Below are 56,432 nucleotides of genomic sequence, written 5' to 3' on the forward strand. Positions count from 1 at the left end.
GACATGCCGGGGGCGGACCGGGGCGGGTTCAACGGCAGGCCCCGCCGACCGATTGCAAGCGGTCGGCGGGGCCATTGTGGCTCTTGACAGCGGATTGGGTCATATGAGCGAGCGGGCCGCATTTGAGACAAGGTGACGTGAAACGAAAGGGCGCTGACCTTCTGGTCGCGCCCTTGAAGTTGAACGTCAGATTGTCCAAATGCGGCCCGCGCAGCGTCGGCCGGTCCGCCGTTCGTTAGAACGGCGGAACTAAATCAACTTGAAACCCTTGCGCTTGCCCACGGAGAGGGTGTCGCCCAGCTTGAGGGCGCTGGGATCGATGTTATAGCTCTTGGGAGCCACGGCCTTGCCGTTGATCTTGACACCGCCGCCGTCGATATCGCGACGAGCCTGGCCGGCGCTCGCCGAAAGACCCAAGTCCTTGAGCAGGCCGGCGAGGTAGATCTGGCCCTCGTCGTTGACGGTCAGCTCAACGTGCTTCTCGGGGAAGTCGGCGAGCTGGCCCTCCTTGAACACGCGGTCGAACTCGGCCTGAGCCTCGTCGCCGGCACCGGCGCCGTGGTAGGTGTCACACAGGTCACGGCCCAGAGCGCGCTTGAGCTCGTAGGGGTCGGCAGAGCCATCGGCCAGGGCAGCGTCGATCTTGTCGACCTCGGCCGGAGTGAGCGAGCTCGCCAGGCGGTAGTACTTGCCGATCATCTCGTCGGGGATGGACATGGTCTTGCCGAACATATCCTTGGGCGCGTCGGTCAGACCGATGTAGTTGCCATAGGACTTGGACATCTTACGTACGCCATCGGTGCCCTCGAGCAGCGGCATGGTGAGCGCGATCTGCGGCTCCATGCCCATCTTCTCCATGAGCTCACGGCCGGCGAGCAGGTTGAAAAGCTGGTCGGTGCCGCCCATCTCCACGTCAGCCTTAATCATGACCGAATCGTATGCCTGCATCACGGGATACAGGAACTCGTGCAGGGCGATCGGCGTCTGGGACTGGTAGCGCTTGGTAAAGTCATCGCGCTCAAGAATGCGGGCGACGGTGAACTTGGAGCACACCTGCAGCAGACCGGCCAGATCCATCGACAAGATCCAGTCGCCGTTGTGCACGATGGTGGTCTTCTCGGGGTCCAGGATCTTCATGGCCTGGCTCACGTAGGTCTCGGCGTTAGCCTCGATCTGCTCCTGAGAAAGCTGCGGGCGGGTGGAATTCTTGCCCGAGGGGTCGCCGATCAGTGCGGTACCGTTGCCGATGATGAGGGTGACGTTGTGGCCCAGGTCCTGGAACTGACGCATCTTGCGCAGCGGCACGGCGTGGCCCAGGTGCAGGTCGGGGCTGGTGGGATCGACGCCGAGCTTGATGTTGAGGGGCTCGCCCTTCTCAAGCTTCTTGCGAAGGTCGGCCTCGGGGACGATCTTCGCAGCGCCCGAGGTGATGATACGCATTTGCTCGTCAACAGACAGCATTGGGTATCCTCCTTTTTCTATAGCACCCTCGCCGAAAACGGCGGTGCTGGAAGTCCATAAACTCTCTTATGATAACAAACTGACGCGACGCGGCACCTACGACAGGAAAATCCTCGTCCTGCCGCATGCGTCAATGGCAACTGGCAGACGTGTACCGTCACGCTCGACCAGATAGCGTACCTGCCGACGACGCAAGCAGTCGCGGCAACGAACCTGTCCCGTCGCATCGGTGGCGCAGACGCCCTCGGCGGTCAGCAGGCAGTGCTCGCACACCATAAGCTCGGGACGGTCGGCGTCGACCGGACCCAAGACGCCGGGTTCAGCAGCCAGCTCGGCAATACGCTCCGCATCATTGCCGAGCAACTCGGCCGGCAAGTACACCCGCCCCGCACCGAATCCGCGCAGCCAGGTAAGCGTGGCCCGATTCGCGCAGAACACCGGCGCCGCCACGTCAAACGTCACGCCCAGCTCGCGAGCGATCGCCACCTGCCCCAGGTTGCGGCAGACGATGCGCCCGGCACGCTGCATCAGTGAGCGGGTCCGGTCAGCGTCACTCGCGCGGCACACCTCGTCAAGCACCACAACGGCGTCGGACAAATCGAGTTCTCCGCGCGGGTCGGCATCCATCAGCTGCCAAGCAAAAACCATGCGAGTGGGAACCGCGCACTCCACCAACTCCGTCGATGCACCGCCATCCACCGCAACGCCCTCAAAGGGCAGCACTTCAACGGCACGCTCAACGGGCGCAATCGCATCCGCCTCGGCCCGCATGCGCTCCAACACCGCCGCCGTCTGATCCAACACGCCGGCGCTGCGAATCAGGTACACCTCGCAGCCCGCGTCCACCTTACGCTTGCAATGCACGACGATGCGCTTCCCCGCTGCTGCATCCACCGGGCAGGGCACCTGCGGCCAGCGCTTGGGCGCATCGGGACGCGCGTCGACACCCGGATAGAACCGAATCTCGAGCGTGTCACCCGCCGCCACGGCGGCGTCGAGCTCAACGGTCACCTCTTCGTGGCCCACAGCGACCAAACGCCCCACGCGCACGCCCTGGTTAATTGCGCGTTCAAAACTCATAAGCTCCGCACCCGAGCGGCCTCGCAAATACGCGTCGGTAAACCCGCGGTTAAACGACCTTCCCAGCTCGCGCTCAAGCTCTTCCACGGCATCGGGGTCCCACGCGCCGTCGCACAGCATATCGAGTGCCCGGCGCCACGCCCGCACCACGTTGAATACGTAATCGGGGTTCTTCATGCGCCCCTCGATCTTGAGCGACGCCACGCCGGCATCTACAAGCTCGGGCAGATGCGCAATACCCAGATAGTCGCGCGGACACAGCAGGCGATCTCCCTCGACGGCGGCAACACTCTGCCCAGCCTCGTCCACCAAGTCATAGGATAGACGGCACGGCTGCGTGCAATCACCGCGCATCGCAGAGCGGCCACGTCGAAGGGCAGAGAACTCGCACGCCCCCGAATAGCCGATGCAAATCGCACCGTGGCAGAATACCTCGATGGGCACACCCGTGGCACATAGCGCCGCAATCTCGTCGACCGTCAGCTCGCGTGCCGTCGTCACGCGCTCGACCCCCAGCTCATCGGCGGCAAGCCGCACGGCGCCTTCGCTATGAACGCCCGCCTGCGTAGACAGGTGAATCTCGACCCCGGGAATCGCCGCGCGCAGCGCGCAAGCCAACCCGGCATCGGCGACAATCAGAGCATCGGCGCCCAGCTCCAGTGCATGAGCTCCCAACACCACCGCGTCGGACAACTCATCGTCAAACACGAACACGTTGAGCGTTACGTACACACGCACGCCATGGGCATGCGCCACGGCGCAGCCGCGCGCAAACTCGTTATCCGTAAAGCCATGGGCGCTCACACGGGCGTTAAAGCCGCCCAACCCCGCATAGATGGCATCGGCACCCGCGGCGATGGCCGCAAGCATCTGGTCGAGCCCGCCCGCCGGCGCCAGCAACTCGGGCAGCGCCGCACCAGCAGCATCCAATCCAGTCTCGTATTGTCCGCTCGGCCCCATCGTCCGAATCGCCATCGACAAACTCCTTACCAAGGTATGCATTCACTCTGAAAAATGCCGTCTTCCAGCATACACGAGGCATCGCGCGCCCCGTTTGGTTTATCGTGTAATAACTTATGTCCATCCTGCCCCGACGGCACATCCACCGTCCGGCACGACATACCTGGAGGTCAATATATGGGTCCTCGCCAACGACAGGGACGCAGCCGTTCAAAGACGCATGCCCTGCCCATAATCCTGCTCTCGTTTTTGGGCTTTCTGCTGATTGCGGGCGTGGCATTTGGCATCGGCATGGTCGGCAACGTCAACCGCTGGCTGTCCGATCTGCCCGACTACACCGACGCCAACGCGTATCTGGTGAGCGAGCCCACCGAGATCGTCGACTGCAACGGCAACAAGATCGCGAGCTTCTACACGCAAAACCGCAAGTCCATCACCAAGGACGAGGTCTCCCCCTACGTGCTGCAGGGCACCGTTGACGTCGAGGACGAGCGCTTCTACGAGCACGGCGGTATCGACCTGTGGGGTATCGCGCGCGCTGCGGTGGCAACCCTCGGCGGCGGGCACGAAGGCGCCTCGACTATCACCCAGCAGCTGGTGCGCAACACCATCCTGCAGGAGGAGCAGTTCGACTCGACCATCGAGCGTAAGGTGCGCGAGGCCTACATCGCCGTCAAGATGGAGGACATGTACTCCAAAGACGAGATCCTCATGATGTACCTCAACACCATCTATTACGGCCACGGCGCCTACGGCATCGAGGCCGCAGCCGAGACCTATCTGTCCAAGAGCGCCGCCGACCTCACCCTGAGCGAGGCCGCGCTGCTCATCGGCCTTCCCAACTCGCCCTCGCAGTACGACCCCACGGTCAACCCCGACCTGGCGCTGTCCCGTCGCAACAAGGTCCTCGACAACATGTTGCGCCTGGGCCACATCACGCAGGAGGAGCACGATGCCGCACAGGCCGAGCCCATCACCCTCAACGTGACCGAAATCTCGGGCAGCGGCGTCGACGTATACTCGCAGCCCTACTTTGTCGCCTATGTTAAGCAGCTGCTGGAGCAGGAGTTCTCGACCGACGTGCTCTTTAAGGGCGGCTTGACCGTCAAGACCACCATCGACCCCACGATGCAGCAGGTGGCAGAGAATGCCGTCCGCGAGCAGCTCGACACGCTCTCGCTCGACGGCCTGGACATGGGCATGGTCGTCGTCGACCCCAAGACCGGCTACATCAAGTGCATGGTGGGCGGCTACGACTACAACGCCGACGAGAACCACGTAAACCATGCCACGGCCAAGCGTCCCGTCGGCTCCACCTTTAAGGCCTTTACGCTGGCAACTGCCATCCAAAACGGCATGAACCCCAACGTCACCCTCAACTGCAACTCGCCGCTCAAGGCCAAGGGCACCACGACCGAGGTCCAAAACTACGCCAACCATAGCTATGGCAACATCACGCTTAAGCAGGCGACGGCATACTCCTCCAACACCGGTTACATCCAGGTGGCGGAAGCCGTCGGCAACAGCAAGATCATCTCGCTCGTCAAAAAGCTCGGCATCGATCCTGCTAAGGACAACATCGAGGACGTTCCCGTCATGACGCTCGGCACCGGCTCGATCTCGCCGCTCGAGATGGCCGCCGCCTACGCGACGTTTGCCAACGGCGGCTACTATCGCCAGCCGATCGCCATCACCGAGATTGACTCTCGTACCGGTTCGGTGCTGTACCAGCACACGGACAATCCCTCACAGGTGCTTACCGAGGGCGAGGCCGCCGCGGTCACCGATGTTCTGTCCGGCGTCATGCAGGGCAGCGGTACGGGTGCTGCCGGCGCCTTGAGCGTCAACCAGCCCTATGCCGGCAAAACGGGCACCACCGACAACACCACCAACCTGTGGTTCTGCGGCTATACCCCGCAGCTGGCGTGCGCCCTGTGGACCGGCTATTCCGCAGGTGAGATCCCCATCCAAAAATACGGCACGGACCTGCTGGGCGACAGCACCAACCTGCCTGTCTTTAAGCGGTTTATGAACACCGTTCTGACCGGTACCGAGCGCGAGGAGTTTGCGACCGGAACGGCGCCCACCTACAAGAACAACAGCGTCTGGAAGTTCTACGGCACCAACAACGCCAAGAAGACGGAGAACGACGACAAGGACGAGAACGAGGACGAAGAGGAAACTACCACAACGACTACCACGACGACCACGACCACCGAGACCACGGGTGGCGACACCACCGGCGGCACCGGTACGACCGGTGGCTCGACGGGCGGCTCAACTGGTGGTTCGACCGGCGGCGATGGCGGCACGCCTACGCCTACGCCTACGCCCACTCCCGACCCCTCGCCCACGCCTGACGATACGGTCGGCTAGAAATCGTCCGGCCATAAGCAACAAGGCCCCCGAGCAGCTTATTAAACTGCTCGGGGGCCTTTTAGTTTAAAGCGACCTGGTGGGCGGTCTTTATACCGGCAAACAAAAAGGGGGTACCGACCAACGTCGATACCCCCTTACAAGCCACTATGTCACGCACACAGTGCCGAGCGCACGACCCGCACGCCTACTTGCGAGAATTGCTCAGCTTATTGATCAGCGCCTCAAGACGCTCGCCGTCCTCGGCCGTCTGGGCAATAACCAAAATCGTATCGTTGCCGGCAAGCGAGCCAAGCACATCGGGCAGCTCTGCCGCATCAACGGCGGCGGCGATGCCGGAAGCCGTGCCAGGCTGAGCCTTGATCATAACCAGATTATCGGTGCGCAGAACGCCCGTTACGAGCTCGGAAACCATACGCTGCAGGTGCAGGTCCTCTGCCAGAACATAGATGCCCTCAGGGAGCTTACGCAGCCCCATATCGGCAATATCGCGAGAGACAGTCGCCTGCGTGCAATCAAAGCCCATAGCGCGGAGCTCATCGACCAGCACGCGCTGCGTGCGGACGTCCTTATTGCGCACAATATCTCTAATGGCATCCTGGCGCCCATTGCGTTTTTTAGCCATACAAACCCTCTCTCCAAAAGATGCGGAGACAATCAATCAGTGATTGAATAGTTTAACGCTATTTGAAGGCTTTTGTGTATAAGAACGCATTTCGAAACAATTCTATGCAAATTTGTTTCGAGATGAGCCGTTTAGGCGGTTTTTGCGCCCGTCCGGTTAAGAAAAGCTGCCAGATGCGTACACATCACGCAGCGCGCGGGCTTGGCGCTGGCGATCGGCCCAAACAACAGACCGAGCCCCCGATGGTTATCCTTGAGCGCGGCGACCATCTGACGGGTTCGAGGCGCCTCGAGTATATCACGTATACGGGCGGAACGCTCGATTGACGACACCCCATGCGGGCTCAGACACAAATTCTCGATGCAGGCGACCAGTCCGGCAAAGTAGAACTTTTGGGTTGCCAGCTTGAGCCGACCACCGCTATCTGCTTCCGAGAGTGAGTCCGTAAGCTCGTCGAGCGCCCGGGTGTCATCGGATACCTTGGCATACATGGTGGGATCAAAGGCATCTGTAAGCTTAGGTGCCGCCGCGTGGAAACAAGCGTCGCCGCATCCGGAGACGCGCTGCGCCCGCGAGAGCGAGCACGCCATAAACCCAACTGTGCGAAACGCCTTGTCGTACAAAAGGCATGCCTCAAACAGCGGACGGCTATACATCACGCCAGAGGTCTGAACGACTAGGCCGCCTAAAATCAACTGGGACAGCCCGGTCACCATCGAAGATTTGCTATCAATGGAAATATGAGCAGCATCCAAGACGCGCGAATGGCGCTCTCGATGTGCATCATAGCGGTCGAGCGACACCGTGGGGAGCACTATGTCTGCCGCAGTATCGCACGCGATATCGACCATCTTGGAAAGAGACTGCGGAGCAAACCACTCATCGGCGTTCATGGCGATGATTTGAGAGCCGCGCGAGGCAGCAAAACCGGCACGAAGACAAGCGCCGCGCTTCGCGTCCTCGACGTCAATCAAATCAATATGGATGTCCCTGTCGGCGGCAACTTGAAGCGAATGGCGCACACCAGGCGCAGCATCGCGGCAGACAACGACAATCTGCAAATCGTAGAGGTCTTGGTTCTGGATACTCTCGAGCGCACGCATCGCATAGCTGGGCGAACCTTCTACCACAAGGATCACCGAAAGTCGCGGATGCGAGCCACGTCGAACCAAGTTATCCGTCCTCTCGACAGCAATAAATCAAACCGTGGTTCATGGTACACCCCGGCAATAAAAGCAATGAGACACCAGTTGTATTGCACGTCAAGAACAGATGTTGCACACGCGCAGCCCACAGATGACAGGTGTCGACGCACGACGCGTCGAGCCCTCCCCTAGTCGAGCACGACAAGCTCGGCGGGATCGTAATCCACGCCCATAAACGTAAGGCCGCAGGCAGGAGCCGTGGGGCCCGCAGCGGTACGGTCGCAAGCATCGATGACCTCGCGCATCCACTCGGGTTCACGGCGATGCATGCCAATCTCGACAAGCGTGCCCACGATCGTGCGGACCATCGAATGCAGAAACGCATTGCCCTCGATGGTAAACGTCAGGATGTCCTCGCCAAACGCAACCTCATGGCCAAACTCGGCACGCATCACGCAGCGATGCGTGGGCTTGCCAACGGCCGAGGCAACCTTGCAAAAGCTCTTAAAGTCCTGCTCACCCAAAAGCGCGGGACAGGCCGCAGACATGGCCTCGACGTCCAAGGGATAGCGATGCCACCACACGGCACCCCGTGAGAGCACGGGACGCGCGTCGCGATCGGCAATACGGTATGTATACGTACGGGAACGCGCGTCAAAGCGTGCAGAAAAGCCTTTACGGGCCTTGTAGACCTCGTTTATGGCGATATCTTTGGGTAGCAGGGCATCCATAGCCCGCAGCCACCTACGGCGCGTACAAGCGAGCTCAGCATCCGTTACGGGCACGCTGATGTACTGAGCCACGGCATGTACGCCGGCATCGGTACGCCCCGCGCACGTCAGGACAATCGGACGGCGCAGGAGCGTCTCGATAGCGCGGCGCAGCTCGCCCGCAACCGTCGTCTGACCGGGCTGCTCGGCAAAGCCGCTGTAGGACGAGCCATCGTAGGCCACGCGGAAAACGAGCGTGGCATCGAGCTCGGGAATCGAATTGAAATCAGACGGCGCGGTCATGGACGCTCCCAACAAACAGACAATGGCATTTCGACAAAAAAAGAGGGGTACGCGAACGTACCCCTCGAATATAGCCTATGCAGACGGATTGTCTACTCAGCGGTCTCCTCAGCAGGAGCCTCCTCGGCAGCCTCGACCTTCTTGGGAGCAGCGGCCTTCTTGGGGGCCGGAGCAGCCTTCTTGGCCTTAGGCGTGCAAGGCTCGGTGACGAGCTCCATGATAACGATGGGAGCGTTGTCGCCCTTGCGGTTACCGAGCTTCATGATGCGGGTGTAACCGCCGTTGCGGTCCTGCCACATGCCCTGAGCAGCCTTGTCGAAGATCTCGGCAACGAGCTGCTTATCGCCGAGCTTGGCGATAGCCAGACGACGAGAGTGCAGGTCGCCCTTCTTGGCCCAGGTGATGATCGGATCGACGACCGAACGCAGCGCCTTAGCGCGGGTCTCGGTGGTCTTGATGCGGTCGTTCTCGAAGAGGGCCTTAGCAAGGCTCTTCTTCATGGCCTTGGTGTGGCTCGCATCGGTGCCGAGCTTCAGGCCCTTCTTAACGTTATGACGCATGGTCTAGTTTCTCCTCAAATATGCGAAGCATTAAGCCTTCAGGCTCAGGCCCATGGACTCAAGCTTGTCCTTCACTTCCTCGATCGACTTAACACCGAAGTTACGGATGTTGAGCAGATCGTTCTCCGAGAACTCAACGAGCTGACGGACCGAGTGAATGCTGGCGCGCTTAAGGCAGTTGTAGGAACGGACGGAAAGGTCCAGATCCTCGATCTGCTTGTCCAGCTCGGCGTTGTCGTTGGTGACCTCGGGAGCGAAGATCGAAGCCTCCTCCTCGACCTCGGGGGTCTCGGCAAGGTTCATAAAGGCGGCCATATGCTGGTTGATGATATTGGCAGCCTGGACCACGGCGTCGCGCGGGGCGATGGAGCCGTTGGTCTCGATCTCGAGGACAAGGCGGTCGTAGTCGGTGTGCTGACCGACACGGCAAGCCTCAACGAGCTTGGCGCAACGGGAAACCGGCGAGTACAGCGAGTCGACGTGGATCACACCGATGGGATCGTTGTCGCGCTTGTTGGCCTCGCCAGAAACATAGCCGCGGCCATAGCCGATGCGCATGCTCATGGTGAGATGGCCACCCTCGGTGAGCGTAGCGATGTGCTGCTCGGGGTTGACCAGCTCAAACTCGGACGGAATAAAGAAGTCCGCACCGGTGACCTCGCAGGGGCCGTCAACCGAAATGGTGGCGGTCGCCTCGTCGGTCGTGCCGAGAGCCCTGAAGACAAGACCCTTGACATTCAGGACGATGTCGGTGACATCCTCGACCATGTTAGGGATGGTCATGAACTCGTGCTGCGCACCATCGATCTGAATAGCCTCGACGGCGGCACCCTCGAGCGAGGACAGAAGAACGCGACGAAGGGAGTTACCCAGCGTATCGCCGTAGCCACGCTCGAGCGGCTCGACGGAGACACGAGCAGACGTCTCGTTGATCTCTTCGACCTGAACCTGAGGCCTAATGAATTCTGACATGTATTACCTCCAGCCTCAGCAGCCCGGATGGACTACTTAGAGTAGAGCTCGACGATGAGCTGCTCGTTGATATCACCGCTGATCTGCTCACGCGTCGGCAGAGCGAGCACGTTACCAGACAGCTTCTCGATATCGACCTCGAGCCAGCCAGGGACCTCAAAGCGCTCGGAGGAAATCAGGGCCTCCTTGATGGGGAGGAGGTCACGGAACTTCTCGCCGACAGCGACGACGTCGCCGGCCTTGACGCGGTAGGACGGGATGTCCACGCGCTTGCCGTTCACGGTGAAGTGACCGTGACGGACGGACTGACGAGCCTCTTTGCGGGTGCGGGCGAAGCCAAGACGGAAGACGACGTTGTCGAGGCGAGACTCAAGAATGATCATGAGGTTCTCACCGGTGACGCCGTTCATCTTACGGGCCTTGTTGAAGTAGCCATGGAACTGCTTCTCCAGAACGCCATAGATGAACTTGACCTTCTGCTTCTCGCGCAGCTGCATGCCGTACTCAGATTCCTTGCGACGGCGCTTGGGCTGACGGATAGATTCCTTCTTGCTGCTGTAACCGAGCTCAGCGGGATCGATCCCGAGCTGACGGCAGCGCTTAAGAACAGGAGTCCTGTCGATTGCCATATTGATACGATCCTTTCAGTTACACGCGGCGACGCTTCTTGGGGCGGCAGCCGTTGTGCGGAATGGGGGTCTTGTCCTGGATGCTCGAGACCTCGAGGCCAGCAGCCTGGAGGGAGCGGATGGCGGTCTCACGACCGGAGCCGGGGCCCTTGACGAAGACGGAAACCTTCTTCATACCGTGCTCCATGGCCTGCTTGGCAGCAGCCTCGGCAGCCATCTGGGCAGCGAACGGCGTGGACTTACGGGAGCCCTTGAAGCCCACCTGGCCAGCCGACTTCCAGGAAATGACGTTGCCCTGGGGATCGGTGATCGAAACGATAGTGTTGTTGAACGTAGAACGAATGTGAGCCTGGCCCACGGAAATGTTCTTACGGTCCGCGCGCTTCAGACGGGCAGCGCGAACGTTCTTCTTAGCAGTAGCCATCTATCTAGCGCTCCTTATTTCTTCTTCTTAGCACCGATCTGACGCTTCGGGCCCTTGCGGGTACGAGCGTTAGTGTGGGTGCGCTGGCCGCGGACCGGGAGGCCCTTGCGGTGACGAAGGCCGCGGTTGCAGCCGATGTCCATAAGGCGCTTGACGTTCTGGTTGCGCTCACGGCGGAGGTCGCCCTCAACCATGATCTGGTTCTTATCGATATAATCGCGGATGGCGTTAACCTCATCCTCGGTGAGGTCCTTAACGCGCGTATCCACGTTAACGTTGCACTCGACGCAAATCTTCGTCGCAGTGGTGCGGCCGATGCCGTAAATGTAGGTCAGACCGATCTCAACGCGCTTCTCACGCGGGAGGTCGACACCATTAATACGGGCCAACGTAGTCTCCTCTCTTAACCCTGACGCTGCTTATGACGGGGGTTCTCGCAAATGACGAGGACCTTGCCATGGCGCCTAATGATTTTGCACTTATCGCACATCTTCTTGACCGAAGGACGTACCTTCATCGTTCTTCCTTTCGGTAGCGCTCAAACTACTTCCCTACTATCTACTCGCCCAGCCGCAGGCGTTTAAAACTATGGCTGGTCTTCACACACAATCCGACCGTAGGTTGAGCTAAGCCTGCAGCCGGAAATGGAGTGCGTGTATGCGTGCCGCTATTTATAGCGATAGGTGATGCGGCCACGGGTCAGGTCGTACGGGGAAAGCTCCACGACAACCCTGTCACCGGGGAGAATGCGGATGTAATTCATTCGGATCTTGCCAGAAATGTTGCACAGAACCGAATGACCGTTCTCGAGCTCGACCTTAAACATGGCATTGGGCAGCGGTTCCTTTACCGTACCCTCGAGCTCAATTGCGTCTTCCTTCTTCACAAGCAATCATCTTTCTCTAGAAAACGACAGCGATTGAGTATTCTACAACACGTATGCACGCATCGTAATAACTTCGTAATGGCTCCACAACTAAGTGGAACTTGTTACATTTCTCCGCCCTGCAAGGAACACCAGGCACCTTGCGCATCCGTGGTGAGAATCACCGGACCGTCATTGGTAATGGCGACGGTGTTCTCGTAGTGCGCGGCAGGCAGGTGGTCGTTGGTCGTAACAATCCAACCGTCGGAGCCCGTGCTCACATGGTTGGAACCCATCGTAACCATCGGTTCGATGGCAATGACCATGCCGGCCTGGAGGCGAACACCCCTCCCCTTCTTTCCATAGTTAGGAACGTTGGGGTCCTCGTGCATCACGCGGCCAATGCCATGGCCCACATAATCACGAAGCACGCCGTAACCGTGAGACTCGGCGAGGAACTGAACGGCATAACCGACGTCCCCGATATGGTTACCGGGAACAGCCTGCTCGATGGCAGCCTTAAGGCAATCGCGCGTGACCTCGCACAAAGCCTTGGCTTCGGGCGTGGGGGTGCCGACGAAAAACGTCCAAGCGTTATCGCCGACCCAACCGTCGACAACGGCTCCCGTATCGATGGAGATGATATCGCCATCGCGCAGGATCATGTCAGGGTTGGGAATACCGTGGACCACGGCATCGTTGATCGATGCGCAAATGGTCCCCGGGAACCCGCCGTAACCCTTAAAGGCCGGGGTGCCGCCATGCATGCGGATAATCTGCTCCGCGAGCTGATCGAGCTCAAAAGTCGAAACGCCGGGGCGCACCATGGCTCCAACGTGGCGGAGCGCCATCTTAGATAGCGCTCCTGCCTTCTTCATCTGCTCGATTTGCGTTGCAGACTTAATCTTGATCATAGACCGAGAGCTTCTTTGACATCCCCGTACACGGTCTCGCGAGCCTGGTCACCGTTGACCGACTTGAGCAGACCCTGGCCACGATAGTAGTCGACGAGCGGGCTCGTGGACTTCTCGTAGACGTCGAGACGGTTCTTGATGGTCTCGGGCTTGTCGTCGTCGCGCTGATACATCTCGCCTGCGCACTTGGGGCAGATGGCATCGGCAGCGGTGCCGGTGTAACCGCAGGCGCGGCAGGTGCGACGCGAAGACAGACGATCGATGATGACCTCGGGGGCCACATCGACCAGAAGGGCGCAATCGATCTCGCGACCCATAGCGGAGAGCTCGGAATCGAGCGTCACAGCCTGGGCGGTGTTGCGCGGGAAGCCGTCGAGGATGAAGCCCTGCTGGGCGTCATCGGCGGCAAGGCGCTCCTTGACAAGGTCGATCACGAGCTGGTCGGGAACGAGCTCGCCAGCGTCCATGTACTTCTTAGCCTGAATACCAAGCTCGGTGCCACCCTTGACGGCAGCACGCAGCAGGTCGCCCGTGGAAATGTGGGCGACGCCAAACTCGGCGACGAGCTCCTGTGCGACGGTGCCCTTACCGGCACCCGGAGCTCCGAGCAATACGAGGTTCATGAGCAATCCTCCTCTAGCCTATTTAAAGAATCCATCGTAATCATACATCTTGATCTGGCCTTCGAGCTTATCGACCGTGTCGAGCACGACGCCGACCATGATGAGGATGGACGTGCCGCCAAATGCCTGGATCAGCTGGTTACCCGTGAAGGAGAAGATGATCGAAGGCACGATGGCGATGAGCGCCAAAAAGACAGCGCTGGGAAGCGTGATCTTGTTGAGCGCGTTCTTGATGTAGGCCGCGGTAGCCCTACCCGGACGCACGCCCGGAATAAAGCCGCCCTGCTTCTTAAGGTTGTCGGCCGTATCATCGGGGTTGAACACCATGGAGGTGTAGAAGTACGCGAAGAACACGATGAGGACAACGTTAAGCACCCAGTTGAGCCAGCCGCGCGAAAGCGCAGAGGCAACTGCCTGGATCCAGCCGATGCCGGGGAAGAACACGGCAATCTGAGCCGGGAAGTACAGCAGCGCCGAAGCGAAGATGATCGGCACGACACCCGCGGTGTTGACCTTGATGGGCAGGTAGGTGGTCTGGCCACCCATCATGCGACGGCCCACGACGCGCTTAGCGTAGGAGACCGGGATGCGGCGCTGGCCGCGCTCAAGGAAAACAATCAGCGGGATAACCAGCAGGATGATGGCGCAGATGATCACCATGGTGATGATGCCACCGGCATTGCCCTCGGTGCTGGAGAAGATAGCCTGCGGCAGACCGGCCATGATGTTCGCAAAGATGATCAGCGACATGCCATTGCCGATACCGCGCTGGGTGATGAGCTCACCAATCCACATGATCAGCATGGCGCCCGCAGTGAGCGTGCCGACGATCATGAGGTCGAAGATGATCTCGGGAGCGCCGGCGCCATTAAAGCTGATGCCGAAGCTCTTAAAGAGGAAGAGGTAACCCACGGAGTTGAGGATTGCCAGAGCCAGGGTGAGGTAACGCGAATACTGCGTAATCTTGGTCTGACCGACCTCGCCCTCGCGGGCAAGCTCATGCAGGGAAGGCACGACGGCCTGGAGCATCTGGAGGATGATCGAGCTGGTGATGTAAGGCATGATGCCCAGCGAAAACACCGACACATAGCTCAAAGCGCCGCCAGAGAAAAGATTCAGGAGGGCCATAGCACCTGCGGCGACCGAATTGTTATCGGTCGAGAAAAGGCCCAGCATCCCCTGGAAGGGAATGCCGGGCACAGGAACGTGCGCACCAATGCGGTACACGACGAGCATAGCTATGGTAAAAAGAATCTTTTCGCGCAATTCTTTGATGCGGAAAGCATTCTTAAGACCATTTAGCACGGCAGCTCGACCTTTCCGCCGGCGGCCTCGATCTTGGCCTGCGCAGAAGCGCTGACCTTGTCGACCTTGACCGTGAACTTCTTGGTGAGCTCACCATTGCCGAGCACCTTGACGGGCTCGAACTCGCTCTTGGTGATGCGAGCGGCCTTAAGAGCGGCACCGTCGATCACAGCGCCGTCCTCGAACTTACGCTCGAGACGCTCAACGTTAACAGCGGTGTACTCGATACGACGGGGGTTGCGGAAGCCCGGAAGCTTGGGCAGGCGCATAGCCAGCGGAGTCTGGCCACCCTCGAAGCCGGCACCCTTGGTGCCGCCAGAGCGGGAACCCTGGCCCTTCTGGCCGCGGCCAGAAGTGGTGCCGTGACCCGAAGAATTGCCACGGCCGACGCGCTTGCGGTTCTTGGTGGAACCGGGCGCGGGAGTAAGATCGTGAAGCTGCATTTGCTACTCCTCTACAATCTCGACAAGGTGCTTGACCTTGAAGATCATGCCGCGGACGGACTCGTTGTCAGCAATCTCGCGAACCTCGCGGATCCTGTGGAGACCGAGGGCACGGACAGTACGGACCTGGTCCTGCTTGCAACCGTTGGTGCTGCGGACCTGCTTGATCTTGATGGTGTCAGCCATGCTTAGTTCTCCTTACCGACGAACATCTCGGAGACCGTCAGGCCACGGCGAGCCGCGACGTCCTCAGGGCTGGAGAGCTCCTTGAGGCCCTCGACGGCAGCCTTGATGATGTTGAGGCCGTTGTCGGTACCGAGGGACTTGGACAGGACGTTCTTGATGCCAGCAAGCTCGAAGAGGGGACGCACAGCGCCGCCGGCGATAACGCCGGTACCCTCGACAGCGGGCTTGATGATGATGCGGCCGGCACCAAAGTGACCGAGAACCTCGTGCGGAATGGTGCCCTGATCGGTCACCGGCACGTGGAACATGTTCTTCTTGGCATCGAGAGACGCCTTGGAGATGGCCATGGGCACCTCAGCGGACTTGCCCATGCCAACGCCGACGTTGCCCTTGCCGTCGCCAACGACGACGAGAGCGACGAGGCTCATGCGACGACCGCCCTTGACGGTCTTCGACACGCGGTTGATGTAAACGACGCGCTCCTCGAACTCGGAGGCCTCGCGCTGCTGCTTCTGATTACGAGCCATGTGCTACATACCTCCTAGAACTCGAGACCGGCGGCACGAGCACCGTCGGCGAGGGCCTTGACGCGGCCATGGTAGATACGGCCACCGCGATCGAAGGCGACCTTGGTGATGCCGGCCTCGATGGCGCGCTTGCCAACGAGCTGACCGACCTTCTCCGCAGCCTCCTTGTTCGAGGTGTGGGTGCCCTTGAACTCGGCCTCGAGGGTCGAGGCAGAGACGAGCGTCAGGCTGGAACCCTTGCTGTCGTCGATGATCTGGGCATAGATGTTGGCGTTAGTACGGGTCACGCGAAGACGCGGACGCTCGGAGGTACCCGAGACCTTGCCGCGAACACGACGCTGACGACGCTTGAGGCCTTCCAGCTTCGCCTTATGCTTGTTCATACGTAAACTCCTAAAAAGGTTGATCTTGCCAGCACCTGACGGGGTGCTGGTCTTATGCGAGTGAGTCGGTTACGACTACTTGGCGGCCTTACCCAGCTTGCGGCGGATGTGCTCGCCAACGTAGTGGATACCCTTGCCCTTGTAAGGCTCGGGAGGACGATGGCCGCGGATCTCAGCGGCGATCTGACCGACCTGCTGCTTGTTGATACCCTTGACGTTCACGTGGGTGTTGTCGGGAACCTCGAAGGTGATGCCCTCGGGAGCCTCGACGATCACGGGGTGCGAGAAGCCCAGGGAGAACTCGAGGTTCTTGCCCTTCTGCTGCACGCGGTAACCGACGCCGGCGAGCTCGAGCTTCTTCTCGAAGCCCTCGGAAACGCCAACAACCATGTTGTGGATGAGGGCACGGGTGAGGCCGTGGCGGGCACGGGTCTCACGCTCGTCGTCGGGACGGGAAACGGTGAGGACGTTGTCCTCGACGTTGATAGCGAGCTTCTCAAAGACATCGAGCTCGAGCTGGCCCTTGGGGCCCTTGACGACAACGTTGTTGCCGTTGACTGCCACTTCGACTCCGGCGGGAATCTGGACAGGCTTATTACCGATACGAGACACGGTGATCTCCTTTCCTTCTACCTACCGAGCGAATTACCAGACGTAAGCGATGATCTCGCCGCCGACGTTGTGCTTGCGAGCATCGCGGTCGGTCATGACGCCATGGCTGGTGGAAATAATGGCGGTACCAAGGCCACCGCGGACGCGGGGCATGTCGGCAACGCCGGTGTACTTACGCAGGCCCGGCTTGGAAATGCGGCGGATGCCGTTGATGACCTTAGCCTTCTTGGGACCATACTTAAGCGTGATGTGCAGAGTCTTCTGGGGAACGGTGTCCTCGACATCGTAGCCCTCGATGTAGCCCTCCTCGTGCAGAACACGAGCGATCTCGACGAGCTTCTTGCTGCTCGGCATGGAGACCGTGGCCTTGTTCACAGAGTTAGCGTTACGGATGCGCGTAAGCATATCTGCGATCGGGTCTGTAAGGTTCATACAGATTCTCCTTCGTTCTTGATGAACACGTGCTCTTGGTTCTTCGCCGCCCTTAACGGCAAAGCCTTTTTAGCGCGTTTTCCCTGTTCCAAACTGATGCTTGAAACGCTGGTAGTGACTTACCAGCTGGCCTTCTTAACGCCGGGAAGCTCGCCCTTGAGTGCAAGCTCGCGGAAGCAGACACGGCACAGGCCGAACTTGCGGTACACAGAGTGCGGACGGCCGCAGCGCTGGCAGCGCGTGTACTCACGAGTAGAGAACTTCTGCTTGCGATTGCACTTGACGATCATCGATGTCTTAGCCACTTATATCCTCCTCACATAGAGTATTGTTCGCCCCAAGCGCCGCCCCCTTGTGGGAACGGCGCTTATAGGGCAGGTGAACCTATTTCTTGAACGGGAAACCGAAGGCGTCCAGAAGGGCCTTGGCCTCCTCATCGGTGTTGGCGGTGGTCACGAAAGTGATGTCCATACCACGCTGGTGATCGACGGAGTCGAAGTCGATCTCGGGGAAGATGAGCTGCTCGGTGACGCCCATGGAGAAGTTACCACGGCCGTCGAAGCTCTTGGCGGAGATGCCGCGGAAGTCGCGGATACGGGGGATCGCGACGGAGGTCAGACGATCGAAGAACTCCCACATACGGTCGCCACGCAGGGTAACCTTGCAGCCGATCGGCATACCGGCGCGCAGGCGGAAGGTAGCGATGGACTTGCGGGCACGGGTGATCATCGGCTGCTGGCCGGTGATGGCGCGCAGGTCGCGCACGGCACCGTCGATGGCCTTGGAATCGGTAGCGGCCTCGCCGACACCCATGTTCACGACGATCTTCTCAAACTTGGGGATCATCATGACGTTCTCGTACTGGAACTTGTCCTGAAGCTGCTGCTTGACCTCGTTGTTGTACTTGGCCTTCAGACGCGGCACATACTTCTCTTCTGCCATTGTTCACTCCTTCTTGGGGTTTTAAGCACGGGGCGTGGCCACGATGGGTTGTCCTCGTGCCTCCTGGCTGCATCCGCGCCGCTCATGGCATTTCGCGGTTTGGACTCGACGCAGCAGGAGCCGACAAAACAATCGGTACTATACGCGCATCGGGAGCGTATTTCCAGAAAAACCTCGTCTGCCTGCACAACTCCACAACTCCCCCGCACAAATGGGTCCCAACAAACAGTTGCGGTGAAATAGGGACTGTTGGGCGGCCTAACAGGCTTAAACAATCCGTATTTCACCGCAACTTATTGGTGGAGATGCGATTAGCGCTTGCGGGGGACGAGCTTGGTGCGGCGCAGGTGGATCATCTCGGCGGCAATGGAGATAGCGATCTCTTCGGGATCCTCGGCCTCGATGGCAACACCGATCGGCAGGTGCAGCTCGTCGATCTGGTCCTGCGTAAAACCTTCCTGCTCCAGGCGGGCACGCACAAAGGCCGTCTTGCGGCGCGAGCCCAGACAGCCCAGGTAGGCAGGCTTGGCGCGCATGGCCTGAATCACCACGTCGATATCGGACTTGTGACCCGCCGTGGCGACGACCACCAGGTCGCGCGGGCCGATGGGGCACAGCTCGCTCAGGTTCTTGTAATCGACCAAGCGACGATCGTAGACACCGGGCACCCAATCGGGGGTCAGCGTGCCGGGGCGGTCGTCGCACGCCACGACGGCAAAGCCCGCCGCCGTGAGCACCCGCGCCGTCGCGGCGCCCACGTGGCCGCAGCCAAAGATATAGGTCAGGCCCTCGGGGCAGAGCGTCTCGATGTGCGCCGCGGGAATCTCGGAGGCGGCGTTGGTGTAGGTGACCTTACTCCCCTCCTCCACCAGCGAAAGCTCGGGGCAGCCGGCAATGGTATGGCGCGATGCCTCGCTATGGTACTCGACCACATCGCCCTCCAGGGCCTGAATGACAAACGGTTCAAAGTCGATGACGAAGTCGCCGATACGTTGATACGTCAAGACGTCGGCAATTTCCTGGAACAACGGTGCCTGGATCGCATCCAGATGCAGATAGCACAGGCAGATGGCTCCGCCGCAGATCATACCGGTATCGGAGTTCTCGCCGCCCATGGTGTAGCGGACCAGACGCGATTGCCCCGCGGCCAGCAGCTCTCGCGCCTCGTCCAGCGCAAAAAGTTCGATCTTGCCGCCGCCGATGGTGCCCGCCTGGCTACCGTCGGCAAAGACGGCCATCCAGGCGCCCACGCCGCGCGGCGACGACCCCGCCGTGCCGGCCACGACCACGAGCTCGCACGTCTCGCCAGCACGCAGGGCGACAAGCGCCGCATTCACAACATCGAGCTTTTCCATTGCCGCCTTCTATCCTCTAAAGATATCGGTGAGCATAGCGAGTGCCTCGAGCACGCCGCCGCCGACCGACGTCGCCTTGTCCGAAATGTAGTTGATATAGCTGGCATCGCCGCGCGGATCGACATCGGCGCATTTAAAGCCCTCAGTCACCTGCACGCCGTTCGCCAAAAGCCCGCGCAGACAGCCATCGATCTGCGTGCACATGGGCGAATCGCCCGCGTAGCCAATCACGTCTCCGGCGCTCACGATGTCGCCGATCGCGCGGTCGGACCGAAACACGCCGGCGGCGGGGCTGTGGATAACGCGCTCCTTGCCATAGCCAGCGATAATGCCCGGCACGCCCGTGTTGGGTTGGGGCGAACCCTGGGTAATGACACGGCCCAGGAAATGCCCGCGCATGGTTTCGACCACGGCGTCGCAGTCAACCGGCGCGGTAAAGCCCGGCCCCACGGCGATGACGGCAGGCGCCATGCCGCGCGTGGTACCCAGGTTGCGCTTAGCCAGAATCGCGTCGACCACGGCAGCGGGTTTCAGCTCGCCGAGCATCTTGGCCTGGGGGTCCACCACAACGGCGACGTCTCCAGCCTCGGTAATTGCAAGCGCCTCTGCCGGCGTCTGTGCCAAGCGAGCGCGAATGCCCTCGACCTCGACCTCGCCCAAGCGAATAGCCTCGCAAAAACTGATTGTGCGGCGGATGCACGTGGGAACCGCGATATCGGCCATAACGACCGACACGCCGGCGCGCACCAAGCGAGCGGCGACGCCCGTGGCGATATCGCCGGCGCCGCGAACATAAACGAGCATTCCCGGGACACCTCCCTGTGCTACGGTTTGAGCAGAGCAAATGCGGTTCGACCGCTACTCTGATGATTATTTATTATCACAGTTTTATACGGCGGTGAACAGATGAAAACGACGAGCGGAAACCTTGCCTCCGCGCTCAAGATCGAGCCGGGCATTACTGCAATTATCGGCAGTGGAGGCAAGTCGACCTTGCTGAAGACGCTCGGCCTTGAGCTTATGCGCGCTGGCGGCCGCGTGCTCCTCTGCACCACCACGCGCATGTTCCCCGTCGCCGGCGTGCCGTGGGACGGGTCGAGCCGTCGCCTGGACGCCGCGCCCTGGAAGCCAGGTGCCTCACACGCCCTAGGCTGCACCTGCGAGGCCTGCGCGGGGCTTGTGCGGGGAAGCATCTGCCAGACAGGTGTCTTGGACCCCCAGACAGGCAAGTTCTCCTCCCCTGCCGAGCCGCTCGACCAGCTGGCGCAGCGCTTTGACTACGTCCTGGCCGAGGCGGACGGCAGCAAGCGGCTCCCGCTCAAGGCGCACGCCGCCTGGGAGCCGGTGATTCCCTCTGGCACGGCCAACATCGTCTGGATCGTCGGCGCCTCGGGGTTCGGCAAGCCCATCAACGAAGCCGTCCACCGCCCCGAGCTCTTTTGCGAGCGTTGCGGCTGCGAGCTCACTGACATCGCCACGCCCGAGCGCGTCGCCATGGTGCTCAATGCCGAGATGCAGGCGCTGAAACTCAGCACCGCACGCGTCATGCTCAACCAAGTCGACACGCTCAGCGACCCCACGATGGCCGACCGCTTCGAGGCAGCTCTCGACCGCCCCGTCGTCGCCAGCAGCCTCAAGTAGCCGGCCCCATCTCCTCAGTTGCGGTGAAATACGGACTGTTTGGCCGCCCGACGGCCGCAAACAGTCCGTATTTCACCGCAACTGAGGAGGGGACACGGCATCTTTGCTGCTAGCGGGGCACGTAGCGACCGGGCTGGGCTCCGGTGGGCTCGCCATCGCGCGCCACCAGCACGCCGTTCACAAACACGGCCTTGGCGCGGCCATGTGCCTCAAAGCCCTCGAGCGGCGTGTAGTCCACGGCCTGATGCTGCGTCGCGGCGCTGATCGTCCAACGCGCGCAAGGATCCCACACGCACACGTCGGCATCGGCACCCTCGGCAAGACAGCCCTTGCGCGGGTACATGCCAAAGACGCGCGCCGGGTTCTCGCTCATCAAGCGGCACAGACCCTCGGGTCCCAGTTGTCCCTCAAAGCTCGTGGCGATCGCGACGGGGCGATGCTCCACACCGGGGCCGCCGTTGGGAATCGCACGGAAGTCGTCGCGCCCACGGTCCTTTTGCCCATGCAGGTTAAAGCTGCAGTGGTCGGTCGCAATCGTATCGATCTCGCCGGTCACAAGCGCCTCGCGCAGGGCTGCACGGTCACCCGCATGGCGCAGCGGCGGGCTCATCACATACTTGGCACCCGCAAAGCCGTCCTCGCCCTGCTCCAAGTAGCAAGTATCGTCGAGCATCAGATACTGAGGGCAGGTCTCGACATAGATGTTCTTCTGCCCGCGCGCTTTGGCAGCGCGAATGGCCTCGAGCCCCAGCTTGGTCGAAAGGTGCACCACGTTGACCGGAGCGTCCCCGGCCAAGTGAGCCAGATACAGCAGGCGGCTCACGGCCTCGGCCTCACACACATCCGGACGGCTGAGCGCATGGCCCTCAGGCCCGTGGATACCCTGCTCAAACACGCGCTTCTGCAGCGCGTTGACCAACGTGCCGTTCTCGCAATGCACGCACAGGATACCGCCCACGCGCTTGAGCTCCTCCAGCACCTCGAGCGTCTCGGCATCGTCCAAGCGCAGGTGGTCATAGGCAAAGTAGGTCTTAAACGACGACACGCCCGCCTCGCGCATAGCCGAAAGATCGGCGCGGTTGCGCTCATTCCACTCGGCGAGTGCCATATGAAAGGCGTAGTTGGCCGTGCAGGTTCCGTCGGCACGGCGATGCCACTCGGCAAGGGCGTCGGGCATGGTCACGCCGCGATCGGCCGTCGCGTAGTCCACGATGGTCGTCGTACCGCCGCAGGCAGCCGCACGCGTGCCGGTTTCAAAGCTATCGGCTGTCCAATCCATGCCAGTCCAGCACTGCATGTGCGTGTGGCCGTCGATAAAGCCGGGGAACACCCAACAGCCCACGGCATCCTCGACGGTATCGCCCTCGGCCGGCTCAATCGCCGCGGCAATCCGCACAATCTTGTCGCCCTCCATGGCAAGATCGGCGCGGCGAAGCCCCTGGGGCGTCACGAGCGCGCCGTTTTTGATGATGATCATGTTGCTCCTTATTGATTAATACAGTTGGCCACGCGATCAAAATACGAGCAGGCGGCAATATGCTCCGTTATGCGTCGCTGTCCCTTGACGGTATCGACGTCCCACAGCTCGTAGGCACGCGCCTCGACCAGCACCACGTCGGTGCGACCTTTGAGAATCGAGCCCCCGCCGTCCTTGCCCTCAAGACACATAAGTGCATCGAACAGTTCCGCCGGAAAGAGCACCGGGCTCGAAGGCTCACCGTTACACGCAAGACGCACCGGATGTTTGCGGCCACGCTCGTCAAATGCACGAACCATAGCCTCAAAAGAATCCGAACTCACGAGCGGCTGGTCGCCCGGCAAAAAGAGGCAACCTTTCCAGTTGCGTTCGACTCCCCACGAAAGGCCCGCACGGACGCTTTCGCTGCGCAGCTCGCCATCGTGCAGCACACACGGGCAATGCTTGTCCTCGCAAATCTGGGCGACCTCGGGCCAACGCGTCGAAACCACGACGTCAAAGCCCCGGGGAACCGAATCGATGGTCCGGGCAATCAGCGGCTCGCCATAGATATCGGCAAGCATTTTGTTAGAGCCAAACCGCTTGCCCTCGCCCGAGGCCATAATGACGCAACCGAGTTTCATCTCCGCAAACCTCCCCTGGCTGCCTTGGACACCATAGTTGCTATACCCACCATACCAAGCTCGCACTCCGTCGGAACAGGTATGCGCTCGTTTTTCCAGCGAACGCCCCTTGGCTCTCCATAGCACAAAGGAGGGCACCCCGCGACGCAGGGCACCCTCCTCAATGGTGCAGATATGCCTACTCAGCGTCGCCGGTAAACGTGGTACCGGTCTTGCCGGCAAGGCCATCGCGCGCCTTCTCGAGCAGTGTGATGAGCGCCGTGCGGCCCGGCTTGCTCTCGGCAAACGTCGAGGCGGCCTGAACCTTGGGCAGCATGGAGCCGCGACCGAACTCGTTGGCCTCGGACAGACGCTTTACGTCAGCCGCGGTCAGCGTGTCGAGCCACTGCTCGTGGTCGGTGCCAAAGCCAATGGCAACCTTCTCCACGGCCGTCAGGATAACCAGGGCATCGGCATCGAGCTGCTCGGCGAGCTTCTCGGCCGCAAAGTCCTTATCGATGACGGCGGCAGCGCCCTTAAGGTGGTTGCCCTGGGCCTTGGTGACGGGAATGCCACCGCCGCCGCAGGAGATCACCACATGGTTGGACTCGACGAGCGACTTAATGGTGTCGAGCTCGACGATGTTCACGGGCTTGGGCGAGGCAACCACGCGACGGAAGCCCTGCTTCTCGTCGTGGATGAACTGGTAGCCGCGGTCGGCCTCCAGCTCCTTGGCCTCGGCCTCGCTCATCCACGGACCAATCGGCTTGACCGGGTCGGCAAAGGCCGGGTCGTCTGCCGCAACCTCGACCTGGGTGAGCACGGTGGCGACACCCTTGTCGATATTGCGGTCGAGCATTTCCTCTCGCAGGGCGTTTTGCAGGTCATAGCCAATGTAGCCCTGGCTCATGGCGCCGCAAACGGACAAGGGGCAGGGAACGTACTTCTGAGGATTAGAGCGCGTGAGCTCAGCCATCGCGTTGGCGATCATGCCCACCTGGGGACCGTTGCCATGCACGACGACGACCTCGTTGCCCTCCTCGATCAGGTCGACGATAGCCTTGGAAGTCGTCTTGACGGCCTCCATCTGCTCGGGAAGGTTGGCGCCGAGGGCGTTTCCGCCCAGGGCGACAACGATACGCTTAGCCATTTCTCAGCCCAGCTTTAGGCCTGGAGCCAACGGGCGGTGTTGCGCTCGTCGAGGGCCTTGAGGGTAGCGGCGGGATCGGCAACCTTCTGCAGGAACATCATGGCAGCGATGGCGTACGGCTTGTAGCTGGCCTCCTTGTACATGCCCACGCGGTGCATGTCGAAGACGTCGGCGTTAACCTCGCCGTGCTCGCAGGAGACACCGGAGATGTCGGCGGGCAGCGGGTGCATAAAGATGGTGTCCTGGCCGTTGGCAGTCTTCTCCATGAGCTCGGTCGTGGAGCACCAGTCCTGATGGGTGGCGTTCTGGGCGAGCAGCTCCTTCTCGAGCGCTGCGATGCCGGCGTCGTCGCCCTCGGCGTACAGGTTGGTACGCTTCTCCATGGCGGCAAACGGAGCCCAGCTCTTGGGGATCACGATGTCGGCGCCCTCGAAGGCCTCGGCCATGGTGTTGACCTGCTTAAAGGTGGTGCCGGACTCGGCGGCATAGCCCTTGGCGCGCTCGACGACCTCGGGCATGAGGTCGTAGCCCTCGGGGTGAGCCAGGGTGACGTCCATGCCAAAGCGGGGCAGCAGGCTGATCAGCGACTGCGGGCAGGACAGCGGCTTGCCGTAAGAGGGCGAATAGGCCCAGGTGACGGCAACCTTCTTGCCCTTGAGGTTCTCGAGGCCACCAAACTCGTTGATGAGGTAGAGCATGTCGGCAGAGGACTGCGTGGGGTGGTCGGAATCGGACTGCAGGGAGATGAGCGTGGGACGGTGATCCAGAACGCCGTCCTCGTAAGCCTGCTGCACGGACTCGGAGACCTCGGCCATGTAGGCGTCGCCCTTGCCGATGTACATGTCGTCGCGGATGCCGATGACGTCGGCCATGAAGGAGATCATGGTAGCGGTCTCGCGGACGGTCTCGCCGTGAGCGATCTGGGACTTCTTCTCGTCCAGGTCCTGCAGCTCAAGGCCGAGCAGGTTGGCGGCCTTAGAGAAGGAGAAACGCGTACGGGTGGAGTTGTCGCGGAACAGGGAGACGGCCAGACCCGAGTCGAAGATCTTGGACGAGACGTTGTTCTCGCGCAGCTCGCGCAGGGCGTCGGCGATGATGTAGAGAGCCTTGAGCTCATCGGTGGTCTTGTCCCAGGTGTGCAGGAAGTCGCTGCCGTACATACCCTTAAAATCGAGGCCGTTCAGCTGCTCGACGAGCTCGGTAAACTTGGCGTCCATGTAAATATCCTTTCTAAAGATGAAACGATCGCAATGAGTAGATGTGCTCCGGCATGCGCGTGTGGCTAGAACATGCAGAGCACCATGACGAGGACCCGCCACCGTTGAGGAAGCATGGGAGATAACGACCGCGGGCCCCAAGTCAACAGGGGATGCCGGGGGCACGAGCGGCCCCCGGCTCAACAAGATCAAGGAATGGGACTAGTCGATCTTGTTGTTGGTCAGACCGGCGCGGAACACGGTGGCATCGCCATCGGCCTGGCTCGGATCGTAGAGGTTCAGGGCGGCCACATACATGGCGGCAGCGGTGACCAGGTCATCCTTGTAGGTGACCTCGTTGGGAGCGTGAGCCTGAGACTCGGCACCCGGGCCAAAGCCGACGCAGGGGATGCCATAACGGCCCTGGATGGAAACGCAGTTCGTGGAGAAGGTCCACTTATCGCACAGCGGGCGACCGGTGCGCTTGTCCATGCTGGGCTCGCAGCCGATGCGCTCGTCACCAAACATGGCCTTGTGGGCGTCGACGAGGGCCTTGACGTGCGGAGCGGTCTCCTTGTTGATCCACGTGGGGAAGTAAGCCTCGGTCTCGTAGACCTCGCCGGTCCAGGACGGACGGTCGTACATGTACATGGAGACCTTCACGTCGTCGCCGTACTTCTTGGCGGCCGGCAGGTTGCGGATCTCGTCCAGGCAGGACTCCCAGGTCTCACCGGCGGTCATGCGACGGTCGATGGAGATGGCGCAGGAATCGGCCACGGCGCAGCGGCTGGGGCTGGTGTAGAAGATCTGGCTGACGGTGCAGGTGCCGCGGCCCAGGAAGCGGGCGTCCTCGTAGTGCTCGGGGTTGTACTTGGGGTCGAGCATCTTGACGAGGCCCTTGATGTCGGTCGACTCGTCGCAGCCGTTGTTGTTGAGGGCGCGGACGTCAGCGATGATGTCGGCCATCTTGTAAATGGCGTTATCGCCGCGGTCGGGAGCGGAGCCGTGGCAGGAGGTGCCGTGAACGTCGACGCGGATCTCCATGCGGCCGCGGTGACCGCGATAGATGCCGCCGTCGGTGGGCTCGGTGGAAATGACGAACTCGGGCTTAATGCCGTCCTTGTTGTAGATGTACTGCCAGCACATGCCGTCGCAGTCCTCTTCCTGGACGGTGCCGACGACCATGATCTTGTAGCCCTCGGGGATGAGGCCCATGTCCTTCATCATCTTGGCAGCATAGGTAGCAGAAGCCATGCCGCCCTCCTGGTCGGAGCCGCCGCGGCCGTAGATGATCTCGTCGGTCTCGTAGCCCTCATAGGGATCGGCATCCCAGTTCTCGATGTTGCCGATACCGACGGTGTCGATGTGAGAGTCGATGGCGATGATCTTGTCGCCCTCACCCATAAAGCCCATAACATTGCCCAGGCCGTCGACCTTGACCTCGTCATAGCCAAGGCTCTCCATCTCGGCCTTGATGCAGGCGACAACCTCACCCTCCTCGCAAGACTCAGAGGGATGGGAGATCATAGCGCGCAGGAAGCGAGTCATATCAGCACGATGAGACTCAGCAGCAGCCTTAATGGCATCAAAATCGAGTTCTTTAGTCATAACAGTTAACCTTTCTACAAGGGTTTACCTACAGGTAGATATTTCAGATAAATCACTTGTGCCAAGCAGCGTGAGGTCGAGTACCCGGCAAGCAAGTAAACGTAGGGTGGCGGAGCATATGTTTGCTCCATCGCGAGTTCCGCACGAGCCGGAGAGCACTTAATGTGCTCTCCGTGCGAGCAGGACTGTCCGAGCAGGGAGTAAACATATGCTCCGCCACCCGGACAGGTTAGGCTCGCTAGCAGGTCGGATACTCGCCTTCCCAAACAATGCGGCGATACTGGTCGGGGTCCGTGTCGCCTTCCGTGGAGAAGCAGAGCACGGAGCTCGTCTTGTCCAGGCCGATGAGCTCCTTGAGCTCGGCGTACTCGGGATCGAGCATGAGGGTCTCGACCAGGCCGGTGGTCACTGCGCCGGACTCGCCGGAGATGACGCGCGGGTCGCCCTTCTCGGGAGCGCCCAGGGTGCGCATGCCGCGAGCGGTGACCCAGTCGGGGCAGGACACGAAGGCGGTGGCGTGGTTGCGCAGGATATCCCAGCCCAGAATGTTGGGCTCGCCGCAGCACAGGCCGGCCATGATGGAGGGCATGTCGCCGTCCACGATGCGCGGGTCGCCGTCGCCGGCGGCAGCGCCCTTGTACAGGCAGGCGGCAGGCGCGCACTCAGCCACGACGAAGGTGGGCGGGTTATCGGGATACAGGTTGGTGAAGTAGCCCACCACGGCGCCGGCGAGCGAACCCACGCCAGCCTGGACAAACACGTGGGTCGGGCGGTTGATGGCCATCTCGCGCAGCTGCTCGGCAGCCTCGGAAGCCATGGTGCCGTAGCCCTCCATGATCCAAGACGGGATCTTCTCGTAGCCCTCCCAGGCGGTGTCCTGAACGATGACGCCGCGCTCGCAGGCGTCGGCCTCGGCGGCGGCCATGCGCACGCACTCGTCGTAGTTGACCTCTTCGATGGTCACCGTTGCGCCCTCGGCGGCGATGTTATCGAAGCGGGGCTTAGTGGAACCCTTGGGCATGTGCACGACGGCCTTCTGGCCCAGCTTGTTGGCAGCCCATGCCACGCCGCGGCCATGGTTGCCGTCGGTGGCGGTAAAGAAGGTGGCCTGGCCAAAGTCCTCGGCCAGCTGATCGGAGGTCAGGTAATCGAAGGTGCAGTCGGCAACGTCCTTGCCGGTCTCATCGGCAATATAGTTGGCCATGGCAAACGAGCCGCCCAGGACCTTAAAGGCGTTGAGGCCAAAGCGATAGCTCTCGTCTTTAACGCACAGGTTGGACAGGCCCAGGCGCGCGGCCTGGCCGTCCAGGCGGGCAAGCGGAGTGACAGTGTACTGGGGGAACGACTGGTGGAAGGCACGGGCCTTCTTCACGTGGTCGAGGCTCATGATTCCCAAGTGCTTGTCATCGCTCTTGGGCATCGTGTTGCCCGCCCACTGGATCTTATCGGCCATACGGTGAACTCCTTAAGTTCTCTCTTGCCGGCCCCCGCATACGCGTTTCAGCCCATTCCCATTCATGCGACTGAACTTTTATGTGGATGCCAAACAAAAAGTTTGTTAGCACTGTTCTATCACACTTTTTGATTGGAAAACCTAACAAATTGTTTGTTGCCGTAATCGGTACCTTTTCGCCGACGAACGGTTACATAACGCAGCGCCGCTTTCGTTATTTGCGAACAAGTGGGGTTTATGGCAAAGTGAGCCCAAACTAATTTTTAGGAAGGCACCTATGACCCCCGCACAGATTGAGTTTTATAAGCGCCTTGCACACGGCCTGGCGCTCCAATTTGGCCCCAACTGCGAAGTCGTCGTCCACGACTTGGAGACCGAGGACGTGGACCACTCCATCGTAGTGATCGAAAACGGCCACGTCAGCGGGCGCAAACTGGGTGACGGCCCCAGCCATATCGTGTTTGAGTCCATGCACGAGGGCGCCACCGATGTACACGACCGCGAGCCGTACCTCACTAAAACCACCGACGGTAAGCTGCTCAAGTCCTCGACGATCTTTATCCGCAACGACGAGGGCAAGCCCGTCGGCATTTTGGGCATCAACTTTGACATTACGCTCATGAAGGCTTTTGAGCGCTCGCTCGATGCCTTTACCGGCACCGGCGGCACGGGCTATACCGAGCCCGAGCCCATTACCAAGAACATCGGCGACCTGCTCGAGGACCTGCTGCACGAGTGCGAGCAGTTTGTGGGCAAGCCCGCGGCGCTCATGACCAAAGACGAGCGCATTCGTGCCATTGGCTACCTCGACCGTCGTGGCGCCTTCCTCATTTCCAAGTCGAGCGAGCGCGCCTGCGAGTTCTTTGGCATCTCCAAATACAGCTTCTATAGCTACCTCAATGAGGCCAAGGCGGCGGCCGGCGACAAGTAGGCACTCGCCTGGATTGCCCTCCCCTTTTGGGCGCGAGTTCTGGAAAGCACGAATCCAAGACCGAGCCGCTTGGGAAGTTCCATATAATCGATGACATTAGTATTTCGAAAGGATGGAACAGAATGGCGTTGAGCAAGGCATCATGCACCGGTCGCGGATTGATTCCGGCAATTGGTGGACATGTGCACCGCATGTTCGATGAGGGTGAAGACGACCTGTTTTCGCTGAGCCTTGACGACGTAATGGATGATCGCCCGTGGACCGCCGACGAACTCATGGGCGGCGGGGCTCGCCCGTCAAACCCCAATCCCGCACTTGCGCCTAAGCCCGCATCTGCGCCGACTCCTGCGCAGTCGCCTGTTTCGACGCCCGCGCCTACGCCCGAACCCACTTCGGCGCCCACACCCGCTCCCCGTCCCGCAAGCGACCCGTCCGAGACGGCGGCATTTCTCGCTGCAGCAACGCAAGGCAAATCGGCCGACAGCACCGTTATGTACAGCGCCCAGCAGTTGCCTGTTCCTGCGGCACGCAAGCCTCCGGTCGCAAGGCTCGATGAGCCCGTTGCCCGTCAGGTTGCCTACGATTCCTGGGCTGCAGCCGATCTGGATGAGACCTCTACCGGCATGCCGGCGCTCGACGTTCCAGTTAACCCGCTTTTTGCCGCCAACACGAGCGCCGCGGACTATGAGGGCGGTGCGACATATTCCGATTATTCCGATGACTATGCTGGCAACGGTCGCATCGAGACCGAGGACTATGGCACCGCATCGAGCGATTATCTCAACGATCCGTACGCTGCCACGCCTGCACCGGAATATGACCCGGAGGCCGCGTCCGCGCCGGCGTATACCAAAAGCACGGGCGAAGAGCGCTTCGCCGATTATTACGCCGAGGAAAAGGCACTGCGTTTCTCGGAATTTCCGCAGGCTGTCAAGGTTGCCTTTATCGCCATTATCATTGCCCTGCTCGGCGTCATTGCGTTTGAGGGATTCCAGCTGTTCCGCGGCCCCACCCAAGCGGAGTCGGAGACCCAGCAAAAAGAGGACGATAACCAGTACCTGGACATTAACACCCTCAAGGGCGACCCCAACGACGGAGACGACGAGTAGCGAGAGCTGAAGGCGGCCGCTGGATCCCGCATCCAGCACCGGCTTCTAAGTGCTGTTTTGTCATCCAGCTACACTTTTCCGAAGTTTTAAGGTGCCTATTTCGACACTTTTCCGTACTTTTACACGGCTGATTTCGACACTTTTCCGGATGAAAGCCGAATAATCACTTGGGAAACCAACGCCATCCGCGCGTCATTTCGCGGATGGCGCTTGATTTCTGTCCGTACACGTTGAGTCCGTACACGTTGATAGACTTCCTCTTGCCCGCAAGGAGCGGGCACGTTTTATCCAGAGTCGGGGTAGAGAGTTGGCTCCACGATCCCGACGCCAACCGGCCAAAAGGCACGGTGGCCCTGCCAACATCGATGAAAGGAGTCCGTATGGACAATTTCTCTGTGCGCAGCGAGCGCAACTTCCACAACCTGGCAGCCAAGCCAAAACGAATGCATCTTCTGGACAAGCAGAACGGCTACGCCTCGGCCATGGTCAAGAGCAGCCTCTCCCACCAGATGCGCTTTACCGTGCAGGCGCTCGAGAAAGAGCTCTACACCGCCGGCGACCCGCACGTACTGCAGATCAAGCTGCTTGGAGACGACTCGCGCGAGCTGTCTAGCTGGAAGCTGTTTGCCGACGGCACGTGCGTCGCAAGCGGTTCGGGTGACTTTGCCCGCGAGTGCTTCTGCGAGGGAGCTGAGGTGTTTCTGGACCTGTGTCGCGACGCCGTCGAGACTGCCGAGCTGTGCCAGTGGAGCGAGAGGGAGTACGAGCTGTTGGGTGCCGCGCGCGGGATTGCGGGGGGTGTAGGAACAGAAGCCTCATGACGGTGGCCTCAGCTGGAATGACGTATCGCTCGATAAATGATCTCAACAACGTAGCCGATGCGCCGCATTTCACCTCAAAGGCATTGAGCGATCAGGAGGCGTCCAGCATTTCTTTGATATCCCCAATTGATTGTTCCGAGAAAGTCTCTTCATGTCCTTATAATCGCCCTTACGAGAAACGTGGACGAGACAGGCGTCCATATGCCGTCTCTAAACTAACGAGCCGTTCGCGGAAAGAACATCTGGCTAGCATGGGCCAAAGATATACTGGTATCGCTGCAACAATTATGGAAGATCGGCACCACCAATGACCTCCTTGAAATTCTCCAGGCGCTTCGCGCTTAGCCTGCTCGCCTCGCTGTCCGCCACCGTAGCGCTTGCTTTGCCCTCAACCGCCCTAGCCGCGTCGGACCCGAACCCGCCCAGCATCTCCAACGTGACGATATCCGCGACGACAGTCACGGCCGGCTCCACGCTGCATGTCGGCTATAGCGTCGATGACCCTGACGGGGTACGGTCCGTCACGCCCATAGTCGAAGTCCTTGTCGAAAACGATACCGGAGACCATGGAATCAGTTCCCGTCTCGCCTTCTCGTCGACCGGCAACACGACCGCGGGCTTCGATATCTCCACCTCCCCGAGCGACCGGCCCTGCAGGTACCGGATCATCGGCCTCGGCGTGACCGATAGTCTTGGATGGGTTACCGATGTCTACGACACGACGTATGCCGAGGAGAAGGGGCTCGACTGTCCGACCTTCACCACCGACCCCCTCGAGTATGAGGTGACCGAGGGACCCGAGGACCAAAACCCGCCGACCGTGTCCTCCGTGTCGCTCTCGAGCAGGGAGGTCGCAACCGGTGCCGACCTCCACATCTCTTGGACCGTCTCCGATGCCGACGGCGTTCGCTCCGTTTCCCCCATACTGCGGCAGGGCTGGGAGAATTCGGACGACGGCTGCTCTGTTTCGTCAGCCTATTATCACGGAGGCTCGTCTATCGACGGGTTTGACCTCACATTCGACAGCAATAGGATCGGAAGGCACAGGCTGATCGGCCTTTCGGTCACCGATGGCCTAGGGTTCGAGACCGATGTGTACGAGAGTTCCTACGCCAGGGCCAACGGCATTTCGGGCGCGACTTTCTCGGTTGGCGACCCGAGCGAGCTGTGCTTCGAGGTGACCGGCAGCGCGATCGACCGGAACCCGCCCACGGTCTCGAACGTTTCCATCTCCGCGAAGAGGGTCCCCGTCGGCGGGATCCTCCGTATCTATTGCAATGTAGGCGACGCGGACGGCGTAAAGTCTGTCTCCCCGATCCTCGGCGACCCCGGCTATGTCGAGGACCCGAACTCTTTAAAGACCCGCAAAACGTTGAGCTGCAGCTACGATGCGGCAGGGGGCTATATCGAAATCGAGTTCCCCACGTCGCTCTCGATGGGCTCGTTTGAAATCCAAGCCCTCGCGGTCCTCGACAAGACGGGCCACGAGACCTTCGTCTACAGTTCCGCCTACGCCGAGCGTAACGGCAAGACCGGCGTTCAGACCTTTGATGTCGACGACGCGGGGGACGTCACCTTCGACGTGACCGCTCCGCTGTATGCCGCCACCAAGGGCGACGGGCAGGCGTATGCAAAGGACGGCGAGGCCGGTCTGACCTTCCGCTTCAGCGGTCCTCTCGATGAGTTCACGCGTCTCCTCGTGGACGGAACTGAGGTCTCCGCCGAGAACTACACCGCAACCAGGGGCAGCACGATTATCGAGCTCAGGCCGTCCTACCTGGACACGCTCGCCGGCGGCGGACACACCGTCACGGCCGTCTGGAAGGACGGGACGGCGACCGATGCGTCCTTCACCGTGGAGGGGAAGGCCCAAGGGGAGCAGGCGGGCGGAAAGACCGACGTAGATTCACCCGGCGACAACAAAAGTGATCCTGCCACTCCTGAAAAGGACGCCGACGAGGCGGCTACAAAAAAGTCGGGACGCACGACAGCCGATGAACCAAAGCTCGCTGCAACCGGCGACTCCACTTGGATGGCCAGCATCGCATTGGCCATGGCGGCCACGGCCTGCTTCACGGCAGCGAGAAGGCTTGAGCCCAAGCAGCATAAGCACGAACAGTAGCTCAAAGCGAACTCAACTGGGAAGGGCAGATGGATAGCCGTCCTTCTCTTATAATCAACCCAATCCGCTGAAATGCAATCAGTTAACGAGTTTCGCCAGACGCTCGGCCTCTACCCCGCTCTAGCAAGCCACCAGGCGATGAGATAATGCCCACGACTATCAACGTAAGCAAGGAGCGCGCTATGGCAGACAACGAGACCAAACCCTCGGCGAACGACGGCCGAGAGGAGCTCGTGGCAAAACAGCTCGCATCGACCAAAATCCACCTCGCGCTCACTCAGAAGCGGGTGGACGTCTCCGGCGCCATCAAGCTACCGCTCGAGCGAATTCCCCAACTCGGCGTGGCGTTCGCCTCGCTCCCCTCGATGTTTCGCACCGTCACCAACACGGTGAGCGTGCCCACGCTGCTCCAGGCGACTGACAAATATGGTAACCCGCTCGATCCGTCGAAACTCAACACGTTCAAGGACGGCAGCGGTCTCACAGGGGGCTACCGCGACGCCGCCAAGGGCCTTGGGCAGGCGCGCTTCCACGTAGTCGAGGGCGACATCGCCACGAGCGTCACGCAGGTGCCTTACGATCCAACATCGCTATTCATGGCAGCCGCAATCGCGCAGATAAACCAAAAGCTCGACTCCATCCAGGAGTCCGTCGACGAAATGTTCGAGTACATGCGTCAGCGCGACAAGGCCAACATGCGTGGCAACCTCAAGACGCTCGCAGACATCCTCAACGGTTACGGCCTCAACTACGGCAACGCCACCTACATGGCAAACGCCCATATGAAGGTGCTCGACATCAAGCAGTCGTCCGCGCAGGACATGGAACTCTTCCGCTCGCAGGCACAGGCGGATCTGAAAAAGAAAGGGTTCATCGAGGTGCGAGACGGCTTGGGCAGACGCCTCGACAAGGTGCTCGACTACCTCAAAGACTGCCAGCTCGCCACCTACATCCACGCGTTCTCGCTGTTCCTCGAACCCATGCTCGCCCAGAACTTCGAGCCCGCAAAGCTCGCGGACGCCACTGCGAAGATCGAGGCTGATTCGATCGCGTACCGCGAGCTCTACACCGACTGCTACAACGCACTCGAAGCGGGGGCTGTCGACACCGTCGATGCGGCACTGCTGGGCGGTATCGCGTCCGCGGGCAAATTGCTCGGTCACGCCATCGCAAAGACCCCCGTGGGCGACCATACACTCATCGACGAGGCGCTCGAAGGCGCAGGAGAGAGCATCGGAAAGTTCAACGACAAGCAATCCGAGAAACTCCTCGAAAAGCTCCATCAGGCAAAGACGCCCGACGTCACGCCGTTCAAGCAGAGCGTAAAGGAGATCGACACCCTCTACAACCGCCCCGCGCAGATCGCCGTGGACGCCGAGAACGTCTACATCTTGCCTGCCAAGCAGCAGGAAGAGTAACGATACGCGACAGGCACGCGCCATGCAGACAGCTAACGCCCCTACCTTCCCGCCGCCTTCAGCTTCAGCAGCAGGTCGCCCAGCTCGGGGCACTTGCTAGAGAGGCGTGTCTGGGCCCGCTCGCCCATCCCCCAACGTTGGCGGACTTCCTGGGCGCGCGGACTCACGCGGTAGTCCCCGTCCATCGCCTGCTTGAGCAACTTGGCGGTTACGCGCGCATCGGCCAGCGCTGTGGGCGTGGCCCGTCGACTCGTCGAACTCGATGCCAAACCACGCCGCCGCGTCGCCCAGCGAGACGCGCCCGTGGCTGCCCACGTCCATGATCGAGGTTTAAAACGCCTGCAGGTCGGCCCAGTCCGTAGGAAATGCGGAAAGGTCGATATGCTTTGCCTGGCACTCGGTCAAAAGCTGTCGATGGTCCGCCCCGCTCCAACAGACCACCTGGGCGGAGTAGCGACCAATCCAATCGCTGAGCCTTTTGATCACCACATAGAGCGGATCGGCCATCGCGGTGTCCACAGCCGATATCCCTGTGAGCTCGCGGACGGGATACGCAACGCCTTCGGTAAATTCCGTCTGCACAAACTGCGAGAACTCGCCCATAGCGTTGCCGTGGTAATCGAGCTTGACGGCGCCGACCTCGATAATCTCATTGCGCAGCCCACGGCGCTGGCGCTGTTTTGGCACCGGCGCAAACTCAAAGTCCAGCACAATCTGGCGCGCAAAGTTCGTCGTATCGATAGCCGAGATACACGGCGTCTTTTCAGCTGACACGGTTAGGGCCTTTCTCCGTTGCTTGCCGCTTGTTACATAAGCGGCTACATTGCCGTAAGGATAGGTGGCCGCGCGGACATGAAAGCTGGGCGCAATACCATGCGCTAATCACACGCCATGCAGACGGCCCCAAGAGAGTCGCCCGCTCTATTCAAATGCATGAAAAAGATTTAGGCCCGGTGACTTGAATCAGAGGTCATCCCGGGCCCATCAGAGCTCGTAGAGCTCTTGGTTGCTTTGGTCTCGCTCTTCACGGCGCTTATCGAACTTTCCGAGGCACTCAAGCAGCATTCGAAGCATAACAAGTCGCTGCCATTAAGGCACTGACCTCTTGACCAAGCAACGGCGCTGCCCAGCTCTCCACCACTTGGGCTGCCGTAAACTTTATTCTATCCGCGAGCATCTGGTTTACCAAATGGATTTTCGGTAAAGGAAGCACGGCACGCCCGCAAAACCACTACGCCCCAAGTGCCGCCATGGGGATCACCGCCACGCCGTCGTCGCGTGTGTAGGCAATGCTCCCCTTTCCAACCACGACCGCCAAAAACGCCGGCGCGGCATTCTGGGCGGCAGGATTGGAGAGCACTTTCCTCTCCAGCGCCTTGAGATTTCTCGCTCCATCGTCTGCTTTCGCATCACTCAGCTTGACCTCGATGGCTCCCCAGCGCCCGTCGTGCTCAACGATCAGATCGACCTCAAGGCCCTTCTCATCTCGGAAATAATGGACACTGTTGTCGACACCGCCGTAGGTGGAAAGGAACACGCGCACGTCGCGCAGAACGAGGTTCTCAAAGAGCATCCCCAGCGTTTGCATATCGCCAAGCAGCCGCTCAGGGGTAGCCCCCAGCAACGCCGCCGCAAGTGACGGGTCGCAGAAGTAGCGCTTGGGGCGCACGCGAACGCGGGCCTTCGAGCGCATGGGCGGCTCCCATCCGCACAGGTCCTCGGTCAGCTTGAGCCTGTTGAAGAGATCCAGGTGCGCAGCGATGGTCCTCTCGTCGGGGCCCGTCTCACCGTACGAGGCGTCCTTTATGAGCGTCTTGTACGTGACAGCCTGGCTCTCGTTCATGGCAAGAGCTCGCAAAAGGCCGTGTGCAAGCTCGGGCGACATGCCCTCATCCAGCACGTTGACGTCGAGCACCGAGTGCACGTACTGGCTTGCTGTCTCTCGCGCAAGCTCTTCCGAAAGCCCAAGGTTTGCAGGCCAACCGCCCCTGCAGCACCAGCGGGCGACGTCATCCACCGTGCTCTCGCGACGCTGAGGGGCAAAACCCTCGCCCTTAAAGAGGCTTGCCAGTGACACGAGCGGCTCGCCGTCGCCCGACTCACACAGGGTCATGGGGCGCATTGACAGACGGGCGATCCTACCCGTGCCGGAATGACGAACATGGCTGCGCCCCTCGCTTTTGAGCGCGGTCGAGCCCGTGAGCAAAAGTGTCCCGCGTTCGTTGCCGCTCGCGTCCACGAAGCGCCGGGCGGCATCCCAAACCTCAGGCACCTCCTGCCATTCATCGACCAGGTGTGGCGCATCGCCGATGAGCGCCAGGCTTGGGTCGACCTCTGCCGCCGCGCGCTGCGCAGGCTCATCGAGCCTGGAGACGCTCGCCGAGCGAGAGAGCGCCGTCCAGGTCTTGCCGCACCATTTGGGGCCGTTGATCTCCACACAGCCAAACGCCCGCATAAGGGTGTCGAGGCGCTCCTCTATGAGCCGGGGCCTATATCCCTTTTGGGTCAATCTCTTTGGTGCATCCATAGACGGCCGTCCCTCCCTATCACGCGATATGCGAAATTACGCCATTCTCAATGCTGATTTTACGCTACTTTCAATGTAGTTTTTACGCCATTTTTATTGTAGGTTTTACGCTTGGCATCCTTAGCGCGACCCATTCCGAGCATCACATCAGAGCGCGCTTGGTTATCTCCGCTCGCACATCTCGGCAAACGAGATCAGCTTGACGTCTCCCCTACTCTCCGCGGCATCCCGACATCCCTGCGTAAAGCCGCTTTTCGAGAAAAGCGCATAGCTTTTTCGTTGCCGCCTAAAGAGCTCGCTTCGGTGCACGAGCTTTTGCAGCACGTCTTCGCCCACCGGTTCATTGCGCCATTTGCACTCCGCAAACATCGCAGTGTCCTCGCCATCGTCAACAATCAAGTCGATTTCTTCCTGCGTATGCGTGCGATTATCCGTCCCCCACCAGCGCCCGACGCTCGCCGGAACCACATCGAGCTGGCCCGCGCGCGCGAGTTCGTACACGTATTGTCTGCATATAAGCTCAAAGACCGTACCCATGTAATCCGATACGTGCGGCTCAATGCGCTTATACGCCATCTCGACCATATCGTTTTGGATTAGCCCGATGTTCTGCGGCACAAACTTGTACCAGAACCTAAACATCTGGTCGCTCAGCAGATACACGGCTCGCTTATTGCTCGTCTCGTTTAGGGGCAGCTCGCGCTCGACAATCCCAAGCGACGCCAGCTTATCCACATAGCTCTTTACGTTGCTCGCAGGGATTCCCGTAGAGCTCGCAATCTCCGAGATCTTCGAGCGCCCCTGAGCAATTGCTTGCACGATCGCATCATATTGCTCGGGATTGCGGCACTCTTGCAACAGCAGGTTACTCGGCTCCTCAAAGAGATAGCCCGTAGGAGTAAGAAAAAGACGCTTGATGTTGTCCTTGAGCGATACGGTAGGATCGACTTTCTCGATATATGCAGGAATGCCGCCTGTCGTGCCATAGCAAACTGCAGCGTCTTCGCGACTCATGCTCTGCCACAGGCCGAGGGTCGTCGTAAAATCGAGCGGCATGATCTTAAACTGGGCCGTACGCCTACCGTATAGCGGGCTCTCGTAGCCCAACACCTGTTCCTCCATAAACGAAAGAGACGAGCCGCATAGGATCAGCATGAGCCTGGTCTCTTTGTACAGGTGATCGATCTTGTCTTGCAGCAACGAGCTGATCTCGGGATTCGATTGGGCGAGATAGGGATACTCGTCAATCACGACAATCAAACGCTCCGTTCGAGCCATGGTGGCCAATGCATCGAACGCCTCGTCAAAACTACGAAACGACACGCCTGCAGCACCAACCGAACCCGCAAGTATCGCCTGGCTAAAGCCGTGCAGGTTTGCCTCTGCATTGGTACGACGAGCTTGAAAGTAAATAGCATTCTTGCCTTGGATGAACTCTGTGATAAGACGCGTTTTGCCCACACGACGACGGCCGTAAATCACAGACATCTCAAAGGAGCCCGTGCCATACAGTCGATTGAGCTCGGACATTTCCGCCGTTCTTCCGATAAACATAGGGCCATCCTTCCTTTACGTTATAGCTAGCTATATTATACCTTCCTATAATATAGCTAGCTATAACGTAATTCGACAAGCATGCCATCAGGAAAGCTCGTCCCGCTCTGAGCCTGAATTCTGGGATGCACTTTCCGCTGAAGCTTCTACCGGAAAACGAATCCCATTCTGAGGCTTGAATCCGGGACACAATTTCCGTCTGCGGCCCCATTGGGAAAGTTCATCCCGCTCTGAGCGCTCATTCCGGGATGCAATTTCCGCTTGAGGCCCGATCCGAAAACGGCATCCCACTCTGAGGCCGAAATCTGGGACACAGTTTCCGCAGATACAAGACGACGATCCGCAGCCCTTATCACATGCCTTCAAACATGCAATCCAGAAACACAAAACAGCAGATAGATTGCTCTTTTTCAAAAAAGTACACGTCCCAAAACTTACCAAGACTTCATATCTAGCTACCGTTCAAGGTCGCCGATTACCGCCCGCCGATTCGGATGTAAAAATGTCGCCGAAAACAGGCCATCTACCTGCATGGTTAGATTTTGGTCAGCTTTTGGTCAGCTGAGCGGCAAGTTCCAGCTGATACGTTTTTGCTACCCAAAAGGAGGCGGTAGCTCATGACCCATTGCAATGACCAGCTCATCGACCAACTGCTCACTCAAGCCGAACAAGAGGGGCGCTGTCTGATTCCCCCGAGCGCGGCGATCCGAAAAGCGCTCCTTCGGCGCATCGGCAGCGCGGTCGTCTCCCCCATGCCGGGTTTGTTCGCGCGCAAAATGCGCTGGGATGAGCTCAACCGGGCGCAGCGTCATTGCGAGATTATTCGCGCCCTTGCGATCATCCACCCCGATTGGACGTTCTGCTCGTTTTCGGCAGCTTGCCTGCTGGGGCTCGAGGTCTCGTGGCGACACCTGAATGTCGTGCATGTTTGCAGCTCGACAAAGCCGTCGGCTCGTCCGGGTGCACATATTCAGCGACACCAGATTGAGCCGGCCGGAGCAATACGCAGAGCCGGCATATCGGTAACGCCGCCCATCCAAACGGCCACAGATTGCCTGCTGCAAACTGGTTTTGCCGACGGCATGCCCATTGCCGATTCGGCGATCTCAAAGCTCGGCCTTGCGCCGGAACAGCTGATGGAGGCCGTTGAGCAACGAGCGACTGCCCGCAATGGTCGCGCGATTCGCACCGCCCTCACAACGCTTCGATATGCCGACGCCCGCGCCGAGAGCGGCGGGGAATCGGTCGCCCGAGCCGTCATGATCGAGACGGGCTTTGCGCCCGACTGGCTTCAATACGAGTTGACGGACCCCTTCGATTCGGCCAAGCCCATACGAACGGACTTTGCCTGGGAGCGCCAGGCGCGGGAACTCACGCTGGGCGAGCTCGACGGGCTCATCAAATATACCGACCAGACCATGCTGGCCGGACGCGCCACCGCCGAGGCGCTCGTTGCCGAACGACAGCGCGAGGCGCACCTATCGCTCTACGGTCACCCTCTGCTGCGCTTTACCATGAACGAGGTCCGCTCGACAGGAATGCTCGCCAAAAAGCTGCAGACGGCAGGCATCCGGCAGACCGCGCTGCCGACATGGCTCAACGAGGTGGACCTGTAGGAGCCGCTAGGCCACGCATCGCCGAATCGCATCCCCCCTATCTGGGCCGCGTTTTCCCAACGGCCACGCCAACGGAAAGCGCGTCCCAGCCTGGACGCTCAAAACGGGACGCACTTTCCGGATGGCGGGCCTAGCGGAAAGCGTGTCCCGGAATCAAGCCTCAGAACGGGACGCAGCTTCCGCTTGAGAGCTGTTCCGGAAAACGTGTCCCACGCTGGAGCCGAATTCCGGGATGCAGTTTCCGTCAGAGGCTCAGGAGGAAAATGCAACCCATTCTGAGCAGCGATTCCGGGACGCAGTTTCCGCTTGAGGGCCGATCAGGAAAGTATGTCCCACTCTGGGGCTCAATTCTGGGGCACAGCTTCCGCTTGAGGCCTCCGCCGGAAAGCGTGTCCCGTTCTGAGGCCTGATTCCGGGATGCAATTTCCGCTTGAGAGCTGTTCCGGAAAGTGCGTCCCATTCTGGAGCCGAAATCTGGGACACAGTTTCCGCTCCAAACAAAAGGCCCCGGCTCGCGATGGAGCCGGGGCCAAAGGCGCAGCGTATGTAGTTGATGCTGAGCGCGATCAGCTCGTCAGTAATGACTGTCCGCGCCCTACCCTACCCGCGGTTGCGAACGCGGCTGTAGGGCGTATCCACCATGGGCAGATCGGGACGCAGCTTGCCGTCAAATGCGCGATAGGCGTTCTGTACGGCGGGCGCCGTGGGGATTGTTGCGATCTCGCCGATGCCCTTGCCGCCGTATGCCACGGGCAGCAGCTCGTCCTTCTCCACGTAGATGGCGTGGATATCCGGAATCTCGGGCGCACGGAACAACCCGAGCGTACCGTACCTTGCCTGGGGTACGCAGTCCTTGAGCGGCCAGTCCTCGGTAAGCGCATAGCCCATACCCATGAGCACGCCACCTTCGATCTGACCTTGGATGGAGATGGGGTTGACCACCTTGCCGGAATCGTGCGCGGCATAGACCTCGCTCACGCGACCGTCATCATCCAGAATGACCACATGCGTGGCAAAGCCGTAGCAGATGTGGCTCTTGGGGTTGGGAACGTCGGCACCCAGCTTGTCGGTCGGCTCCAGGTACACGTAGCCAAACTCGCATCCCTCGAGCGCCTTGATGGCGGCCGCGGGATCCTGAGGATGCATACCCTGGCCGGCGACGAGCTCCTGCGTGTGCAGCTGATAGGCGCGACCGTCGTCGTACTCGATCTTGACGCCGTCGCCATGCGCATTCACGGGAGCGGCGGGCGCAGGCTTGCCGGTCTCGATGCCAAGCATGGCATCGCGCAGCAGGAAGGCGGCGCCGCGCACGGCCTCGCCGGTCACGACCGTCTGACGCGAACCAGACGTGGTGCCGGAGTCGGGAGCGTTCTCGGTGGAGCACTCGCCGTTGGCGATGCAGCGAAGCGGCAGGCCGCATGCCTCGGCAACGTCCTGCAAAAAGACGGTGTTGCAGCCCTGGCCGATGTCGGACGTGGCGGCATAGACCACAGCCACGCCGTTCTCGACGCGAATCTTGCAGCGGCCGGCATCGGGCAGGCCCACGCCCACGCCGGCGTTCTTCATGGCGCAGGCGATACCGGCGTGTCCGGGATGCGCATAGTAGGCATCCTTGACCTCGAGCAGCGTCTCCTTAAGCGCCGTGGAGCAGTCGGCAATTTGGCCGTTGGGCAAAACCTCGCCCGGCTCGATAGCATTACGGTAACGAATCTCCCACGGATCCAGGCCGACCTTCTCTGCCAGCAGGTCGATCAGGCTCTCGAGCGCAAACTCGGACTGGCAAACGCCAAAGCCGCGGTACGCGCCGGCGGGCGGGTTGTTGGTGTAGTAGCCAAAACCGCGAATGTCAGTGTTCTGGTACTTGTAGGGGCCGACGGCATGCGTGCAGGCGCGCTCGAGCACCGGGCCGCACAGCGACGCGTAGGCGCCGGTGTCAAAGTTGATCTCGCAGTCCAGACCGGTAAAGTTGCCCTCGGCATCGCAGCCCAGCGTAAAGGTACCGTCCATGGCATGGCGCTTGGGATGGAAAGCGAGCGACTCGGCGCGCGTGAGCTTACACTTCACGGGACGCTGGAACTTATATGCGGCGAGCGCGGCCAGGTGCTGGATCGAAACGTCCTCCTTACCGCCAAAGCCGCCGCCCACGAGCATGGTCTCGACGACCACGCGTTCGGGCTCGCTATCCCAGCCAAACATGTGGGCGCACTCTTTGCGCGTGTCGTAGGCACCCTGGTCGGTCGACTGCACCTTGACGCCGTTCTTGTACGGGAAGGCAACGGCGCACTCGGGCTCCAAGAAGGCATGCTCGGTAAAGGGCGTGGTAAAGCGCTGTGTCACGGTAAACGCGCTCTCTGCCAGCGCCTTGGCGGCGTCGCCGCGCGTCACGTGACGGCTCTGGCACACGTTGTCCTTGAGCTCCACCGTGTTGCCAAAGGCAAAGAAGCTGTCGTGCAGACGCGGGGCGTCGGCGGCCCTGGCCTCGGCGATGTTGCGCACGGGCTCCAGCGGCTCGTAATCGATCTTTACGAGCTTCTTGGCCTTCTCGAGCGTCGCCTCGTCCTCGGCGACCACCAGCACGATGGCGTCTCCCACGCAGCGGGTGATATCGCCCTGGGCGATCATGACGTCCCAGTCCTGGATAAGGTGGCCGACCTGATTGACCGGCACGTCCTCAGCGCGCAGGATGCCCACCACGCCGGGCAGGGCCTCGGCCTTGGAGGTGTCGATGGAGAGCACGCGGGCGCGCGGATACTTGGAGCGCACGGCGCTGGCATAGGTCAGGCCCGGCTGATCGAGCTCGTCGATGTCGTCGGGATACTTGCCCTCGCCGAGCACCTTCTTGCGCACGTCGATACGGAAGGCGCGCTTGCCCACGCCGTAGTCATCGCCGCGCTCCAGGTCCTCGTCGATCTGCTTTTCGCCGCGGAGCACCGCAGCGGCCAGCGAGATGCCCTCGATAATCTTTTTGTAGCCGGTGCAGCGACAGACGTTACCGCGAATGGCGTACTTGATCTGCTCCTCAGTGGGCTCGGGGTCCTCGGCGATGAGCGCCGCACCCGCCATGACCATGCCGGGAATGCAAAAACCGCACTGCACGGCGCCCACGGCGCCAAAGGCGTACACAAAGGCCTCGCGCACGTCCTCGGGCAGGCCCTCGACGGTCACGATGTTGCGGCCGGCGGCAAGAGCGGTGGTCAGCACGCACGCCTTGACGGCCGCACCGTCCACATGGATGGTGCAGGTACCGCAGGCGCCCTCGGAGCAGCCGTCCTTGGCGGAATGGATGTGCAGGTCGTCGCGCAGGTAGCGCAGCAGCGGCTTGTTCTGCGTCGTCGTGCGCTCGACGCCGTTAACGGTAAAAGTGAATTCCTGTGCCATGGTGATTCCCTTCTACACGCCGGCGGCGATGCCGGTGCGGTCGTGGATGGCGCCATGCGGGCAGACGACGGCGCACATGCCGCACGACAGGCAGTCCACGCCGTCGATATGGGCGCAGTTGTCCTCGATGCGGATAGCGCCGGCAGGGCACTTTTTGGCGCACATACCGCAACCGATGCAGCTCGTGTCGCAGACCTTGCGCGCAATGGCACCCTTATCGGTGTTGTTGCAGCGCACCAGAATGTTCTGGTAGCCGGGGACGAAGGCAATCACGCGCTGCGGGCACGCCATGCCGCACAGGCCACAGCCCGTGCACTTGGAGCGGTCCACGCGGGCGATGCCATCGACCAGCGCAATGGCGCCGTGGGGGCAGGCCGTGACGCAGGCGCCACAGCCAATGCAGCCTTCGCTGCAGTGGGCGTCGCCGCCTGCGGAGGCGCAACCGCTTCCGCAGGCAACGTAGACCACGTTATGTTGAATGGATTTGGCCATAAGAGACTCGCCTATTTCTTAAGAAGGTACGAATAGTTGTCGCGCACAGCCCTGATGGTCAGGCGGACGGCCTCGGGAAGACCGGTGTTGACGGCATCGACCGAGACGGTGCGGACCGTGCCGGCGACGCGAACCTTAAAGTGGTCCTCGTCCACGGCCAGGAAGCCCTCGTTCTCGGAGTTCTCCATGTCCTCCTCGCTCCAGAACAGGGTGAGCTTGTCCTTGTAGGGACGACCCTCCTGGTAAGGGCAGAACACGGCGCAGTTGCCGCACTCGTTGCACATGCCGTCGACATGGACGACCTGATGCTTGGCCAGGCCCGGCACCTTAATTGCCACGTTGGCGCGGTTGGGGCACACGTCGCAGCAGACCTCGCACACCGAGCCGCAGCCCAGGCAGCGGGTCTTGGTGCAGTTGCGCTTGTCGCGGCACAGCGACCCCTTGCGCTCGTAGCAGGTGTCCTCGCGGCCGGCCTGCTCGTTGCAGTCGGCGTACTTGTTAAAGTCCACACCGGCGATGGCATGGGCGACCCCGGCGGCATCGGCGATAGCCTCGACCACGGTGGCAGGACCGCGACGGCAGTCGCCGGCAGCCCAAACGCCCTCGACGCCGGTGGAAGTGGCGGCAAGACGGCCGCGACGGTCGTGCTCGACGCCCGCGGCATCGTACAGGCTGGCATCGATGCCCTCGCCCACGGCGCAGATCACCGTGGTGGCGGAAAGCTCGACGGTCTCGCCCGTGGCGACGGGGCTGCGACGGCCGCTTGCATCCGGCTCGCCGAGCTCCATGACGTCGCAGGTCAGCACGGAGCCGTTAAGCGCATTGGGCGCCAGCAGCTCGCAGAACTCAACGCCGTCGGCAAGGGCAAAATCGAGCTCTTCCTCGTCGGCGGGCATCTGCTTCTTGGTGCGGCGATACACCAGGCGCACGTTCTTCACGCCGGCCAGGCGCTTGGCCACGCGGGCCGCGTCCATGGCGGTATTGCCGGCGCCAATGACCACGACGTCCTCGCCCAACTCGAGTTTCTCGCCCTTCTTGGCGGCCTCGAGGAACTCCAGCACGTCGAGCTCGGCACCCTCGCCCAACCCCGCAGAGCCGGGCATCCAGGCACCGGTGGCCACGACCACGTCGGTAAAGCCCTGGGCCTTGAGCTCGTCAATGGAATCCACGCGGGCGTTGAGCTGCACCTTGGCGCCAAAGGCCAGGCAGAGCTCGGCATCGTGGGAGATATCGTCGCTGGCGATGCGGAACTCGGGGATGACGTGACGGACCACGCCGCCGAGCGAATCGCGGGCCTCAAAGATGGTGACGGGCACGCCGGCGCGCGTCAGGAAGAACGCCGTCGCCAGGCCGGCCGGGCCGCCGCCGATAACGGCAACGTTGCGCTCACCGTCGTTGGCGATAGCCTGGGCGCGCAGCTTGGGCAGCACGGCAGTCAGGGCCTCGCGGGCGGCCTTGAGCTTGCTGGCGCGAATCTGGGCGCCCTCGGGCTCGTAGAATGCACGCTCGCAGGCACGACCGCAGGGATGCGGGCAGATGGTGCCGGTAATGAACGGCAGGGCGTTGCGCTCGATGATGATGTTGAGTGCGTCCTCGTAGCGGCCCTCGTCAACAGCCGCCAGGTAGGCAGGAATGTCCTGCTGGATGGGGCAGCTCGTGCGGCACGGCGTGGTAAAGCAGTCGGAAAGCGGGCTCTTGCCGGCGACCTTGCGGTCGGGCAGCGGGCGCAGCGGCTTCTTGTAGAGCGGATTGGTGAGCGAGTCGGTCTGGATCGCGGTCACGGCCTCGAGAGAGACGCCCGCGAACGGCTTGCCATCCAGGTCGGTAAACTCGCCGGCCATCTGGCTAAAGCGCTCGTAGCCACCGGGCTTGAGCACGTCGGTCGCCAGGGTAACGGGCCAAATGCCGGCATCGTACAGGGCACGGATGTTGTAGACCGTGGCACCGCCGGAGTAGCTGATGCGCAGCTTGCCATCGAACTGCTCGGTAATGCGGCGGGCGGCCTCGATGGTCAGCGAGAACAGCGAACGGCCGGACATGTACATCTCGGTGGAAGGCAGCTCGTTCCTCGTCACGTCGACGGGGAAGGTATTGGTGAGCTTGACGCCAAACTCCAGGCCGCGCTCGGCACACAGGGCAATCAGGCGCTCGAACATGGGCACGGCGTCGGACCACTGCAGGTCCTCGCGGAAGTGCGTATCGTCGAAGACGATGTAGTCAAAGCCCAGCTCGTTGAGGCGCTGGCGGGCAAACTCATAGCCCAGCAGCGTGGGGTTGCACTTGATGTAGGTGTTAAGGCCCTTCTCGGTAATCAGATAGGTCGCGATGCGCTCGATCTCCGCCGGCGGGCAGCCATGCAGCGTTGACTCGGTAATGGAGTTGGAGACGCGCGCCGGGATGGACTCGACAAACGCGGCATCAACATGCTCAAACTTGTCCAGGTTGGCGAGCGCCCACGTGCGGCACTCGTTCCAGACGTCGGAGCCGCTGGCGTCCTTCATGCCCTCGATGTAGGCATCGACCTTGGGGCTCTTGATGCCCTCGAGGTCATAGCCCACGGACATGTTAAAGACAAAACCGTCCGGGCTGCCCAGGCCGTACTCGCGAGCGATCAGGTGGCAGGCAAACCATGCCTTCACGTACTCGGCAAAGGCCTGCGGAACCTCGAGCTCGGTCGACCACTCGCAGTTGTAGCACTCGTCCTGCGCCACAATGCAGGGCTTGTTCACACACTTGGAGAGCTCCTCGCCGTCCATAACCTGGACGGTCTTGAGCTCAAAGAAGCGGGAACCGGCCACGTAGGATGCCACGATGTTCTGGGCAAGCTGCGTATTGGGGCCGGCGGCCGGGCCAAACGGAGTCTCGATGCGCTCGTCAAAAATGGGAAGCGCACCCTCCTGATTGGTCGTGACCATCTTACGCACGCCAAAGATGGCGTCCTGAGTCTTGTGCTCCTCGATGATCCAGTTCATCAGCTGCGAAAACGGGATCGGCCTCATGATGTCGCTCATAGTGAGCTCCTCTCTGTAACGCCCGGCGAGACCGCGCGGCGGGCGCAAATACGGTGTAGCGCTAGCACAGCGCCGGCGACCCCGCGGAGGTCGCCTATACGCGCGTCCGATGCGGCGAAACATCCGACGCGCGTGAATCTACTTGTAATTAGTAGGCGCGATCGTTGAGCGTGCTCCAGAGCTTCTTGGACTCGGCCATGGTCCACGCGTTGATCTTGTCCTCATCGATACCAACGAACTCGCGATCCTTGTACAGGACGCGGCCGTTGATGATGGTGGTGCGGCAGTTTTTGCCCATCATGCCAAAGAGCATGTGGCCGTCGATGTTCTCCTCGCTCAGCGGCGTAAAGGGCTTGTAGTCCATGACGATGACGTCGGCAGCGGCGCCGGCCTCAAGCACGCCGAGCTTGCGATCGAAATACTTGCTCGCCATCTTGGCGTTGTTCTCAAAGAGCATCGTCATGGCCTCGCACCAGCCCACGTTGGGCATGGCGGCGTTGTGGCGCTGAATGATCAGGAAGACCTTGAGGCTCTCGAGCATATCGTGGGTGTAGGCGTCGGTGCCCATGCACACGGGGATGCCGCGGCGGAAGAACTCGAGCACGGGGGCGCAGCCCACGGCGTTGCCCATATTGGATTCGGGGTTGTTGACGAGCCAGGTGCCGGACTCCTTGACGATATCCATCTCGGCAGGCGTCACGTGGATGCAGTGGCCGAGCATGGTGTCGGGACCCAGCAGGTTGTGCTGCAGCAGGCGCTCGACGGGGCTGATGCCGCCGCGGTTGAGGCGGGAGTCCCAAACGTCATTCATGCCCTCGCACACATGGATGTGGAAGCCGGTCAGGCCGTTGTTGGCCTCGGCCATCTTGTCCATGGTCTCGTCCGAAAGCGTAAAGGTGGCGTGACCGCCAAACATGGCGGCGATCATGTGGTTGTCGTTATCGCGACGCTCCTTGGCGGCCCACTGGGCAAATTCGGCGTTCTCGGCAATGGCCTGGTCGCATTTTTCCTGGCCGCGGCGATCGGAGACCTCGTAGCACAGGCACGAACGCATGCCCAGCTCCTGAGCTGCATCCTTAATGGTAAAGAGGCTTCCCGGGATCTCGCAGAAGCTCGCATGGTGATCGAAGATCGTGGTGACGCCATCGCGGATGGAGTCAAGAATCGTGGCATAGGCGCTGGCCTTGGTGCCGTCGAGCGTCAGGTTGTCGTCAATCTTCCACCACTGCTGCTCAAGATTCTCCAGGAAGTTGGTGGGGTTGCAGCCCTTAATGGCAAGGCCGCGGGCCAGACCCGAGTAGATGTGGGTGTGGCAGTTGATGAGTCCGGGCATGATGAGGTTGCCCTGGGCGTCGACGTACTCGGCATCCGGGTACTTGGCCTTGAGCTCGCGCTCGGGGCCCACTTCGACGATCGTATCTCCGTCAATGGCGACCGCACCGTTTGGAATAAACGGGGTCTGAGCGTTGCGGGTAAAGACGGAACCGTTAGCGACCAGAAGCATGGATGCTCCCTTCAACATCAGAGGCGGGGTTTGACACCTCTGACATGGCGGAGTGCGAAGCGCCGGCCTACACCGGAAACGGGCCCTCTCCCGTCAACGCTTCACCAAAGGGACAAACCCTTTGAAGTGCGGCTTGGTGCCGCATGGCGTCGGCGGACGAGGCGATGCGTCCGCCGACGAATAGCACCGAATTGGTTACTTCTTGCTCTCGGGCAAGACCAGATCCACGGCAGCGTCCTTGGCAGCATCGATGTGCTGAGCCACGACCGGCGTCTGCGGAAGGATCAGGTTAAGGACAATGGCCATGATGGCGGTGGGGGTTACGGCATTGGAGCCGATGACGGTGGACACCCAGGCGGGCATACCCTCGCCGGCAAGGCAACCGCTGGCCATCCAGATACCCAGGCCAAAGACGACGGAGGTGCCGACGATGGTGGTGGTGCGCTGCGTGAGGCCCTCGCGGGTGAACATACGCACGCCGTTCATGGTGATGGTGCCAAAGACGCCGACGGTCGCGCCGCCGATGACGGGCTGCGGGATAGCGGAAAGGACGGCAGAGAGCTGCGGGAACAGACCGGCGATGGCAAAGACGGCCGCAATGATCACAAAGACCCACTTGTTGACGACCTTGTTGGAGCAGATGATGCCCACGTTCTGGCCAAGGGCGCTGGTGGGAAGACCGCCCAGCAGACCGCCGACCATAGAGGTGAGGCCCTGGGACACGATAGCGCCGGAGAGCTCGCGCTCGGTGGGCATACGGTCGATGGAGCCCAGGCAGGCGGCGGAGACGTCACCGATAACCTGGATGGCAACCATGGGGAACACGACGGCGAGGGTAATGCAGACCTCGGGATCAAACTCGAGCGCGTAGGGCATGAGCTTGGGAAGAGCGAAGACCTGAGCGGTGGCGACGCTGGAGAAGTCGATCATGCCAAAGGGGATGGAGACGATCATGCCAACGATCATGCCAAAGAACACGGATCCCAGCTTGAGCGTGCCCTTGCCAAAGTTGGCGAGCGCAAAGACCACGGCGAAGGTGATAAGAGCGACGCACCAGGCCTGCGGGGTGCCCCACAGCGGCGTACCCATACCGCCGGCCATATACTTGACAGCCGTGGGATAGAGAGAGACGCCAATGGAGAAGATGACCGTACCGGTCACGACGGGCGGGAACAGCCACTTAATCTTGCTGTAGGCCAGACCAAAGAGGACCGCGACGGCACCGCCGACAAGCTCGCCGCCCAGCAGCGCACCAAAGCTAAAGCCCGAGGCACCCATGGCCTGAAGGGCCGGCAGGAACGCGAACGAAACGCCCATGACGATGGGCAGGCCGCCGCCGATGCGACGGAAGGGAGCGAAGGCCTGAAGGGCCGTGTCGATCGCCGAAAGAATGAGTGCAACCTGAATGATATCGGTGCTCTGCTGGCTATTAAAGCCGTAGACGCCGGCCATGATGACCGCCGGGGTAATGATGCCGGCAAACGATGCCAGTACATGCTGAAGGGCGCACGGGATCATTTCCTTAACGGGAGGCATGCCTTCGCGAGTGAACAGGGCTTCAGTGCCGTTCGTAACCGTCTCCTGGGTCATTTGACCACCAATCCTCGAAGTAGTTGTTTTCGCATCTAACGCTCTATTGTGACGCAGTGCGGGGTTGAGGTTGTGCCTTCATTGCATATCGTATTAAAGATGATTCTCATTCTCAATAATAATTTTTTGTTATCAGACTATTCTTCAGCTGAAATAACGCATTTCCGCAGGTCAGGAAAGTGTCTAGTCAAAATAACATCTAACTTTTCTTTTGGTCAACCGTTTACCGCTAAATTCCTACCGTTCGTCTGCATTACGCAATGTACCTGCGGATATACGAGATGATGGGCAGCGTGTTACCATGAGAAAAAATTGTTATGAACATTTCCGATTTCACCCAAAGGAGTTGCCCGTGAACGAGACCGTACGTCGCTTTTTGCCGATGGTCGATTTTCTGGAGCAGATACTCGGCAAAAACAGCGAAATCGTGCTGCACGATTTCTCGGATCCCGACCACGCCATCGTTGATATTCGCAACGGCATCGTGAGCGGCCGCAAGGTCGGCGGTCCCGCCACCGATCTGGCACTCAAGATCATGCACGACGCCAAGTATCGCGACCTGCCGTTTATTACGGGCTACGAGGGGCGCGGTGCCGGCGGCAAGACGTTGGAGTCAGCGACGTACTTTATCCGCGAGAATGATGAGATCGTCGGTATGCTCTGCGTCAACACCGACCTCTCGACCGTGCGCTCCATCAACGCCATGGCACAGCAGCTCATGGCCTGCTTCGACGCGGCGCCGACGCGCACGGAGCCCGCGTCTATCGAGGTCGAAAGCCTTTCGGAGTCCACACAGGAGCTCATCGACCGCAGCATTGCCGAGTTGCTGAGCGCGCGCGGGCTGGATGTAGCATCGCTTGGTCAAAGCGACCGCGTGGACGTCATTCGCCACCTCAACGGCAACGGGGTGTTCATGCTCAAGGGTGCCGTGGCCTGCGCCGCCACCGCGCTGGGCATCTCGGAGCCCAGCGTCTACCGCTACCTGCAAAAAGTCCGCAAGGAAGGCTAACGAGCAAAATGGAGTGCGGCTCCACAAGCGATCCGTCACTTGATAAAAGGCCCTGCAGCTCGCACGCGCTGCAGGGTCTTTTTGCATGTCATGTTTAGTTGTGGCCAACGCCTTAGAGAGCGGCAACGACCTCGATCTCGACCAGACCGCCAGCCGGAAGGGCGGCAACCTGGAAGGCGCTGCGCGCGGGGAACGGGGCCTCAAACTTGGAGGCGTAGACCTCGTTCACGGCGGCGAAGTCGGCGATGTCGGCCAGGTAGACCGTGGTCTTGACGACATCGGCAAAGGTAGCGCCGGCAGCGGTCAGCAGGGCCTCGACGTTGGCGAGGGACTGCTTGGCCTGGGCCTCGACGCCCTCGGGCATCTTGCCGGTCGCGGGATCGATGCCCAGCTGGCCGGACAGGAACACCATGTTGCCGGCCTGGATACCGGGGGAATACGGGCCGATGGCTGCGGGTGCGTTATCGGAAGACACGACGGTCTTGCTCATGTTTTTCTCCTTACGATCAATTGAGAGAGCGTGAGCGCGGTGTTCACACCGGGAGGCACAGTTCGGTCTGAACACCGCGCTTGATTGGGATAGTACTCAAGGTTTCTGTTTGATGCAAGAATATTATCAGCTTGCGAGAATATTTTATCGCCCAACGGTTTCCCCGAACCGCTGAACGGTTCTCATGTGGAGCAGCCAGTCCAAGCTGCTGAAGACTTTGTCCTGCTTAGGCTGCGGGCGTCGCCCACCGCAGCGACGCCACTATACTTTTGAATATCTGAGCATTTTGAAAGGCAGGATATGACCGCAACCGCCAGCCGAACCACTAACCGCAGGCCCGAGCTTTTGGCCCCCGCCGGAGGCCCGGAGCCCTTTGCCGCCGCGCTCGCCGCCGGGGCAGACGCCATCTACTGCGGCATGGGCAGCTTCAACGCCCGCCGCAAGGCAACCAACTTTACCGACGAGGCCTTTGAGCAAGCCTGCCGCGCCGCGCATCTAGCCGGGTCGCGCGTCTACGTCACGGTCAACATCGTCATCAAGCAGTCCGAGATGGGCGATGCACTGCAGCTCATTCATCGCTGCTCCACGCTGGGCGCCGATGCCTTCATTATCCAGGACTGGGGTCTGTTCTTTGAGGCCAAGCGCACCATGCCCGGCATCGAGACACATATCTCGACCCAGGCGAACATCCACGACGACCGCGGAACCCTTTGGTGCCGTGAGCAGGGCGCCGACCGCGTGACTCTCTCGCGCGAGCTCTCCATCGACGAAATCGCCGCCATTCACGACGCCGCGCCCGATGTGGACCTTGAGGTCTTCAGCCATGGCGCCATCTGCTTTTGCTACTCGGGCCTGTGCCTGCTGTCGAGCTTTGCCATGGCGGGACGATCGGCCAACCGCGGCATGTGCGCCCAGCCCTGCCGCCTGCCCTACGAGTTGATCGACGAGAACGGTCGCGCGCTCTCCCCTGCCGGTCGCGAGCGCGCGCTGTGCCCGCGTGACACCAACACCTCACAGCTTGTTCGCCGTCTGTATGACGCCGGCGCCGCATCGCTCAAGCTCGAGGGCCGCATGAAGGCACCCGATTACGTGTACTCCATCGTTGATGTGTATCGTCACGAAATTGACGACATGCTATCCGGAGCCGCCGTTGCCAAGGACGAGGAAGCCGCCCGCCAGCGCCAGCTCAAGCGCTGCTTCAACCGCGACTTTACGCACGCCTATCAGGACGGCACCTCGGGCGACGAGATGATGAGCTATGAGCGTTCCAACAACCGCGGCCAGATCGTGGGCACGGTGCTGGGCAGCCGCCCGGCCAACCGCGATGTGCGCGGCCTCAAGTCCGACGACCGCCGTCGCCGCGCCGCCATCGCCCGCATTGAGCTGTTTGAGCCCGTGGGCAAAGGCGACCTGCTGGAGCTTCGCCACGATAACGAGTTTGACCAGTTCCTGACCACCATTGCCGCCGATGATGCCGCCGCCGGTGACATCATTGAGTGCCGCGTGCCCCGTAGCATGCCCGAGGGCTGCCGCGTGCGCGTGATTCGAAGCCAGAGCGCCATTGACGCCGCCGGCGCCGCGCTCAAGCGCGATGTGCTGCGCCGCCGAGCTGTTGACGTGTCCGTCGTGGCGCGCCTGGGCGAGCCGTTTACTGTCACACTCACCTGCTGTGACAACCCCGCGCTCACCGCCACCGCCACGGGCTTCACCGTCGAGGCCGCCAAGACCCGCGCCGTCGAGGCATCCGATCTGGTTGAGCACGTCGGGCGCATGGGCTCCTCTCCCTTTGAGGCCGCGAGCTTTGATGTGGCGCTCGATGAGGGCTGCGGCATGGGCTTCTCCGCCGTGCACAAGGTGCGCGCCGCCGCTTGTAAGGCGCTGGAAGAGGCCATTCTGGCACCGTACGAGGAGCGCGCAAAAACGCTCGAGTTGCCGGTGCTCGACAAATGTACGCGCCCCATGCCCAAGCACTACCGCGACGAGCCGCAGATCTGCGCCACCGTCACCTCGCTCGAGGCCGCCGAGGCAGCCCGCGCGGAGGGTGCAACGCGCATCTATATGACCACCGACGCGCTCGAGGCTGTCGGACTCTCCCCTGCCGATGCATTTGAGCAGGGTATCGTGCCCGTACTCGACGAGGTCTGCCGCGCCGTCGACCACGAGCGCGTCGATCCTTGGATCAATGCCGGAGCCACCGTCGCCGTCGGCAATATCTCCGAGCTCGCCGTAGCCGCTCATGCCGGCGCCACGGCCGAGATTCGCTCTTGCCTGCCGGTGCATAACACGCCCTGCATGGAGGCACTTGCCGAGCGCGGAGCCGGTGCGTTTTGGCTCTCGCCCGAGATCACGCTCGACGAGATCGTCTCGCTTGGCACCGCCGCGCCCGCAGCCCTGGGCATCACTGTGTTCGGCCGCCCGCGCGTTATGACGAGTGAGCACTGCATCCTGCAGGTGGCCAATGGCTGCATCCACGATTGCGCTAACTGCCGCCTGCGCGCCCGCAAGCTGTCACTCAAGAATATCGACGGCAAGGTCATGCCCGTACGCACCGACATCCATGGCCGCTCTCGCCTGTACGACGCCTACCCCATCGACCTCACGCCGCAGGTTCCTCAGCTGCTCGATGCCGGCGTGCGTCGTCTCATGGTAGACGGAACGCTGCTCGAGACAGATGAGGTGGGCCGTGCCGTCGCCCGCGTCCGTCGTGCCGTCGAAGCAGCACAGGCCGGCCGCAAGCCCGCCACCCGCCTGCGCGGCGCCACCTCGGGCTGCATGTTTGTGGGAATTAGCTAACCGAAAGGCTTACACGTGAACGAAGAACCTCAAGTCCTTTACTGCGACGCCTGGCTCATGGCCATCGACAAGCCCGCCGGCATGATCGTCCACGGCGACGGCACCGGCGAGCGCACGCTCACCGACTACGCCAGCGACCTGCTGCTGGCGATGGGTGACGGCTTTGCCGCGACCGACATGCAGCCGCTCAACCGCCTGGACCGCAACACCACCGGCGTGGTGTTGTTTTCGCTCGACAAACAGACGCAGCCCGCCTTTGACCAAATGGTCATCGACCACGCCTTCGAAAAGCACTATCTGGCGCTGGCCGAGGGCAAGATCGACTGGAACGAGAAGCTCATCGACAAGCCCATCGCCCGCGACCGTCACGACAGCCGAAAGATGCGCGTCGGCGCCAGCGGCAAGCCGTCTCAAACTCGCGTGAAGGCGCTCAAACGTCTTAAGAGCCGTCGTGGCCTGCCCGCGCGCTCGTATATCGATGTCGAGTTGCTCACCGGCCGCAAGCATCAGATTCGCGTGCACCTGGCGAGCGAGCGTCATCCCCTGGTTGGCGACGACCTGTACGGAACGCCGCGCCCCTGCGGCCTGATGCTCCACGCCCACAGCGTGTCCTTTACGCATCCCGTAACCGGCGAGCACATCCACATCGAAGCCCCCTGCCCCTGGGAGCCCTAAAACCTGCCGAAAAGGGACAGGTTTATTTTGGCAGGTTTTATCTGGGAAAACGTCAAGCCGCCACGATGGCTCAGCCGCGGTCCCAAAACGTCTCGATCTGTAACAGTTAGAACCCATTTTCCGGTCTATTTGTTATAGATCGAGACATTCGAATCCCTCTCAAGGAAAAATCTCAATCTGTAACAATAACTCGGCAAAATCGGTCCCAGATGTTACAGATTGAGACAAAGGGACGGTGCGGCTCGGAAGTATCTCGATCTGTAACACCTAGCCCACTTTTAGCGGTCCAGTTGTTACAGACTTAGACAAAACCGGTAGACAACGAAAGCGGCAACGCCCGTGATGGACGTTGCCGCTTTTCTATTGAGAAAACTACTCGGTTTCCGTTGCTAACCACCACAATGGGGACAGGTGAACTGCGCCCCGAAACTTG

The 56,432-nt window shown here is 60.9% G+C and carries 51 protein-coding genes and 1 riboswitch; of the genes, 11 read left to right on the top strand and 40 right to left on the bottom strand.

The window, feature by feature from the left end; all coding sequences use genetic code 11:
* Positions 1-249: 249 nt before the first annotated feature.
* Both tyrS and AAAX36_RS07035 read right to left on the bottom strand, forming a co-directional pair.
* Positions 250-1,461, bottom strand: coding sequence for a tyrosine--tRNA ligase (gene tyrS / locus AAAX36_RS07030; protein ID WP_117769435.1), 1,212 nt, complete (start codon positions 1,459-1,461; stop codon positions 250-252).
* Positions 1,462-1,557: 96 nt separating this feature from the next.
* Positions 1,558-3,516, bottom strand: a complete 1,959-nt coding sequence (locus AAAX36_RS07035; protein ID WP_349074847.1) for a U32 family peptidase — start codon at positions 3,514-3,516, stop codon at positions 1,558-1,560.
* Between the two features lie 162 nt (positions 3,517-3,678).
* Between AAAX36_RS07035 and AAAX36_RS07040 the strand changes: the two genes are divergently transcribed.
* Positions 3,679-5,877: a PBP1A family penicillin-binding protein gene (locus AAAX36_RS07040; protein WP_349074848.1), complete on the top strand. Its 2,199-nt coding sequence runs from the start codon at positions 3,679-3,681 to the stop codon at positions 5,875-5,877.
* A 187-nt stretch (positions 5,878-6,064) separates the two neighbouring features.
* Here the strand turns inward: AAAX36_RS07040 and AAAX36_RS07045 are convergent, their stop codons facing one another.
* The 23 genes from AAAX36_RS07045 to yqeB all read right to left on the bottom strand — a co-directional run bounded on the left by AAAX36_RS07045 (position 6,065) and on the right by yqeB (position 20,636).
* Positions 6,065-6,502 carry an ArgR family transcriptional regulator gene (locus AAAX36_RS07045; RefSeq protein WP_006235280.1) on the bottom strand — a complete coding sequence of 146 codons (438 nt, stop codon included), beginning with the start codon at positions 6,500-6,502 and terminating at the stop codon, positions 6,065-6,067.
* Between the two features lie 131 nt (positions 6,503-6,633).
* Positions 6,634-7,632, bottom strand: coding sequence for a glycosyltransferase (locus tag AAAX36_RS07050; protein WP_349074849.1), 999 nt, complete (start codon positions 7,630-7,632; stop codon positions 6,634-6,636).
* Between the two features lie 203 nt (positions 7,633-7,835).
* Positions 7,836-8,660 (bottom strand): tRNA pseudouridine(38-40) synthase TruA, encoded by an 825-nt coding sequence (gene truA / locus AAAX36_RS07055; protein ID WP_195919230.1) that lies wholly within the window; start codon positions 8,658-8,660, stop codon positions 7,836-7,838.
* Positions 8,661-8,752: 92 nt separating this feature from the next.
* Positions 8,753-9,220, bottom strand: coding sequence for a 50S ribosomal protein L17 (gene rplQ / locus AAAX36_RS07060; RefSeq protein ID WP_055287451.1), 468 nt, complete (start codon positions 9,218-9,220; stop codon positions 8,753-8,755).
* Between the two features lie 30 nt (positions 9,221-9,250).
* On the bottom strand, positions 9,251-10,192 hold the full coding sequence (locus tag AAAX36_RS07065; protein WP_006235276.1) for a DNA-directed RNA polymerase subunit alpha: 942 nt from the start codon (positions 10,190-10,192) through the stop codon (positions 9,251-9,253).
* A gap of 32 nt (positions 10,193-10,224) precedes the next feature.
* Positions 10,225-10,821, bottom strand: a complete 597-nt coding sequence (gene rpsD, locus AAAX36_RS07070; RefSeq protein WP_006235275.1) for a 30S ribosomal protein S4 — start codon at positions 10,819-10,821, stop codon at positions 10,225-10,227.
* Positions 10,822-10,840: 19 nt separating this feature from the next.
* Positions 10,841-11,245, bottom strand: coding sequence for a 30S ribosomal protein S11 (gene rpsK, locus AAAX36_RS07075; RefSeq protein WP_006235274.1), 405 nt, complete (start codon positions 11,243-11,245; stop codon positions 10,841-10,843).
* Positions 11,246-11,259: 14 nt separating this feature from the next.
* The gene (gene rpsM / locus AAAX36_RS07080) at positions 11,260-11,634 is read right to left on the bottom strand and encodes a 30S ribosomal protein S13 (RefSeq protein WP_022094275.1); all 375 of its coding nucleotides are present in this window, start codon (positions 11,632-11,634) and stop codon (positions 11,260-11,262) included.
* A gap of 14 nt (positions 11,635-11,648) precedes the next feature.
* Positions 11,649-11,762: a 50S ribosomal protein L36 gene (gene rpmJ / locus AAAX36_RS07085; RefSeq protein ID WP_006363204.1), complete on the bottom strand. Its 114-nt coding sequence runs from the start codon at positions 11,760-11,762 to the stop codon at positions 11,649-11,651.
* Positions 11,763-11,912: 150 nt separating this feature from the next.
* A complete protein-coding gene (gene infA / locus AAAX36_RS07090; protein WP_035137443.1) occupies positions 11,913-12,131 on the bottom strand; it encodes a translation initiation factor IF-1 in 219 nt (72 codons plus the stop codon).
* Positions 12,132-12,235: 104 nt separating this feature from the next.
* A complete protein-coding gene (map, locus tag AAAX36_RS07095; RefSeq protein ID WP_161156850.1) occupies positions 12,236-13,024 on the bottom strand; it encodes a type I methionyl aminopeptidase in 789 nt (262 codons plus the stop codon).
* Positions 13,021-13,647: an adenylate kinase gene (locus tag AAAX36_RS07100; RefSeq protein ID WP_349074851.1), complete on the bottom strand. Its 627-nt coding sequence runs from the start codon at positions 13,645-13,647 to the stop codon at positions 13,021-13,023. Before AAAX36_RS07100 ends, map begins: the two co-directional genes overlap by 4 nt.
* Positions 13,648-13,665: 18 nt before the next feature.
* Entirely contained in the window at positions 13,666-14,952 is a 1,287-nt protein-coding gene (secY, locus tag AAAX36_RS07105; RefSeq protein WP_022094278.1) for a preprotein translocase subunit SecY, read from the bottom strand.
* Positions 14,946-15,395: a 50S ribosomal protein L15 gene (gene rplO / locus AAAX36_RS07110; protein WP_006235267.1), complete on the bottom strand. Its 450-nt coding sequence runs from the start codon at positions 15,393-15,395 to the stop codon at positions 14,946-14,948. Before rplO ends, secY begins: the two co-directional genes overlap by 7 nt.
* A 3-nt stretch (positions 15,396-15,398) precedes the next feature.
* Complete coding sequence (gene rpmD, locus AAAX36_RS07115; protein ID WP_006235266.1) at positions 15,399-15,581, bottom strand: 50S ribosomal protein L30; 183 nt, start codon at positions 15,579-15,581, stop codon at positions 15,399-15,401.
* Between the two features lie 2 nt (positions 15,582-15,583).
* Complete coding sequence (rpsE, locus tag AAAX36_RS07120) at positions 15,584-16,108, bottom strand: 30S ribosomal protein S5 (RefSeq protein ID WP_022094279.1); 525 nt, start codon at positions 16,106-16,108, stop codon at positions 15,584-15,586.
* A gap of 14 nt (positions 16,109-16,122) precedes the next feature.
* Positions 16,123-16,491, bottom strand: a complete 369-nt coding sequence (rplR, locus tag AAAX36_RS07125) for a 50S ribosomal protein L18 (protein ID WP_006235264.1) — start codon at positions 16,489-16,491, stop codon at positions 16,123-16,125.
* A gap of 75 nt (positions 16,492-16,566) precedes the next feature.
* Entirely contained in the window at positions 16,567-17,103 is a 537-nt protein-coding gene (gene rplF / locus AAAX36_RS07130; protein ID WP_006235263.1) for a 50S ribosomal protein L6, read from the bottom strand.
* Positions 17,104-17,136: 33 nt separating this feature from the next.
* Positions 17,137-17,535, bottom strand: coding sequence for a 30S ribosomal protein S8 (gene rpsH, locus AAAX36_RS07135; RefSeq protein WP_006235262.1), 399 nt, complete (start codon positions 17,533-17,535; stop codon positions 17,137-17,139).
* Positions 17,536-17,654: 119 nt separating this feature from the next.
* Entirely contained in the window at positions 17,655-17,840 is a 186-nt protein-coding gene (locus AAAX36_RS07140; protein ID WP_022094280.1) for a type Z 30S ribosomal protein S14, read from the bottom strand.
* A gap of 79 nt (positions 17,841-17,919) precedes the next feature.
* Entirely contained in the window at positions 17,920-18,477 is a 558-nt protein-coding gene (gene rplE, locus AAAX36_RS07145; protein ID WP_154516073.1) for a 50S ribosomal protein L5, read from the bottom strand.
* A 311-nt stretch (positions 18,478-18,788) separates the two neighbouring features.
* Positions 18,789-19,832, bottom strand: a complete 1,044-nt coding sequence (locus AAAX36_RS07150) for an XdhC family protein (protein WP_349074853.1) — start codon at positions 19,830-19,832, stop codon at positions 18,789-18,791.
* A gap of 9 nt (positions 19,833-19,841) precedes the next feature.
* Entirely contained in the window at positions 19,842-20,636 is a 795-nt protein-coding gene (gene yqeB / locus AAAX36_RS07155) for a selenium-dependent molybdenum cofactor biosynthesis protein YqeB (RefSeq protein ID WP_349074855.1), read from the bottom strand.
* A gap of 102 nt (positions 20,637-20,738) precedes the next feature.
* Here yqeB and yqeC point away from each other — a divergent pair, with 102 nt between their 5' ends.
* A complete protein-coding gene (yqeC, locus tag AAAX36_RS07160) occupies positions 20,739-21,473 on the top strand; it encodes a selenium cofactor biosynthesis protein YqeC (protein WP_349074856.1) in 735 nt (244 codons plus the stop codon).
* Positions 21,474-21,582: 109 nt separating this feature from the next.
* Here yqeC and hydA read toward each other — a convergent pair whose 3' ends face one another.
* From hydA to dpaL, 6 genes are all read right to left on the bottom strand, one after another.
* Positions 21,583-22,950 (bottom strand): dihydropyrimidinase, encoded by a 1,368-nt coding sequence (hydA, locus tag AAAX36_RS07165; protein WP_349074857.1) that lies wholly within the window; start codon positions 22,948-22,950, stop codon positions 21,583-21,585.
* 8 nt (positions 22,951-22,958) lie between these two features.
* A complete protein-coding gene (locus tag AAAX36_RS07170; protein ID WP_195503610.1) occupies positions 22,959-23,573 on the bottom strand; it encodes a nucleotidyltransferase family protein in 615 nt (204 codons plus the stop codon).
* Between the two features lie 178 nt (positions 23,574-23,751).
* Positions 23,752-24,702, bottom strand: coding sequence for a carbamate kinase (gene arcC, locus AAAX36_RS07175; RefSeq protein WP_349074859.1), 951 nt, complete (start codon positions 24,700-24,702; stop codon positions 23,752-23,754).
* A gap of 14 nt (positions 24,703-24,716) precedes the next feature.
* Positions 24,717-25,919, bottom strand: a complete 1,203-nt coding sequence (ygeW, locus tag AAAX36_RS07180) for a knotted carbamoyltransferase YgeW (RefSeq protein WP_349074861.1) — start codon at positions 25,917-25,919, stop codon at positions 24,717-24,719.
* Between the two features lie 201 nt (positions 25,920-26,120).
* Positions 26,121-27,506 carry a YgeY family selenium metabolism-linked hydrolase gene (locus AAAX36_RS07185; RefSeq protein ID WP_117736004.1) on the bottom strand — a complete coding sequence of 462 codons (1,386 nt, stop codon included), beginning with the start codon at positions 27,504-27,506 and terminating at the stop codon, positions 26,121-26,123.
* A 238-nt stretch (positions 27,507-27,744) separates the two neighbouring features.
* Positions 27,745-28,959 (bottom strand): diaminopropionate ammonia-lyase, encoded by a 1,215-nt coding sequence (gene dpaL / locus AAAX36_RS07190; RefSeq protein WP_349074863.1) that lies wholly within the window; start codon positions 28,957-28,959, stop codon positions 27,745-27,747.
* Between the two features lie 277 nt (positions 28,960-29,236).
* Between dpaL and AAAX36_RS07195 the strand changes: the two genes are divergently transcribed.
* From AAAX36_RS07195 to AAAX36_RS07215, 5 genes are all read left to right on the top strand, one after another.
* On the top strand, positions 29,237-29,890 hold the full coding sequence (locus tag AAAX36_RS07195; RefSeq protein WP_089573552.1) for a helix-turn-helix transcriptional regulator: 654 nt from the start codon (positions 29,237-29,239) through the stop codon (positions 29,888-29,890).
* 122 nt (positions 29,891-30,012) lie between these two features.
* Positions 30,013-30,999 carry a hypothetical protein gene (locus AAAX36_RS07200; RefSeq protein ID WP_349074865.1) on the top strand — a complete coding sequence of 329 codons (987 nt, stop codon included), beginning with the start codon at positions 30,013-30,015 and terminating at the stop codon, positions 30,997-30,999.
* A gap of 281 nt (positions 31,000-31,280) precedes the next feature.
* Positions 31,281-31,371, top strand: a riboswitch (SAM riboswitch).
* An 8-nt stretch (positions 31,372-31,379) separates the two neighbouring features.
* Positions 31,380-31,820, top strand: coding sequence for a hypothetical protein (locus tag AAAX36_RS07205; protein ID WP_349074867.1), 441 nt, complete (start codon positions 31,380-31,382; stop codon positions 31,818-31,820).
* Positions 31,821-32,136: 316 nt separating this feature from the next.
* Positions 32,137-33,942 (top strand): hypothetical protein, encoded by a 1,806-nt coding sequence (locus AAAX36_RS07210; protein ID WP_349074869.1) that lies wholly within the window; start codon positions 32,137-32,139, stop codon positions 33,940-33,942.
* Positions 33,943-34,124: 182 nt separating this feature from the next.
* Positions 34,125-35,360 carry a hypothetical protein gene (locus AAAX36_RS07215; RefSeq protein ID WP_195445187.1) on the top strand — a complete coding sequence of 412 codons (1,236 nt, stop codon included), beginning with the start codon at positions 34,125-34,127 and terminating at the stop codon, positions 35,358-35,360.
* Between the two features lie 330 nt (positions 35,361-35,690).
* Here AAAX36_RS07215 and AAAX36_RS07220 read toward each other — a convergent pair whose 3' ends face one another.
* The 3 genes from AAAX36_RS07220 to AAAX36_RS07230 all read right to left on the bottom strand — a co-directional run bounded on the left by AAAX36_RS07220 (position 35,691) and on the right by AAAX36_RS07230 (position 39,441).
* Entirely contained in the window at positions 35,691-36,134 is a 444-nt protein-coding gene (locus AAAX36_RS07220) for a hypothetical protein (RefSeq protein WP_349074871.1), read from the bottom strand.
* A gap of 457 nt (positions 36,135-36,591) precedes the next feature.
* Entirely contained in the window at positions 36,592-37,797 is a 1,206-nt protein-coding gene (locus AAAX36_RS07225) for a DUF4143 domain-containing protein (protein ID WP_349074873.1), read from the bottom strand.
* 252 nt (positions 37,798-38,049) lie between these two features.
* Positions 38,050-39,441, bottom strand: coding sequence for an ATP-binding protein (locus AAAX36_RS07230; protein WP_349074875.1), 1,392 nt, complete (start codon positions 39,439-39,441; stop codon positions 38,050-38,052).
* A gap of 617 nt (positions 39,442-40,058) precedes the next feature.
* Between AAAX36_RS07230 and AAAX36_RS07235 the strand changes: the two genes are divergently transcribed.
* On the top strand, positions 40,059-41,057 hold the full coding sequence (locus AAAX36_RS07235) for a hypothetical protein (protein ID WP_349074877.1): 999 nt from the start codon (positions 40,059-40,061) through the stop codon (positions 41,055-41,057).
* 600 nt (positions 41,058-41,657) lie between these two features.
* Here the strand turns inward: AAAX36_RS07235 and xdh are convergent.
* The 5 genes from xdh to AAAX36_RS07260 form a co-directional block, all read right to left on the bottom strand.
* Positions 41,658-44,435: a selenium-dependent xanthine dehydrogenase gene (xdh, locus tag AAAX36_RS07240; protein WP_349074879.1), complete on the bottom strand. Its 2,778-nt coding sequence runs from the start codon at positions 44,433-44,435 to the stop codon at positions 41,658-41,660.
* Positions 44,436-44,447: 12 nt separating this feature from the next.
* Positions 44,448-44,927 carry a 4Fe-4S binding protein gene (locus AAAX36_RS07245; RefSeq protein WP_349074881.1) on the bottom strand — a complete coding sequence of 160 codons (480 nt, stop codon included), beginning with the start codon at positions 44,925-44,927 and terminating at the stop codon, positions 44,448-44,450.
* A gap of 11 nt (positions 44,928-44,938) precedes the next feature.
* The gene (gene ygfK / locus AAAX36_RS07250) at positions 44,939-47,938 is read right to left on the bottom strand and encodes a putative selenate reductase subunit YgfK (RefSeq protein ID WP_349074882.1); all 3,000 of its coding nucleotides are present in this window, start codon (positions 47,936-47,938) and stop codon (positions 44,939-44,941) included.
* A 148-nt stretch (positions 47,939-48,086) separates the two neighbouring features.
* Positions 48,087-49,442: a putative aminohydrolase SsnA gene (gene ssnA / locus AAAX36_RS07255; RefSeq protein WP_195503601.1), complete on the bottom strand. Its 1,356-nt coding sequence runs from the start codon at positions 49,440-49,442 to the stop codon at positions 48,087-48,089.
* Positions 49,443-49,637: 195 nt separating this feature from the next.
* Positions 49,638-51,032: a solute carrier family 23 protein gene (locus AAAX36_RS07260; RefSeq protein ID WP_349074883.1), complete on the bottom strand. Its 1,395-nt coding sequence runs from the start codon at positions 51,030-51,032 to the stop codon at positions 49,638-49,640.
* Positions 51,033-51,384: 352 nt separating this feature from the next.
* Between AAAX36_RS07260 and AAAX36_RS07265 the strand changes: the two genes are divergently transcribed.
* Positions 51,385-52,041, top strand: a complete 657-nt coding sequence (locus AAAX36_RS07265) for a PAS domain-containing protein (protein WP_271758618.1) — start codon at positions 51,385-51,387, stop codon at positions 52,039-52,041.
* Between the two features lie 112 nt (positions 52,042-52,153).
* On the opposite strand, the gene AAAX36_RS07270 is transcribed toward AAAX36_RS07265, so the two are convergent.
* Entirely contained in the window at positions 52,154-52,531 is a 378-nt protein-coding gene (locus tag AAAX36_RS07270; protein ID WP_349074884.1) for a RidA family protein, read from the bottom strand.
* A gap of 300 nt (positions 52,532-52,831) precedes the next feature.
* Here AAAX36_RS07270 and AAAX36_RS07275 point away from each other — a divergent pair, with 300 nt between their 5' ends.
* Both AAAX36_RS07275 and AAAX36_RS07280 read left to right on the top strand, forming a co-directional pair.
* On the top strand, positions 52,832-55,324 hold the full coding sequence (locus AAAX36_RS07275) for a U32 family peptidase (protein ID WP_349074886.1): 2,493 nt from the start codon (positions 52,832-52,834) through the stop codon (positions 55,322-55,324).
* Between the two features lie 15 nt (positions 55,325-55,339).
* Positions 55,340-55,999 carry an RluA family pseudouridine synthase gene (locus tag AAAX36_RS07280; RefSeq protein ID WP_349074888.1) on the top strand — a complete coding sequence of 220 codons (660 nt, stop codon included), beginning with the start codon at positions 55,340-55,342 and terminating at the stop codon, positions 55,997-55,999.
* Positions 56,000-56,432 lie beyond the last annotated feature (433 nt).

This window comes from Collinsella sp. CLA-ER-H10 (assembly GCF_040092475.1).
Taxonomy (GTDB): domain Bacteria; phylum Actinomycetota; class Coriobacteriia; order Coriobacteriales; family Coriobacteriaceae; genus Collinsella.

Excerpts from the sequence above, each read along its gene's own strand:
- tyrS (WP_117769435.1), bottom strand. The coding sequence starts at position 1,461 with ATGCTGTCTGTTGACGAGCAAATGCGTATCATCACCTCGGGCGCTGCG.
- AAAX36_RS07035 (WP_349074847.1), bottom strand. The coding sequence starts at position 3,516 with ATGGCGATTCGGACGATGGGGCCGAGCGGACAATACGAGACTGGATTG.
- AAAX36_RS07040 (WP_349074848.1), top strand. The coding sequence starts at position 3,679 with ATGGGTCCTCGCCAACGACAGGGACGCAGCCGTTCAAAGACGCATGCC.
- AAAX36_RS07045 (WP_006235280.1), bottom strand. The coding sequence starts at position 6,502 with ATGGCTAAAAAACGCAATGGGCGCCAGGATGCCATTAGAGATATTGTG.
- truA (WP_195919230.1), bottom strand. The coding sequence starts at position 8,660 with ATGACCGCGCCGTCTGATTTCAATTCGATTCCCGAGCTCGATGCCACG.
- rplQ (WP_055287451.1), bottom strand. The coding sequence starts at position 9,220 with ATGCGTCATAACGTTAAGAAGGGCCTGAAGCTCGGCACCGATGCGAGC.
- AAAX36_RS07065 (WP_006235276.1), bottom strand. The coding sequence starts at position 10,192 with ATGTCAGAATTCATTAGGCCTCAGGTTCAGGTCGAAGAGATCAACGAG.
- rpsD (WP_006235275.1), bottom strand. The coding sequence starts at position 10,821 with ATGGCAATCGACAGGACTCCTGTTCTTAAGCGCTGCCGTCAGCTCGGG.
- rpsK (WP_006235274.1), bottom strand. The coding sequence starts at position 11,245 with ATGGCTACTGCTAAGAAGAACGTTCGCGCTGCCCGTCTGAAGCGCGCG.
- rpmJ (WP_006363204.1), bottom strand. The coding sequence starts at position 11,762 with ATGAAGGTACGTCCTTCGGTCAAGAAGATGTGCGATAAGTGCAAAATC.
- map (WP_161156850.1), bottom strand. The coding sequence starts at position 13,024 with ATGATCAAGATTAAGTCTGCAACGCAAATCGAGCAGATGAAGAAGGCA.
- AAAX36_RS07100 (WP_349074851.1), bottom strand. The coding sequence starts at position 13,647 with ATGAACCTCGTATTGCTCGGAGCTCCGGGTGCCGGTAAGGGCACCGTC.
- rplO (WP_006235267.1), bottom strand. The coding sequence starts at position 15,395 with ATGCAGCTTCACGATCTTACTCCCGCGCCCGGTTCCACCAAGAACCGC.
- rpmD (WP_006235266.1), bottom strand. The coding sequence starts at position 15,581 with ATGGCTGACACCATCAAGATCAAGCAGGTCCGCAGCACCAACGGTTGC.
- rpsE (WP_022094279.1), bottom strand. The coding sequence starts at position 16,108 with ATGGCTCGTAATCAGAAGCAGCAGCGCGAGGCCTCCGAGTTCGAGGAG.
- rplR (WP_006235264.1), bottom strand. The coding sequence starts at position 16,491 with ATGAACAAGCATAAGGCGAAGCTGGAAGGCCTCAAGCGTCGTCAGCGT.
- rpsH (WP_006235262.1), bottom strand. The coding sequence starts at position 17,535 with ATGAACCTTACAGACCCGATCGCAGATATGCTTACGCGCATCCGTAAC.
- rplE (WP_154516073.1), bottom strand. The coding sequence starts at position 18,477 with ATGGCAGAAGAGAAGTATGTGCCGCGTCTGAAGGCCAAGTACAACAAC.
- AAAX36_RS07150 (WP_349074853.1), bottom strand. The coding sequence starts at position 19,832 with ATGGAAAAGCTCGATGTTGTGAATGCGGCGCTTGTCGCCCTGCGTGCT.
- yqeB (WP_349074855.1), bottom strand. The coding sequence starts at position 20,636 with ATGCTCGTTTATGTTCGCGGCGCCGGCGATATCGCCACGGGCGTCGCC.
- yqeC (WP_349074856.1), top strand. The coding sequence starts at position 20,739 with ATGAAAACGACGAGCGGAAACCTTGCCTCCGCGCTCAAGATCGAGCCG.
- hydA (WP_349074857.1), bottom strand. The coding sequence starts at position 22,950 with ATGATCATCATCAAAAACGGCGCGCTCGTGACGCCCCAGGGGCTTCGC.
- AAAX36_RS07170 (WP_195503610.1), bottom strand. The coding sequence starts at position 23,573 with ATGAAACTCGGTTGCGTCATTATGGCCTCGGGCGAGGGCAAGCGGTTT.
- arcC (WP_349074859.1), bottom strand. The coding sequence starts at position 24,702 with ATGGCTAAGCGTATCGTTGTCGCCCTGGGCGGAAACGCCCTCGGCGCC.
- ygeW (WP_349074861.1), bottom strand. The coding sequence starts at position 25,919 with ATGGACGCCAAGTTTACCGAGCTCGTCGAGCAGCTGAACGGCCTCGAT.
- AAAX36_RS07185 (WP_117736004.1), bottom strand. The coding sequence starts at position 27,506 with ATGACTAAAGAACTCGATTTTGATGCCATTAAGGCTGCTGCTGAGTCT.
- dpaL (WP_349074863.1), bottom strand. The coding sequence starts at position 28,959 with ATGGCCGATAAGATCCAGTGGGCGGGCAACACGATGCCCAAGAGCGAT.
- AAAX36_RS07195 (WP_089573552.1), top strand. The coding sequence starts at position 29,237 with ATGACCCCCGCACAGATTGAGTTTTATAAGCGCCTTGCACACGGCCTG.
- AAAX36_RS07200 (WP_349074865.1), top strand. The coding sequence starts at position 30,013 with ATGGCGTTGAGCAAGGCATCATGCACCGGTCGCGGATTGATTCCGGCA.
- AAAX36_RS07205 (WP_349074867.1), top strand. The coding sequence starts at position 31,380 with ATGGACAATTTCTCTGTGCGCAGCGAGCGCAACTTCCACAACCTGGCA.
- AAAX36_RS07215 (WP_195445187.1), top strand. The coding sequence starts at position 34,125 with ATGGCAGACAACGAGACCAAACCCTCGGCGAACGACGGCCGAGAGGAG.
- AAAX36_RS07230 (WP_349074875.1), bottom strand. The coding sequence starts at position 39,441 with ATGTTTATCGGAAGAACGGCGGAAATGTCCGAGCTCAATCGACTGTAT.
- AAAX36_RS07235 (WP_349074877.1), top strand. The coding sequence starts at position 40,059 with ATGACCCATTGCAATGACCAGCTCATCGACCAACTGCTCACTCAAGCC.
- xdh (WP_349074879.1), bottom strand. The coding sequence starts at position 44,435 with ATGGCACAGGAATTCACTTTTACCGTTAACGGCGTCGAGCGCACGACG.
- AAAX36_RS07245 (WP_349074881.1), bottom strand. The coding sequence starts at position 44,927 with ATGGCCAAATCCATTCAACATAACGTGGTCTACGTTGCCTGCGGAAGC.
- ygfK (WP_349074882.1), bottom strand. The coding sequence starts at position 47,938 with ATGAGCGACATCATGAGGCCGATCCCGTTTTCGCAGCTGATGAACTGG.
- ssnA (WP_195503601.1), bottom strand. The coding sequence starts at position 49,442 with ATGCTTCTGGTCGCTAACGGTTCCGTCTTTACCCGCAACGCTCAGACC.
- AAAX36_RS07260 (WP_349074883.1), bottom strand. The coding sequence starts at position 51,032 with ATGACCCAGGAGACGGTTACGAACGGCACTGAAGCCCTGTTCACTCGC.
- AAAX36_RS07270 (WP_349074884.1), bottom strand. The coding sequence starts at position 52,531 with ATGAGCAAGACCGTCGTGTCTTCCGATAACGCACCCGCAGCCATCGGC.
- AAAX36_RS07275 (WP_349074886.1), top strand. The coding sequence starts at position 52,832 with ATGACCGCAACCGCCAGCCGAACCACTAACCGCAGGCCCGAGCTTTTG.